Source organism: Kitasatospora sp. GP82 (genome assembly GCF_029892105.1).
Lineage (GTDB): Bacteria > Actinomycetota > Actinomycetes > Streptomycetales > Streptomycetaceae > Kitasatospora.
Map to the genome: position 1 here is coordinate 56390 of NZ_JARZAJ010000016.1, position 56873 is coordinate 113262.

General features: G+C 72.5%; 49 protein-coding genes, 1 rRNA gene, 1 other RNA gene, 1 pseudogene and 1 riboswitch (2 of these 53 running past the window's edge). Of the genes and pseudogenes, 23 read left to right on the plus strand and 29 right to left on the minus strand.

Annotation, left to right across the window (positions count from 1 at the left end; translation table 11 throughout):
- The 4 genes from P3T39_RS18560 to P3T39_RS18575 all read right to left on the minus strand — a co-directional run.
- Positions 1-338 carry the 5' portion of a MarC family protein gene (locus P3T39_RS18560; protein WP_280699068.1) on the minus strand. The gene continues 295 nt to the left of window position 1, outside the view, so only the first 338 of its 633 coding nucleotides appear in the window; the start codon lies at positions 336-338; the stop codon falls past the left edge of the window.
- A 63-nt stretch (positions 339-401) separates the two neighbouring features.
- Complete coding sequence (locus P3T39_RS18565; RefSeq protein ID WP_280699070.1) at positions 402-800, minus strand: RidA family protein; 399 nt, start codon at positions 798-800, stop codon at positions 402-404.
- The gene (locus P3T39_RS18570) at positions 797-1570 is read right to left on the minus strand and encodes an IclR family transcriptional regulator (protein WP_280699074.1); all 774 of its coding nucleotides are present in this window, start codon (positions 1568-1570) and stop codon (positions 797-799) included. The genes P3T39_RS18565 and P3T39_RS18570 overlap by 4 nt, the downstream gene beginning before the upstream one ends.
- Positions 1567-2589 carry a sugar kinase gene (locus tag P3T39_RS18575; RefSeq protein WP_280699076.1) on the minus strand — a complete coding sequence of 341 codons (1023 nt, stop codon included), beginning with the start codon at positions 2587-2589 and terminating at the stop codon, positions 1567-1569. Before P3T39_RS18575 ends, P3T39_RS18570 begins: the two co-directional genes overlap by 4 nt.
- Positions 2590-2733: 144 nt before the next feature.
- Between P3T39_RS18575 and P3T39_RS18580 the strand changes: the two genes are divergently transcribed.
- On the plus strand, positions 2734-4011 hold the full coding sequence (locus P3T39_RS18580; RefSeq protein ID WP_280699078.1) for an alanine racemase: 1278 nt from the start codon (positions 2734-2736) through the stop codon (positions 4009-4011).
- Between the two features lie 58 nt (positions 4012-4069).
- Positions 4070-4309, plus strand: a complete 240-nt coding sequence (locus tag P3T39_RS18585) for a hypothetical protein (protein ID WP_280699080.1) — start codon at positions 4070-4072, stop codon at positions 4307-4309.
- Here the strand turns inward: P3T39_RS18585 and P3T39_RS18590 are convergent.
- Positions 4290-4598 (minus strand): barstar family protein, encoded by a 309-nt coding sequence (locus tag P3T39_RS18590; protein ID WP_280699081.1) that lies wholly within the window; start codon positions 4596-4598, stop codon positions 4290-4292. The genes P3T39_RS18585 and P3T39_RS18590 overlap by 20 nt on opposite strands.
- A gap of 157 nt (positions 4599-4755) precedes the next feature.
- Here P3T39_RS18590 and P3T39_RS18595 point away from each other — a divergent pair, with 157 nt between their 5' ends.
- The 5 genes and pseudogenes from P3T39_RS18595 to P3T39_RS18610 all read left to right on the plus strand — a co-directional run bounded on the left by P3T39_RS18595 (position 4756) and on the right by P3T39_RS18610 (position 8771).
- Entirely contained in the window at positions 4756-5319 is a 564-nt protein-coding gene (locus tag P3T39_RS18595; RefSeq protein WP_280699082.1) for a DoxX family protein, read from the plus strand.
- A gap of 127 nt (positions 5320-5446) precedes the next feature.
- Positions 5447-5992 carry a hypothetical protein gene (locus P3T39_RS18600; RefSeq protein ID WP_280699085.1) on the plus strand — a complete coding sequence of 182 codons (546 nt, stop codon included), beginning with the start codon at positions 5447-5449 and terminating at the stop codon, positions 5990-5992.
- A 150-nt stretch (positions 5993-6142) separates the two neighbouring features.
- A pseudogene (locus tag P3T39_RS37585) lies at positions 6143-6448 on the plus strand (Uma2 family endonuclease); the annotation flags it as partial.
- Positions 6449-6498: 50 nt separating this feature from the next.
- The gene (locus P3T39_RS37590) at positions 6499-6654 is read left to right on the plus strand and encodes a hypothetical protein (RefSeq protein WP_348534358.1); all 156 of its coding nucleotides are present in this window, start codon (positions 6499-6501) and stop codon (positions 6652-6654) included.
- Positions 6655-6974: 320 nt separating this feature from the next.
- A complete protein-coding gene (locus P3T39_RS18610) occupies positions 6975-8771 on the plus strand; it encodes a glycosyl hydrolase family 18 protein (RefSeq protein ID WP_348534356.1) in 1797 nt (598 codons plus the stop codon).
- A 106-nt stretch (positions 8772-8877) separates the two neighbouring features.
- On the opposite strand, the gene P3T39_RS18615 is transcribed toward P3T39_RS18610, so the two are convergent.
- Positions 8878-9438, minus strand: coding sequence for a MarR family transcriptional regulator (locus P3T39_RS18615; protein ID WP_280699088.1), 561 nt, complete (start codon positions 9436-9438; stop codon positions 8878-8880).
- A 135-nt stretch (positions 9439-9573) separates the two neighbouring features.
- Here P3T39_RS18615 and P3T39_RS18620 point away from each other — a divergent pair, with 135 nt between their 5' ends.
- Positions 9574-10893: an MFS transporter gene (locus P3T39_RS18620; protein WP_280699090.1), complete on the plus strand. Its 1320-nt coding sequence runs from the start codon at positions 9574-9576 to the stop codon at positions 10891-10893.
- 84 nt (positions 10894-10977) lie between these two features.
- On the opposite strand, the gene P3T39_RS18625 is transcribed toward P3T39_RS18620, so the two are convergent.
- A complete protein-coding gene (locus P3T39_RS18625; protein WP_280699092.1) occupies positions 10978-12036 on the minus strand; it encodes a MerR family transcriptional regulator in 1059 nt (352 codons plus the stop codon).
- 204 nt (positions 12037-12240) lie between these two features.
- Here P3T39_RS18625 and P3T39_RS18630 point away from each other — a divergent pair, with 204 nt between their 5' ends.
- From P3T39_RS18630 to P3T39_RS18640, 3 genes are all read left to right on the plus strand, one after another.
- Positions 12241-13869 carry a phospholipid carrier-dependent glycosyltransferase gene (locus P3T39_RS18630; protein WP_280699094.1) on the plus strand — a complete coding sequence of 543 codons (1629 nt, stop codon included), beginning with the start codon at positions 12241-12243 and terminating at the stop codon, positions 13867-13869.
- A 3-nt stretch (positions 13870-13872) separates the two neighbouring features.
- Positions 13873-14640, plus strand: a complete 768-nt coding sequence (locus P3T39_RS18635) for an ABC transporter permease (RefSeq protein WP_280699096.1) — start codon at positions 13873-13875, stop codon at positions 14638-14640.
- A 216-nt stretch (positions 14641-14856) separates the two neighbouring features.
- Positions 14857-15441: a TMEM165/GDT1 family protein gene (locus P3T39_RS18640; RefSeq protein WP_280699098.1), complete on the plus strand. Its 585-nt coding sequence runs from the start codon at positions 14857-14859 to the stop codon at positions 15439-15441.
- A gap of 29 nt (positions 15442-15470) precedes the next feature.
- On the opposite strand, the gene P3T39_RS18645 is transcribed toward P3T39_RS18640, so the two are convergent.
- Complete coding sequence (locus P3T39_RS18645; protein WP_280699101.1) at positions 15471-16445, minus strand: peptidoglycan-binding protein; 975 nt, start codon at positions 16443-16445, stop codon at positions 15471-15473.
- A gap of 274 nt (positions 16446-16719) precedes the next feature.
- Here P3T39_RS18645 and P3T39_RS18650 point away from each other — a divergent pair, with 274 nt between their 5' ends.
- Entirely contained in the window at positions 16720-18789 is a 2070-nt protein-coding gene (locus P3T39_RS18650) for an MDR family MFS transporter (RefSeq protein ID WP_280699105.1), read from the plus strand.
- A gap of 21 nt (positions 18790-18810) precedes the next feature.
- Here the strand turns inward: P3T39_RS18650 and P3T39_RS18655 are convergent, their stop codons facing one another.
- Positions 18811-19182 carry a hypothetical protein gene (locus tag P3T39_RS18655; RefSeq protein ID WP_280699107.1) on the minus strand — a complete coding sequence of 124 codons (372 nt, stop codon included), beginning with the start codon at positions 19180-19182 and terminating at the stop codon, positions 18811-18813.
- Between the two features lie 120 nt (positions 19183-19302).
- On the opposite strand from P3T39_RS18655, the gene P3T39_RS18660 reads away from it, so the two are divergent.
- On the plus strand, positions 19303-19641 hold the full coding sequence (locus P3T39_RS18660) for an antibiotic biosynthesis monooxygenase (protein WP_280699109.1): 339 nt from the start codon (positions 19303-19305) through the stop codon (positions 19639-19641).
- A 58-nt stretch (positions 19642-19699) separates the two neighbouring features.
- Here P3T39_RS18660 and P3T39_RS18665 read toward each other — a convergent pair whose 3' ends face one another.
- The 6 genes from P3T39_RS18665 to P3T39_RS18690 all read right to left on the minus strand — a co-directional run bounded on the left by P3T39_RS18665 (position 19700) and on the right by P3T39_RS18690 (position 26595).
- On the minus strand, positions 19700-20548 hold the full coding sequence (locus P3T39_RS18665) for an ECF transporter S component (protein ID WP_280699111.1): 849 nt from the start codon (positions 20546-20548) through the stop codon (positions 19700-19702).
- Positions 20545-22161 carry an ABC transporter ATP-binding protein gene (locus tag P3T39_RS18670; protein WP_280699114.1) on the minus strand — a complete coding sequence of 539 codons (1617 nt, stop codon included), beginning with the start codon at positions 22159-22161 and terminating at the stop codon, positions 20545-20547. Before P3T39_RS18670 ends, P3T39_RS18665 begins: the two co-directional genes overlap by 4 nt.
- The gene (locus P3T39_RS18675) at positions 22158-23261 is read right to left on the minus strand and encodes an energy-coupling factor transporter transmembrane component T (protein WP_280699116.1); all 1104 of its coding nucleotides are present in this window, start codon (positions 23259-23261) and stop codon (positions 22158-22160) included. Before P3T39_RS18675 ends, P3T39_RS18670 begins: the two co-directional genes overlap by 4 nt.
- A gap of 36 nt (positions 23262-23297) precedes the next feature.
- The gene (locus P3T39_RS18680) at positions 23298-23984 is read right to left on the minus strand and encodes an SCO2322 family protein (protein WP_348534357.1); all 687 of its coding nucleotides are present in this window, start codon (positions 23982-23984) and stop codon (positions 23298-23300) included.
- Entirely contained in the window at positions 23981-25564 is a 1584-nt protein-coding gene (locus P3T39_RS18685; protein ID WP_280699118.1) for a prenyltransferase/squalene oxidase repeat-containing protein, read from the minus strand. Before P3T39_RS18685 ends, P3T39_RS18680 begins: the two co-directional genes overlap by 4 nt.
- Positions 25565-25668: 104 nt before the next feature.
- Positions 25669-25772, minus strand: a riboswitch (cobalamin riboswitch).
- A 187-nt stretch (positions 25773-25959) separates the two neighbouring features.
- The gene (locus P3T39_RS18690; RefSeq protein WP_280699121.1) at positions 25960-26595 is read right to left on the minus strand and encodes a TetR family transcriptional regulator; all 636 of its coding nucleotides are present in this window, start codon (positions 26593-26595) and stop codon (positions 25960-25962) included.
- A 241-nt stretch (positions 26596-26836) separates the two neighbouring features.
- On the opposite strand from P3T39_RS18690, the gene P3T39_RS18695 reads away from it, so the two are divergent.
- The 3 genes from P3T39_RS18695 (at position 26837) to P3T39_RS18705 (ending at position 30042) form a co-directional block, all read left to right on the plus strand.
- Positions 26837-28150: a glycosyltransferase family 4 protein gene (locus P3T39_RS18695; RefSeq protein WP_280699123.1), complete on the plus strand. Its 1314-nt coding sequence runs from the start codon at positions 26837-26839 to the stop codon at positions 28148-28150.
- 84 nt (positions 28151-28234) lie between these two features.
- The gene (locus tag P3T39_RS18700) at positions 28235-28969 is read left to right on the plus strand and encodes a class I SAM-dependent methyltransferase (protein ID WP_280699126.1); all 735 of its coding nucleotides are present in this window, start codon (positions 28235-28237) and stop codon (positions 28967-28969) included.
- Complete coding sequence (locus tag P3T39_RS18705; RefSeq protein ID WP_280699127.1) at positions 28966-30042, plus strand: prenyltransferase; 1077 nt, start codon at positions 28966-28968, stop codon at positions 30040-30042. The genes P3T39_RS18700 and P3T39_RS18705 overlap by 4 nt, the downstream gene beginning before the upstream one ends.
- A gap of 171 nt (positions 30043-30213) precedes the next feature.
- Here the strand turns inward: P3T39_RS18705 and P3T39_RS18710 are convergent, their stop codons facing one another.
- The 10 genes from P3T39_RS18710 to lanL form a co-directional block, all read right to left on the minus strand.
- Positions 30214-31182: a hypothetical protein gene (locus tag P3T39_RS18710; protein WP_280699129.1), complete on the minus strand. Its 969-nt coding sequence runs from the start codon at positions 31180-31182 to the stop codon at positions 30214-30216.
- Between the two features lie 165 nt (positions 31183-31347).
- Positions 31348-32292, minus strand: coding sequence for an N-acetylmuramoyl-L-alanine amidase (locus P3T39_RS18715; protein WP_280699131.1), 945 nt, complete (start codon positions 32290-32292; stop codon positions 31348-31350).
- Between the two features lie 7 nt (positions 32293-32299).
- Entirely contained in the window at positions 32300-33580 is a 1281-nt protein-coding gene (locus P3T39_RS18720; RefSeq protein ID WP_280699133.1) for a hypothetical protein, read from the minus strand.
- A gap of 234 nt (positions 33581-33814) precedes the next feature.
- Positions 33815-34495 (minus strand): class I SAM-dependent methyltransferase, encoded by a 681-nt coding sequence (locus P3T39_RS18725; RefSeq protein WP_280699135.1) that lies wholly within the window; start codon positions 34493-34495, stop codon positions 33815-33817.
- A gap of 213 nt (positions 34496-34708) precedes the next feature.
- Positions 34709-34864 (minus strand): hypothetical protein, encoded by a 156-nt coding sequence (locus P3T39_RS18730; RefSeq protein WP_197085124.1) that lies wholly within the window; start codon positions 34862-34864, stop codon positions 34709-34711.
- A gap of 171 nt (positions 34865-35035) precedes the next feature.
- Positions 35036-36976: an ABC transporter ATP-binding protein gene (locus tag P3T39_RS18735; RefSeq protein ID WP_280699139.1), complete on the minus strand. Its 1941-nt coding sequence runs from the start codon at positions 36974-36976 to the stop codon at positions 35036-35038.
- Between the two features lie 171 nt (positions 36977-37147).
- A complete protein-coding gene (locus tag P3T39_RS18740) occupies positions 37148-38806 on the minus strand; it encodes an ABC transporter ATP-binding protein (protein ID WP_280699140.1) in 1659 nt (552 codons plus the stop codon).
- A 118-nt stretch (positions 38807-38924) separates the two neighbouring features.
- Positions 38925-39068, minus strand: coding sequence for a VenA family class IV lanthipeptide (locus tag P3T39_RS18745; protein ID WP_170290433.1), 144 nt, complete (start codon positions 39066-39068; stop codon positions 38925-38927).
- A gap of 157 nt (positions 39069-39225) precedes the next feature.
- Positions 39226-41394, minus strand: coding sequence for an alpha/beta fold hydrolase (locus P3T39_RS18750; protein ID WP_280699144.1), 2169 nt, complete (start codon positions 41392-41394; stop codon positions 39226-39228).
- Between the two features lie 56 nt (positions 41395-41450).
- A complete protein-coding gene (gene lanL, locus P3T39_RS18755; RefSeq protein ID WP_280699344.1) occupies positions 41451-44363 on the minus strand; it encodes a class IV lanthionine synthetase LanL in 2913 nt (970 codons plus the stop codon).
- Positions 44364-44858: 495 nt separating this feature from the next.
- Between lanL and P3T39_RS18760 the strand changes: the two genes are divergently transcribed.
- The 3 genes from P3T39_RS18760 to P3T39_RS18770 all read left to right on the plus strand — a co-directional run bounded on the left by P3T39_RS18760 (position 44859) and on the right by P3T39_RS18770 (position 47860).
- Positions 44859-45725 (plus strand): Nif3-like dinuclear metal center hexameric protein, encoded by an 867-nt coding sequence (locus P3T39_RS18760; protein WP_280699147.1) that lies wholly within the window; start codon positions 44859-44861, stop codon positions 45723-45725.
- Between the two features lie 120 nt (positions 45726-45845).
- Positions 45846-46589 (plus strand): C4-type zinc ribbon domain-containing protein, encoded by a 744-nt coding sequence (locus P3T39_RS18765; protein WP_280699149.1) that lies wholly within the window; start codon positions 45846-45848, stop codon positions 46587-46589.
- A gap of 107 nt (positions 46590-46696) precedes the next feature.
- On the plus strand, positions 46697-47860 hold the full coding sequence (locus tag P3T39_RS18770; RefSeq protein WP_280699152.1) for a bifunctional RNase H/acid phosphatase: 1164 nt from the start codon (positions 46697-46699) through the stop codon (positions 47858-47860).
- Between the two features lie 156 nt (positions 47861-48016).
- On the opposite strand, the gene yaaA is transcribed toward P3T39_RS18770, so the two are convergent.
- Positions 48017-48817, minus strand: coding sequence for a peroxide stress protein YaaA (gene yaaA / locus P3T39_RS18775; protein ID WP_280699154.1), 801 nt, complete (start codon positions 48815-48817; stop codon positions 48017-48019).
- Positions 48818-49021: 204 nt separating this feature from the next.
- Between yaaA and P3T39_RS18780 the strand changes: the two genes are divergently transcribed.
- The 4 genes from P3T39_RS18780 (at position 49022) to rrf (ending at position 53033) form a co-directional block, all read left to right on the plus strand.
- Positions 49022-50470 carry an RNB domain-containing ribonuclease gene (locus tag P3T39_RS18780; RefSeq protein WP_280699157.1) on the plus strand — a complete coding sequence of 483 codons (1449 nt, stop codon included), beginning with the start codon at positions 49022-49024 and terminating at the stop codon, positions 50468-50470.
- Positions 50471-50638: 168 nt separating this feature from the next.
- The gene (locus P3T39_RS18785) at positions 50639-52081 is read left to right on the plus strand and encodes an MFS transporter (protein WP_280699159.1); all 1443 of its coding nucleotides are present in this window, start codon (positions 50639-50641) and stop codon (positions 52079-52081) included.
- Between the two features lie 83 nt (positions 52082-52164).
- Positions 52165-52569, plus strand: an RNA gene (gene rnpB, locus P3T39_RS18790) — RNase P RNA component class A.
- Between the two features lie 347 nt (positions 52570-52916).
- A 5S ribosomal RNA gene (gene rrf, locus P3T39_RS18795) occupies positions 52917-53033 on the plus strand.
- A 123-nt stretch (positions 53034-53156) separates the two neighbouring features.
- Here rrf and P3T39_RS18800 read toward each other — a convergent pair.
- The 3 genes from P3T39_RS18800 to P3T39_RS18810 all read right to left on the minus strand — a co-directional run.
- A complete protein-coding gene (locus P3T39_RS18800; RefSeq protein WP_280699160.1) occupies positions 53157-53483 on the minus strand; it encodes a transposase domain-containing protein in 327 nt (108 codons plus the stop codon).
- 259 nt (positions 53484-53742) lie between these two features.
- The gene (locus P3T39_RS18805; protein WP_280699162.1) at positions 53743-56316 is read right to left on the minus strand and encodes an ABC transporter permease; all 2574 of its coding nucleotides are present in this window, start codon (positions 56314-56316) and stop codon (positions 53743-53745) included.
- Positions 56317-56376: 60 nt separating this feature from the next.
- Positions 56377-56873, minus strand: the 3' portion of a protein-coding gene (locus tag P3T39_RS18810; protein WP_280699168.1) for an ABC transporter ATP-binding protein. Its footprint extends 289 nt past the window's final position; the window shows 497 of its 786 coding nt (coding positions 290-786); the start codon falls outside the window, past its right edge — the gene reads right to left on this strand; the stop codon is at positions 56377-56379.

Below are 56873 nucleotides of genomic sequence, written 5' to 3' on the forward strand. Positions count from 1 at the left end.
ACCCCGTCGGCGAGCGGGTTGGCCAGGCGGCCCTCCTCGACCTCCCCGACGCCCACGTGGACGCCGAGGACCAGGGCGAGTGCGTAGATGAAGAAGATCACGCCACCGGCCAGTTGCAGGGACTGGTCGCTGATGTGGAAGAAGGCGGTGAGGAAGTCCGCGGTGTACGCCATCGTCACGCCGACCACCGCGGCCAGCCCCGTGCTCACCAGGGCCAGGCGGCGCAGCTCGGCCTCGCTGCGGTCGCGGGCGAGATGGGCGAAGGCCAGCAGGACCTTGGGCGGGCCGACCACGGCGAAGAGGGTGACGAAAGCGCTGCTCAGATTGAAGGCGGACATGATCCAAGGATGCGTCAGCCGGGGTGCGGCATCCGCCTGCCGCGCCCCGGCCCCGACGGACGGTCAGCCGATGACGGCCTGCGCGTCGATCTCGACCAGCATGGACTCGTGCGGGAGCCCGACGAACACGGTGGTGCGGCAGGGCTTCACGCCGCCCCGGATGTGCTTGTCGATGAACTCGCCGTAGACCTCGTTCATCGGCCCGAAGTCCTCGCGCTTGGTGAGGTACACGCGGAACATCACCACGTCCTCGACGGTCGCGCCCCCGGCCTCCAGCACCGCCAGCACGTTCTCCAGGGTGCGGCGGGTCTGCGCCTTCACATCACCGGGGTGGAGGTACTCGGAGGTCGCGGGGTCCTGCGGGCCCTGCCCGGAGACCTGGAGGATCGGGCCCTTGCGCACCCCCTGGGAGAAGACCCAGGCGGGGGCGGGGGCGCCGGCGGTACGGACTTCGGTCTTCATGGGTGCTCCCAGCGGTCAGGTCGGGCTGCGGTGAACCCGCAGTCTGCGGAGATGGCGGCCGTGGCGGCCCGCAGGTGCGGCAGCAGCGCCAGCACCTGCTCGTACGTGAGCAGCATGTCCGGCACCGAGACGGAGACGGCGGCGACCACCCGCCCGGTGGCGTCCCGGACGGGCGCGGCGACGCAGTTGATGAAGGACTCGTGCTCGGCGTTCTCCCGCGCCCAGCCCTGCTCGGCGACGGTGGCCAGCTCGGCGAGCAGCTCCTGCGGTCCTGCCAGGGTGTTGGCGGTGAACGGGGTGTACTCGATCCCCTCCGCCACCCGCTGCCGCTCGCTCGGCGGCATGTCGGCCAGCAGCACCTTGGCGACCGCCGCACAGTGCAGGGCGGCCCGCAGGCCGATCCGCGAGTACATCCGCACCGGGTGCCGCGAGTCGTACTTGTCGATGTAGACCACCTCGCCGCCCTCGTACGCCGCCAGGTGGACGGTCTGTCCGGTGGCCGCGTTCAGTTCGCGCAGGTGCGGGGCGGCGACGGCGCGGACGCCGCGCTGCTCCAGGGCGAGCGAGGCGAGGGCGAAGAGTTGTGGACCGAGTCGATAGCGGTGGGCGGCGTCCCGCTGGACGACCCGCTCGTCCTCCATAGGGCGCAGCAGCCGCAGCACGGTGCTCTTGTGCACGTCCAGGACGGCGGCCAGCTGCTCCAGGCTGCGCTCGCCCTGGCCGAGTTCGGCGAGCAGGCGCATCGCGCGCGCGACCGTGGAGCTGCTCATCGGGCACTCGCCGGGTGGAAGCCGGAGGCGTCCACGGTGGTCGCCGCCCACTCGGCCTCGTCCGCCGTGAGGAGCTGCTCGATCAGGGCGGCGGGCGGCATCGGGCCGAGGTCACCGCGGACGGTGAGCGTGGCGGCGGCCGCAAGATGCCCCAGGCGCAGCCGCCGGCGCCCGGTGAGCCCGCGCAGGGTGCCGGCCAGGTAGCCGGCGGCGAAGGCGTCACCGGCGCCGGTCGGTTCCACCACCCCCACCCCGAGGGCGGGTTCGGTGGTGGTGGAACCGTCCGGCGCGATCGCGGTGGCGCGGCGCCCGTCGTCCTTGAGCACCAGGACGGACGGACGGGGGAGCAGCTTGCGCAGGGCGGCCGGGTCGTCGGTGCCGAGCACCTCGCGGGCCTCGTCGGCGCCGAGCAGCACGATGCCGGACGCGTTCATCAGGAAGCGCAGCGCCTGCCGGTCCCGTCCGGCCCAGAGCGAGGGCCGCCAGTTGAGGTCGAAGCTGACCAGCCTGTCCGGGACGGCCAGCAGGGTGCGCACCAGGCGGTGGCAGCTGTCGGAGAGCGCGGGGGTGATCCCGGTCAGGTGGATCAGCGGCGCGGCGGCCAGCAGCGGAGCGGCGGCCGGGTCGGCGAGCAGCTCCGGGCCCATCGCGGAGGCGGCCGAGCCGCGCCGGTAGTAGTGCAGTCGACTGCGACCCGCGCCGAGGTCATAGGGGTGGTCCTGGCCGGAGCCGGTCTCCTTGACGTAGAGGCCGGTGGGGCGGGTCTCGTCGTAGCCGACCGCCGAGGTGTCCACGCCGTGCGCGGCGATCTGCCCCACCAGGTGGCGCCCGAAGCCGTCGGCGCCGACCCGGCCGATCCAGGCCGCCGGAACGCCGAGCGCGGCCAGTGTGCAGGCGACGTTGGACTCCGCGCCGCCGAAGCTGCGGCGGAAGCTCTCCGCCTGCTCCAGCGGTCCTGGGCGCTCGGGGATGAGCACGGCCATCGACTCGCCGAGGCAGACGGCGGCGGGAGGTGTCACCTGGGCGCTCCTGAGGAGTGTGTGCGTTGACCTCGGTCCGGCCCTGAGGTTAGATCAGCAGCGGCAGGACATGCAACGGCCGTTGCACATAATGCAATACGTGTGACGGGTGCACAGGACAGTCGAGCTGACAGGAGAACGGCCATGGTGCAGGCCCCGCAGGTCATCGACCGAGCCCGGGTGGCGGCGCTCGCCGACGAACGGCTGGACTGGCGCTTCAAGGCCGCCCCCGCTGCAGCGTGGGGCGCCACCGTCGCGGAGTACGTGGCCACCCGCCCCACCCTGGACGACCTCGGCACGCCGCTGGTCACCCTCGACGCGGGCGCGCTTGACCACAACCTCGCCACGATGGCCGCCTGGTGCGCCAAGGACGGTCTCGGCCTCGCCCCGCACGGCAAGACCACCATGGCCCCCGCCCTCTGGCAGCGGCAGCTCGACGCAGGCGCCCTCGCCATCACCCTCGCGAACCTGCCGCAGGTCAACGTCGCCCGAGCCTTCGGCCTGCGCCGGATCCACCTCGCCAACACCCTGCTCGACCCGGCCGGGCTGCGCCGCCTGTCCGCCGACCTCGCCGCCGACCCCGGCTTCCGCTTCGCCTCCTGGGTGGACTCCGTCCGTTCCGTCGAGCTGATGGACGCGGCCCTTCGCGGCGCCCCCGCCCCCGTGGACGTCCTGGTCGAACTCGGTGCCCCCGGCTGCCGCACCGGCTGCCGCACACTCGCCGAGGCACAGGCCGTCGCCCGGGCCGTCCACGCCGCACCCGGGCTGCGCCTGGCCGGCGCCAGCGGCTACGAGGGCGCGCTCGCCCACGACGCCAGTGCCGACTCCCTTGCCGCCGTGGCCCGTTACCTCACCGACCTCGGTGAGCTGCACCGACTCCTCGACGCCGAAGGGCTCTTCGACCAGGTCGAGGAGGTCTGGATCACCGCGGGCGGCAGCGCGTACTTCGACACCGTCACCGAACTCCTCGCTCCGCTCGCCGACCTGCGCACGCGGGTGGTGCTGCGCTCCGGCGCCTACCTCGCCCACGACGACGGTTTCTACCGGGGTATCTCCCCGCTCGCCCGCGCCGAAGGCACCACCCCGTTCCGCTCCGCGCTGCACGGCTGGACCAGGGTGGTCTCCCGCCCCGAAGCCGGCCTCGCCCTGCTGGACGGCGGCAAGCGCGACCTCTCCTACGACGACGGGCTGCCCGAGCCCCAACTCGTCCGAGGCCGCGGCCGGTTGGCCACCGGGCGGATCACCGCGCTCAACGACCAGCACGCCTTCCTGCGGGAGACGGACGTCCAGGTGGGCGACATCGTCCGGCTCGGCCTCTCCCACCCGTGCACCGTCTTCGACAAGTGGACCCTCATTCCCGTGATCGACGACGCCGACGCCGAACTCCCGCGCGTCCTCGACCTGGTGAGGACCTTCTTCTGATGTCCGGCCTGCCGGGCGGGTGCCGTCAGGCCGACGCCGACGCCGACGGAGGAGCGCAATGGCCCTGGACGGACTCGCCGCCGACCGGGTGATCGCCGTGGTGCGCGCACCGGCGGTGCCCGACGCGGCCGCGCTCTGCGCAGCCCTCGCCGAAGGGGGCATCCGCTGGGTGGAGTTCACCTCCACCACCCCCGATGTCACCACCCACCTGCGGCGCGCCGTCGTCACCGCCGCCGACTGGGCCGAAGTGACCAGACGGGCAGCCGAGTTCACCGCCGCTATCGCAGCAGCACGGTGACCCCGCCCTCGCGCAGCACGTCCAGTACGGCCTCGAAGTAGCTCTGCTCGCCGCCGTCCGCCGGAAGGCGCCTGGTGAGGTGGCGGCGGGCCCGCGCCGAGTCGTCCCAGACCAGGGTGAACGGCGGCTCGGGGCCGAAGCCGCCGCGCAGACAGTCGGCCAGGGCGTCCAGATTGCTGCCGTAGTAGTCGTTCGGGGCCTGGACCGCCCGTCCCAGGGCGGTGTAGAACGACGGCTCGTCGGTCACGGCTCTGCCGTCCAGGTGGTACTCGGGCCGGCGTGCTGACATGGGTCCGTCCTTGCTTTCGGGGGCTTCCGGGGGCTTCCGGGGGCGCCGGGTTCAGCGGCGTCGGGTTCGCCCGGATGGCGTTCCCGGGTCGAGCCGGGCCCGCCCTTCGGCTGGTATGGGAGGCGCACCGTCAACCGGCACGATCCGAGGGCTCATCATGACCTGTCTCAGCCGTAAGGACCTAGGGCTGTTCGCCCTGCGCGCCGCTGTGGGCGGAGTGCTCATCGCGCACGGCACCCAGAAACTGTTCGGCTGGTTCGGCGGCGGCGGTCTGGAGGGAACGGCCAAGGCCATGGAGCACATGGGCTTCGAGCCGGGCCCGCGCAGCGCGCTCGCCGCCGGACTCGGCGAGGCGGGCGGCGGAGCACTGCTGGTCGCCGGTCTCGCCACCCCGGCCGCCGGGGCGATCGTCGCCGGCACCATGGCCGGCGCCATCTCGGTCCACGCCCCGGGAGGCTTCTTCACCACCGCGGGCGGCTACGAGTACCCCGCCCTGCTCGGCGCCTGCGGCCTGGCCCTCGGTGTCTCCGGCGCGGGCTGCTACTCCCTCGACCAGGCGACCGGCCACGCCCTGGACCGCCCCTGGATCGGCCTCCTCGCCTTCGCCGCCAGCACCCTCGCCGCAACAGCCGTGGTGAGCCGTCGCCGGGACGTCGTCCGCCGCCGAGAGGCCCGCGCCGCCGACGAAGCCGCCCAGGCCGAGGGCATCGGCCTCTCCTGACGGCCGGGGCGCGGTCTGCGCACCTGGTCGAGCGCGCGGGCGCTCACCCGGATGACACCGTCCGTTGGCGGCGGAGGGCGGGCCCGCCAAGGCTGGGGGCGAGTGCTGTCGAGCGAGGAGGGCCGCCATGAAGCGTCGTCAGGTCTGTCGGACGGCCGCTGTCGCCGCTGCCGCGCTGCTTGCCGGGGCCGGGATGTCGGGGTGCTCCTCGTCGGGCAGGTCGGCGGGTTCCGCGGCCTCCTCGGCGGTGTCGGCGGCGCAGTCCGCCGCACAGTCGGCCCTGGCCTCGGGGGCCTCCCAACTCTCCTCGGCCGCAGGCGGGCTGGCCTCCTCCGTAGCCTCGGCGATCGCCTCGGCCCAGGCGGCGGCCTCGTCCGCGCTGGCGAGCATCAAGGGCGGTCTGGACGCCAAGGAGGAGGTGACGATCGGCACGGTGGTGACCGGCACCGACGGCCGGTCGGACGCGCCGCTGACCATCGTCAACCACCAGTCCGAGAGCAGCCATTACACGATCGAGGTCGACTTCAAGGACCAGTCGGGCCAGCTCGTCGACGCCGTCGTGGTCGACGTCCCCGACGTCGCCGCAGGAGCGACCGCCGAGGCGACGGCCCGCAGCGACCGCAGCCTGCCCAGCCCGGTCACCGCCGTGGTGAGCACGGCGTTGCGCTACTGACCATCACCCGTAGGAGCGGAGTCCTGCTCGACCTCTCCCGGTACGCTGGCAGTGTCGGCAAGGATCGCGTCCATGGGAGCAACGATGACTGCCGTACCTGACTGGCTCATCCCGCCGGAGGGCGGTTTCACCGCCGACGATCTCGACGACATGCCTGGCCTCCCGCCGCACACGGAGTTGATCGACGGGAGCCTCGTCTTCATGAGCCCGCAGAAGTACTTTCACAGCCTGGCGGTGGACCTCCTGGCGTACCGCCTGCGCAGTGGGTGCCCAGCTCACCTCCGGGTGGTCCGGGAGATGAGCGTCGTCCTCGGCGCGCATGACCGGCCCGAGCCGGATGTCTCGGTCGTTCGCGCGCAAGCGGTCTCCGAGAGCGGTGACGAGACGGGCTACCAGGCGCAGGACGTGGCCCTCGCCGTCGAGGTGGTCTCGCCGGATCCGGTCCAGCGGGACCGTGACACCAAGCCACGCAAGTATGCGGAGGCGGGAGTTCCGCATTTCTGGAGGTGGAGAAGGGGCAGGGGCGACGGCCTGTCGTCTACGTCTTCGAGCTCGAACCGGCGACCGGGACGTACGTGCCCACCGGTGTCTTCCACGACCGGGTGAAGGTCGGGGTGCCGTTCACGATCGACATCGACCTGACGGAGATCGACACACTCTGAGGTTCGTACGCCGGTTCCGCCGTTGGGCGGGACCGGCGTTGTGCTGCTCGGACGAGGTGTGAACCTTAAGGCCGGCTCAAGTCGCAACATCGGCTCTTGACGGCGGAGTTGGTCTAGTCCATTTTTGTGCTCAGGTGCAGGGAGCCCTGGGCCGGCGTCGGTGGTCCAGACCGCCGACGCCGGTTCCGCGCGCCCATGCGGCCGTCCGCAGGACCACGCTCGTTCCCATCCCGCTGTCATGCCCCTGGCCACGTGGCCCCACCCCGCGTGACCTCCCCCAAGGGGGCGGCAGCTCCCCCACGACGAGGAGTGATGCACTCGTGAATCGTGCTCTCCCCATGGCCCAGGAGCCGACCCGCAGACGTCGGCCGAAGAGCCTGGCCGCTCTCGCGGTCGGCACCGCGGCGTCCCTGCTGCTCGGTGCGAGCCTCGCGCTCACCTCGGGTGGCACCGCCCAGGCCGCGCCGACCAACTCCACCGGCGCTCCGGCGACCAGCGGCGGTATCAAGGTCGCGTACTTCGACCAGTGGTCGATCTACGCCAACGGGTACTACCCGAAGACGATTCAGGACACCGGTGTCGCCTCGAAGTTGGACTACCTGATCTACGACTTCGCCAACATCGACCCGGCCAACCTCACCTGCTTCGAGACCACCAAGGCCGCCTCCCAGGACGAGAACAACCCCAGCGCCGGTGACGGCGCGGGCGATGCGTACGCCGACTACCAGAAGACCTACGACGCGAGCACCAGCGTGGACGGCGCCGCCGACACCTGGAACCAGCCGCTGGTCGGCAACTTCAACCAGCTGAAGAAGCTGAAGGCGAAGAACCCGAACCTCAAGGTCCTGCTCTCGATCGGTGGTTGGACCTACTCCAAGTACTTCTCCGATGTGGCCGCCAGTGACGGCTCGCGGAAGAAACTCGTCTCCTCCTGCATCGACATGTTCATCAAGGGCAACCTGCCCGCGCAGGGCGGCTTCGGCGGGCCCGGCACGGGTGCGGGCGTCTTCGACGGTTTCGACATCGACTGGGAGTACCCGGGCGGTGGCGGCCACCTCGGCAACGACGCCTCGTCGTCCGACAAGCAGAACTTCACCGCGCTGATGGCCGAGTTCCGCTCCGAGCTGGACGCGCAGGGCAAGGCCGACAACAAGACCTACGCACTCTCCGCCGCGGTCGGCGCCGGCCAGGACAAGATCCAGAACGTCGAGACCGACAAGCTCGGCCAGTACCTCACGTTCCTGGACGTCATGACGTACGACATGCACGGCGCCTGGGACGCGACCGGCCCCACCAACCACCAGGCCCCGATCTACTCGGGCCCGAGCGACCCGATGACGCCGGTCAAGCCGGGCAACGGCAAGTACTCGATCGACAACGCCATCAAGGCGTGGACGGTCGGTGATCCGCAGTACGGGATCGTCGGCGGCTTCCCCGCCAACAAGATCAACATGGGTGTGCCGTTCTACTACCGCGGCTGGACGGGCGTACCCGCCGGCACCGACCACGGCCTGTTCCAGGGCGCGACCGGACCGGCCACCGGTGCCGCCATGTCCGGCAACGTCAACGGCATCCGGATGTACAAGGAGCTGAACGGCTTCGTCGACAACCCGGCCTACACCTACTGGGACGACGCCGCCAAGACCTCGTACTTCTACGACGGCACCACCTTCTGGAGCGGTGAGAACGCCCAGTCGATCCAGGCCAAGCTGGACTACGCGCACTGCAACGGTCTGGGCGGTTCCTTCGCCTTCTCGCTCTACGACCTGGGCACCCGGACCGCGCTGTTCGACTCGATGGTGAACGCGACCAACGGCTCCGCCGCCAACTGCCCGGCGGCGCCGACCGGTTCGCCGTCCAGCTCGGCCTCCCCGACGTCCTCGCCGAGCAGTTCGCCCTCCGGCTCGCCGTCGAGCTCTCCGAGTTCCTCGCCGTCCTCCTCGGCTCCGGCCGGCTGCGCCGGTGCCCCGAGCTGGAACTCCGCCACGGTCTACGCCGCCGCGGGCACCAAGGTCTCCTGGAAGGGCCACTACTACACCAACAAGTGGTGGACCCAGGGCGAGGACCCGACGGCCGGCGGGCAGTGGGGCGTGTGGACGGACAACGGCCCCTGCTGATCGCGCCGCACCCCGAAAGGCCCTCGGGCGTCTGAACGGCCCCCGGTATCCGAACAGCACGGCAGCCCCGGACGAGACCACTCGTCCGGGGCTGCCGGCGTACCGGTCAGTCCAGGTCGTCCGTGCGCCCCAGGGCGTCCGGCTGGGTCTGCTCGATGCGGCGCAGCATCCGGCCGAGCATGGCGGAGAGCGCCGGGCGCTCGGCCTGGGTGACGTCCTGCAGCAGCTCCTCCTCGAAGACCGCCGCCATCCGCATCGACTCCAGCCACTTGTCGCGGCCGTTCTCGGTCAGCTCGATGATCACGCGGACCCGGTTGGCCTCGTCCCGCTCCCGGGTGACCAGGTCCTCGGCGACCATCCGGTCGATCCGGTGCGTCATGGCGGCGGGCGTCAGGCCGAGCCGCTTGGCGAGCTCGCCCGGGCCCATCCGGTACGGGCTGCCGGAGACGACCAGCGCCTTGAGCACCTCCCACTCGGCGGAGGTGATTCCGAGCACATTGAGCTGCCTGCTGTAGGCGACGTTCATCCGCCGGGCGACCCGGGAGAGGGTGGAGACGATGGTCTCGACCTGGGGGTCGACGGTGGGGAATTCCCGCTGGTAGACGGCGACTTGGTCGGCGATGTCCAGCTCGTCGCCGGTCGGTGGCGCGGGTCTGCGTTCGCTCATGCGGCCCATTGTCCCATGAAGAGGTGCAGCAGTTAAGCCTTTGACGCTTCACGGTTCCGGTGTTTAGAGTTTAGCTCTGAACTTTAGGGCTTAAATCTTCCGCATCGAAGAGTATGCAGTGAAAGGGTGTGCACGGTGACCGGCACGGTGAAGCAGCAGAGGCAGCAGCGTCAAGGGGCGGGCGGCCCGCTGCGCCGCGTCCAGATCGGCAATGCGCTCAGCGCGTTCGGCAGTGGGTTCACGATGCCGTACATGTTCGTCTACGTGGACCAGGTCAGGGGCCTGGGCTCGCTCGCCGCCGGGATGGTGTTCACCGTCTTCGCGCTGGCCGCGCTGGCCGTGCTGCCCTTCACCGGCCGCGGGATCGACCGGTACGGACCTCGCCCGGTGCTGCTCGCCGGAACGGCGCTGGCAGCCTGCGGCGCCTTCGCCTTCGGCCACGCCGCGAGCACACCCGCTCTGCTGGTCTCCTCCTTCCTGTTCGGCGCGGGTGTCACCACCTGCCAGCCGGCCCTCGCCACGATGATCGTGCGCTGCTCCACCCGGGCCACCCGTTCACGGGCCTTCGCGCTCCAGTTCACCCTGGTCAACCTGGGGATGGGCATCGGCGCCCTGGTCGGTGGCCAGATCGTGAACGTCGCCGACCCCGCGAGCCTGACCCGGCTGTTCACCATCGAGGCGCTGACCTTCCTCGGCCTGGCGGCCGTCACGGGCACCGCCCGGATGCCGGCGCCCGCGCCGGTGGCGGTCCAGGAGAGCCAGGACGGTCCGCAGGGGCTGCGCGCGCTGTTCGCAGACAAGGCCATGCTGCGGCTCTGCCTGCTCGCCGGGCTGATCTTCTTCACCTGCTACGGCCAGTTCGAGTCGGGTGTCGCGGCTTTCGCCACCGACACCGTCGGCACCGCGCCGTCCACCCTGGGCCTGGCGATCGGCGCCAACGCGCTGACCATCGTGGTGCTCCAGATGTTCGTGGTGAGGCTGACCGAGCGCCGTCGCCGCACCACCGCGATGGCCGCCGCCGGTGTGGTCTGGCTGGGAGCCTGGACGATGGCGCTGACCGCCGGCCTGGTCCGCTCCGAGGCGATGGCCGCGACCGTGGCGATCGTCGCGGTGTACGCCCTGTTCGGTGTCGGCGAGTCGCTGCTTGCCCCCACCCTGGGCCCGATCGTCGCCGATCTCGCCCCGGCCCGGATGCTCGGCACCTACAACGCCGCGCACGCCCTGGTGAAGCAGATCGCCATCGCGGTCGGCCCGGCCGTCGGCGTGCTGCTGGTCGGCTCCGGCACCTGGCCGCTCTACCTCGCGGTCATGGTGGGCTGCACCCTGCTGATCGTCACCCTGGCCCTGCGCCTGCGCGGCCATCTGACGCCCGTCCAGGACAACGCCCTCCTGCAGACCCGGGGCCAGGACCGCGTCTCGGTCACTTCGACCGGAGAGCTCCAGGCCGTGGCCTGACGAGGACCCCCTTCGGGGTTGTTTTTCAGGGGCGCGGCGCTCTTCAGAGCCCCGCGCCCCTGAAAAACCCCGGAGGGGCTCGGGTCAGGAGAGGGCGACGGGCATCAGGAGGGAGAAGGTGTCGGCGCGGTCGGGGAAGCGGATGGCCAATGGGGTGATCGGCCCGCCGAGTTCCAGTACCAGCTGGTCCGCGCCGCCGACGGCGACGGCCTCCAGCAGGAAGTCGCGGTTCACGCCCACCCGCAGGCCGTCCGCCGAGTCGCCGTCCGCCACGGCGAGCGAGCCGTCGGCGGCCACGGTCAGTACGGACAGCTCGAAGGCGGCGCTGTCCTGGCTGCGGACCAGGCTCCTGGTGGCACCCGACTCCAGGACACTGCGCAGCCCGGCGGCGTCCACGGTCACCCGGTGGGTGGGTTCCAGACGGACCAGACGCCGGTAGTCGGGGTAGTCCTGGTCGATCCGTTCGCCGATGACGGGGTGGCCGTCCACGGTGGCGATCAGCCGGTCGCCCTCGACGACCAGACGGGCCTCCTGGGCGGTGTCCAGCAGCGGGCGGAGCTCGTCCGCGAAGGCGACCGGAGCGATCACGCTCGCCGTCCCTTCGGCCGGGCCGCTGAGCGGGGCCTGGGCCACGGCGAGCCGGTAGCGGTCGGTGGCCACCAGCCGCAGTACGTCCGCCTCGACCTCCAGCAGGATCCCGCTCACGGCGGGCAGTTCCGGATCGGTGGCGACGGCGAAGCGGACCGCGTCCAGTGCGGCGGCCAGCTCCCGGGCCCGGACGGTCAGTCGGGCCACGGTGATCGGGCTCATGGGGTTCTCCCTCAGGTCGAGTAGCGTCCGTACAGTGGAGAGCTCGCGGCGGGCGTCGGCCAGGCCGTCCTCGAGCCGGCGCAGATGCCCGTCCACGGCCTGTCGGGCCAGCGACGGGGGACCGGCCAGCACCCGCGAGATATCGGCCAGCGGCATGCCGACCCGGCGCAGCCGGGCGATCAGCCGGGCGTGTGCGAGCTGTTCGTCGGCGTACCAGCGGTAGCCGGTCTGCGGGTCCACCCGGGCAGGGCCGAAGACCCCGGCGCCGTCGTAGAACCGCAGCGCGCTGACGCTCAGTCCGCTGTCCCTGGCCATCTCTCCGATGCTGCGCATCCTGCTCTCCACGTCGAGGACTCTGCGGCCTCGACCAGGTCGAGGGTCAAGGCGGGCCGTCGGCCTGCCGTACGGCGAGCTCACCGTAGTTGCGGTGGACGGGCCGCCGCACCGGGGTGCTGGCTAGGATTCGCGACAAGGACGACATAGTGTCGGCCGGGGCTGTCGCCCCATCAGCGATGGAAGCGATGAATCGGCGAGGTCATGGCGCACGCGACGGTCAGCGACACCCCGGTCCGCACCGCTGCCACCGCAGGGGCGGGCACCGTCCGGCACTTCGGTGGACTGCCCGGGCGGGCCGTACGGCACTCGGGTTGGCTCGGACCGATCGCGGTCGCCCTGTTCGCGGGGGTGCTGCGCTTTGCGAACCTCGCCTACCCCAACGCCTTCGTCTTCGACGAGACGTACTACCCCAAGGACGCCTGGTCGCTGCTGCACCAGGGCTACGAGGGCGTCTGGCCGGACAACGCCAACTTCGACATCCTGTCCGCCCCGCAGATCGTCCCGCTCACGCGGGCGCCCGAGTTCATCGCGCACCCGCCGCTCGGCAAGTGGGTCATCTCGCTGGGCGAGGCGGCGTTCGGCCTGCATCCCTTCGGCTGGCGGGTGATGGTCGCGCTGCTCGGCACGCTCACCGTGCTGATGCTGGCCAGGATCGGCCGCCGTCTGTTCTCCTCGACCCTGCTCGGCTGCACCGCGGCCCTGTTGATGGCCGTGGACGGTCTGCAGTTCGTGATGAGCCGGGTCGGGCTGCTGGACGGCGTGGTGATGTTCTTCGTCCTCGCCGCCTTCGGCTGCCTGCTGGTCGACCGTGACCACACCCGCCAACTCCTGCGCGCCGCCCGCGCCGAGGGCGGACCGGCCGGGGACGAGGTCCGTCTCGGCCTGCGCCCCTGGCGGCTGGCCGCCGGGCTGCTGCTCGGTGCCGCCTGCGCCACCAAGTGGAACGGCGCTCAGATCCTGGCCGTCTTCGGCCTGTTGACGGTCCTGTGGGACCAGGCGGGACGCCGCTGGGCCGGGGCGGCCCGCCCCTGGCGCTCGATGCTCCGGCGGGATGCGCTGCCGGCCTTCCTCTCGACGGTCGGCGTCGCCGCGCTGGTGTACGTCTGCTCCTGGAGCGGCTGGTTCGCCACCGGCGGCGGCTTCGGCCGGCACTGGGCCGAGGGCCGGGCCGGTCTCTCCCCGCCCCGCACGCCCGTGGTGGACCTGCCGCTGCCGCAGGTCTCGATGAGCTGGGTGCCCGGGTCGCTGCGCAGCTGGTGGCACTACCAGGCGCAGATGTACGACTTCAACACCGGCCTTAGCACCCCGCACGGCTACCAGTCCAACCCGTGGAGCTGGCTGGTCCAGGGGCGCCCGGTCAGCATGTACTGGCAGCTGGTCCCGCAGGGCCAGCAGGGCTGCACCGCCCAGGGCGGCTGCGCCAGCCAGATCCTCGCGCTGGGCACCCCGCTGCTCTGGTGGACGGCCTGCTTCGCGCTCGCGTACGCGCTCTGGCGCTGGTTCTTCCGCCGTGACTGGCGGGCGGGCGCGGTGCTGGCGGGCGTGGCCGCGATCTACCTGCCCTGGTTCCAGTACCAGCACCGGACGATCTTCTCGTTCTACATGGTGGTGCTGGTGCCCTTCCTCTGCCTGGCCGTGGCCATGATGCTGGGTGCGCTGCTCGGCCCGCCCGGCTGCTCCGCGCTCCGCCGCCACTACGGCGCGGCCGCCGCAGGAGCCGTCGTGCTGGCGATCGTGGCCTGCTTCGCGTACTTCTACCCGCTCTACACAGCGGAGGTGATCCCCATGTCGGCCTGGCAGGACCGGATGTGGTTCACCAGCTGGGTCTGAGCCGTGGCTGCCGCCAACCAACTGCTCCCCGTCACGCCCGCACTCGGGGTGGTCACGGCCGCCCTGCTGCTCGTGGCGGTCGCGGTGGCCGGATGGGGACTGCTCGGACACGGGCACGCCGTGCTGCGGGCGGGACTGCGGGCGGTGGTGCAGCTCGGCGTGGTCGCGCTGGTGATCGCCTGGGTGGTCGGCTCGCTCTGGACCTCCGCCCTCTTCGTCCTGGTGATGTTCTCCGTCGCCGTACGGACGGCCGGACGGCGGATGACGGCCGGGCCCGGGTGGGCCTGGGCGGCGGCCCCCATCGGGATCGGGGTGCTGCCGGTCCTGGCACTGCTGCTCGGCAGCGGGCTGCTGCCGTGGAAGGGCCTGTCGATCATCCCGGTCGCCGGAATCCTGATCGGCGGTGCGCTCAGCGCCACCTCGCTGGCCGGGCGCCGGGCGCTGGACGAGCTGCGCCAGCGGCGCGGCGAGGTGGAGGCGGCGCTCGCGCTCGGCTTCGAGGACCGCGACGCCCGGCTGGAGATCTGCCGCACCGCGGCGGCGACCTCGCTCGTCCCCGCACTGGACCAGACCAGGACGGTGGGCCTGGTCACCCTGCCGGGTGCCTTCGTCGGCATGCTGCTGGGCGGAGCCACGCCCGTCCAGGCCGGGGCGGTGCAACTGTTCGTCCTGATCGCACTGCTCGCGGTGGAGGCGGTGGCGATCGTGGTGGTGCTTGAGCTGGTGGGCAGGGGACTGGTGGCCCACGGGGTAGGTGCGCAGGTCGGGTAGGGTGGTGGGCGTTGAAGGGGAGTAGCCCTCCACCGGACCGTCGACATACTGGCCTCGCCTCGTGCGGGCCCGGCGCCCGGGACACCCGCCCGCCACGGGGTGTCGGCGAGACCTTCGGCCGCAGTGCTGTGACCATGACCAGTGCTGTCGGGCCGAGGCGTCCCCTGATGGGTGGTGATCCGGCCGGGCAGACCGACCAAGGGAAAACCACCTCCGATGAGCCTGACCATCGCCGCTCTCACCTTCGGCATCATCTTCCTCGCCGAACTGCCCGACAAGACCGCTCTGGCCAGCCTGGTCCTCGGCACCCGCTACCGGGCGGGCTACGTCTTCGCGGGGATCGCCGCTGCCTTCGCCCTCCAGGTGGGACTCGCGCTGGCGGCCGGCAGCCTGCTGGCGCTGCTGCCGCAGCGCTGGGTGGAGGGTGTCACGGGGCTGCTGTTCCTGCTCGGCGCGCTGATGCTGCTCTGGCACAGGGACGAGGAGGAGGACGGCCACGGTGCCAAGGAGCCGTCCTCGGGCAGCTTCTGGAAGGTCGCCGGGGCCAGCTTCGTGGTGGTCGCGGTCGCCGAGTTCGGTGATCTGACCCAGATCATGACCGCCAACCTCGCCGCCAAGTACGCCGACCCGGTCTCGGTCGGGATCGGCGCCTGGCTGGCGCTGTGCGCGGTCGGCGGGATCGCCATCGTGGGCGGCCAGAAGCTGCTGCAGTACGTGCCGATGAAGCTGATCGTCCGGGGGGCGGCCGGTGTGATGCTGCTGATGGCCGCCTTCAGTGTCTTCGAAGCCCTGGCCGGCTGACCCTCTCGCGTGCGGGCGGAAGGATCGGCTCAGCAGCCGTCGCCGCTCTCCAGGGCCGTCCGGGTATTGGGGCCGTACACGCCGTCGGGGTCGCCCTGGACGCCCGCGTACTGCTGGTACGAGCTGACGGCCTGCTCGGTCTGACCGTCGTACTTGCCGTTGACCCGCACGTACGGATCACCGCAGGCCCGGAGCATCTGCTGCATTGTTCGCACGTCCGGCCCGCTCATGCCCCGGCGCAGGGTGGGCGGCCCGCTCTGCGTGGGGGAGGGGGCGGCGGTGGTCGGCGCGGCGCTCGGGGACGGCTTCGCCGACGTCACCGCGGCCGCCGGGGCGCGGCTGGCGGTGCGGCTCGGCCGGGGGCTCGCCTTGGTGGGGCTCGGCGAGGGGCTCGCCGGGGCCGAGGTGGTCGGCGCGGCACTGGGGGGTTCGCTGGTGGCGGGCGGCTGGAGGCTGACGACCGGGAGGGGGACGGCCTCGTTGCCCTTTCCGCTGTCGGAGGAGGGCATCAGGGAGTAGGCGATGCCCGCGCCGATCACGACGATTGCGACCCCGGCGGCTGCCATCGCGGCCTTGCGCCGGACGGGTGACTCGTGCTCCTGCGCCCGGCGCTCGGCCCGCCCGCCGGGGCCGCCGCCCGCCAGCGGGCCGGCGTACTGACCACCGCGCCGGTCCGCCTGCTGGAATGCGAAGATCCCGAGCTCGGCGGGCTGCGGTTGCGCCGGCACCGACCGGTACGGCTGCGGCGGGACGGGCGGCAGGACGGCGGTGGCGTACGGGTCCTGCGGCGGCACGGGCGGCAGCAGGGCCGTGGGGAAGGCGTCCGGGTGCGGTTCCTCGTACTCGGCGGCGGCCGGGACGTACGGGCGGACCAGCGGCGGTCCTTCGATGTGCGGAAGGACGGCGGTCTCGACCACGTCGGGGTGATCGTACGGAGCCGGGGCGCAGGCGCAGCCGCCGGGAGTCCGGACGGTGCCGCACCTGGCGCAGCGCTCTCCCGGCATGGGTCGGTCCTCCTCGGTTCTGACTCGGTTCTGACACGGCTCTGATGGCGAACGCGCCTGATTATGCAGGAGGTACCGGGGAGTTGACAGGGTCGAGCGCCCATTCCCGTGGCGTTTGTCCGAGTTGGTGGTGTTCTGCCCCGCATGAACGATTCACGGCCATCCCGTGTCGGCGGCGTACGGACGGTGCAATCGAATGTGGCTAAAGCAGACAATCCTGACATCATGGTGAGGCTGGATGATCATCAGTCCGGACCTTCACCGAGGAGCTGGCATGGCGGACCCGGCGGCCGCGTCCGATGGCACCGAGGCGGGCACCCCCACACCCCCTCAGGTGACGGTCCCCAACCTCTGGGTGCCCATCGGCGCACTGCTGCTGGCGATGCTGCTGGCGGCACTCGACCAGACCATCGTCTCCACCGCGCTGCCCACCATCGTCAGCGATCTCGGCGGCCTTGAGCACCTCTCCTGGGTGGTCACCGCCTATCTGCTCGCCTCCACCGCCGCCACTCCGCTCTGGGGCAAGCTCGGCGACATGTACGGCCGGAAACGGCTGTTCCAGGCCTCGATCGTGATCTTCCTGGTCGGCTCCGCGCTCTGCGGACTCGCCCAGAACATGGGCGAGTTGATCGCCTTCCGGGCGTTGCAGGGCCTAGGCGGCGGCGGGCTGATCGTGCTCTCCCAGGCGATCGTCGGCGACCTGGTATCACCCCGCGACCGGGGCAAGTACCAGGGTCTGTTCGGCGCGGTCTTCGGTGTCACCAGCGTGCTCGGGCCGCTGCTCGGCGGTGTCTTCGTCGACAACCTCAGCTGGCGCTGGGTCTTCTACATCAACCTGCCGGTCGGGGTGGTCGCGCTGGCGGTGATCGCCGCGGTACTGCCACGCAGCGGGGTGAAGCACCGGCACACCATCGACTACCTGGGCACCGTCCTGATCGCCTCGGTGGCCACCTGCCTGGTCCTGATGACCTCGCTCGGCGGCACCACCTGGCCGTGGGCCTCCTGGCAGGTCATCGGCCTGGCCGTGCTCGGCGCGGTCCTGCTGGTCGCCTTCGTCGCGGTGGAGCGCAGGGCCGCCGAGCCGGTCATCCCGATGCGGCTGTTCCGCTCGCGGACCTTCAGTCTGGTCGCGGTGATCTCCTTCGTGGTCGGCTTCGCGATGTTCGGCGCACTCACCTACCTGCCGACCTTCCTCCAGGTCGTCATGCAGGTCTCGCCGACCCTGTCCGGCATCCACATGCTGCCGATGGTGCTCGGGATGCTGCTCACCTCGATCGGCTCCGGCCAGATCGTCGCCCGCACCGGCCACTACCGGATCTTCCCGATCGCCGGGACCGCCGTCACCACCGTCGGCCTGCTGCTGCTCTCCCGTCTCACCGAGCGCAGCAGCACCACCGAGACGAGCCTCTACTTCCTGGTCTTCGGTCTCGGGCTCGGCCTGGTCATGCAGGTGCTGGTGCTGATCGTGCAGAACTCGGTCGGCTACGAGGACCTCGGTGTGGCCACCGGTGCCGCGACCTTCTTCCGCTCGATCGGCGCCTCGTTCGGCGTCTCCATCTTCGGCAGCATCTTCGCCAGTGGCCTCACCCGGCGGATGCGGGACGCCCTGACCGGGCTCACGCTGCCGCCCGGTTTCAAGCCCGAGTCCGTCACTTCCGACCCGCGCATCATCACCACCCTGCCGGCCGCCGCCAGGGCCGCGATCCACCACGCGTACGCGGAGTCGATCACCGGGGTCTTCCTGTACGCCGTACCGGTGGCCGTCGTCGCCTTCGTCCTCTCGCTCTTCATCCGCGAGCAGAAGCTCCGCGGCACGGTGACCGCGCCCGACCTCGGCGAGTCCATCGGGCTCAACCCCGTCGAACGTTCCTCGCTGGACGAGATCGCCCGGGCCCTGTCCGTACTCGGCTCGCGCGACGCCAGGCGGGACCTCTTCCGCCGGATCACCGAGGAGGCCGGACTCGACCTCATGCCCGCCTCCAGCTGGCTGATCCTCGCCATGCACCGTCAGGGCCACGTGGAGCCGGCCGAACTGGCCGAGCGCCGGATCGTCCCGATCGACGTGGTGGAGGCGGCCGCCCGCGAGGTCGAGGGCCGGGGCCTGGCCGCACGCAACGGGCTGCCGATGCACCTCACCGAGCGCGGTGAGCAGGTCGCGCAGACGCTGGTCGCCGCCAGGCGCTCCCAACTGTCCGCGCTGCTGGGCGACTACGACGAGAAGCGGTTCGGAGACCTGGCCGACCTGCTCACCCGCCTCAGCGCCGAGCTGTGCCGCGACGACCGCGACCGTCCGGACCGTACCGGGCCCGAGCGCCTCCAGCGCGGTGAGGGCCGCTCGTTCTGACGCCCTGGGCCCGGTACGGCCTCAGCTGGGGGCGGGTACCCAGGCGGCGTCGTCCCAGGCGCGGAGCCGGGCGGCCTCCGGGGTGCCGGAGAGCCGTGCGACCTCGGTGGTGCCCTTGAGCAGGTACCGCCGGACGGCTTCGTGCAACTCGGTGTCATTGGTGGGCAGTTGCAGCGGGACGGGTGAGCCGGGGCCGGTGAAGAACGACCCCTCGGTCGCGGCGTTGACCGACAGGACCGGCAGCCCCGGGTCGGGGAGGCGGTAGTCGTAGCCGCGCATCCAGCAGCCGTCCACGACCGGGCCGCGGTAGTCGCGGCCGCTGGCCAGCGCCCTGCTCTCCGGAGCCCCGGCGAACAGGCCGTCCCAGGGTTGCGGCCGAGTCTGCGTTTGCAATGGATGGTGGTCCATTGAGCAGTTGAAACTTCGTCAAGTGGTGGTGTGGCGGACCGCGCCGTCCGGAATGCCAGAATCACGTAGGCAGGCGCAGGTTTCGGAGAAGTCGAGAGGTGTCACATGGGTAGCGTCGTCAAGATCAATGTGCTGTCGGTGCCGGAGGAGATGCGGGAGACGCTGGAGAAGCGGTTCGCCTCGCGGGCCGGGGCGGTGGAGAACTCGGACGGGTTCGAGTGGTTCGAACTGCTGCGGCCGGTCGAGGGGACCGACCAGTACCTGGTCTACACCCGGTGGGCGAGCGAGGAGCACTTCAAGGCGTGGATGGAGGGCCCGATGCAGGCGGCTCACCGTCAGGGTCCGCCGAGCGCGGAGGGTGGGGAGGCGGCGCAGCGTCCGGCCGCGTCCGGGTCCACGCTGTGGTCCTTCGAGGTGGTGCAGTCGGCCGGCCCGAAGAAGTGACCCACTGAGGCAGTCGTGCACCTCGGGGCCTCGCGCCCTGAGGTCGCTGCCCGGCTGGTCAGGGGCGGAAGTCGGCCGGGGCCGCGAAGGCGGCCCGGCGTCCCGCGCGGCGCAGGGCGCGCAGAACGGGACCGCCGACGGTGAGGCAGAGGACGGCGGTGAGGGCGGCCCTGGGCAGGTCCCAGCCGAGTGACGTGGTGAGGCAGTACGTGACGAAGCGGGGGAGGTTGGCGCTGAGCGGGTCGCCGGGGACGAAGGAGACCGAGCTGCTCTGGCCGCCGATGTAGGGCCAGCCCTGGAGGTTCATGACATTGCCGTACGCGACGGCGGCGAGGCTGCCGTAGGTGGCGAGCAGGGCGAGTTCACGGCGGCCGCGCAGGGTGGCCGGGCCGGGCAGCAGTCCGGCGCCGAGGCAGACCCAGCCCATGCTGAGCATCTGGAACGGCAGCCAGGGCCCGACCCCGCCGGTGAGCAGCGCGGAGGCGAACATCGAGACCGAGCCGAGGACGAAGCCGAAGCCCGGCCCGAGCACCCGGCCCGCCAGCACCATCAGGAAGAACATCGGCTCCAGCCCGGCCGTCCCGGCGCCGAGGGGCCGCAGCGCGGCGCCTGCGGCGGCCAGTACGCCGAGCAGGGCCACCGACTTGACGTCCAGCCCCCGTTCGCCGCCGCCCGCCGAACTGCCCTCGGATATCTGCGCGATCACCACCGCCAGCAGGAGTGGCATCAGCAGCGCGAACAGCCATGGCGCGTCGGCGGAGTGGCCGACCAGCGCGGAGGAGCGGTCGGCGAGCAGCGGCCAGCCGAAGGCGGCCACGCCGATGGCCGAGATCAGGACGAGCAGGGCGATCGAGCGCCGCCCCAGCGGAACGGGCCGGGCGAGGGGCGCCCTGGTGCGGTCGTTCACGAGGCCGCCTCGGTGGCGAGGGCGTTGACGACCTGCGGGACGGTCAGCCAGGGGGAGGGCGCGAGGATCTTGGCGACCTGGGGAGCGAAGGCGGGGGAGGAGAGCACGACCTGGGGGGTCGGGCCGTCGGCGACGATCTCCCCCTCCGCCAGGATGACCGTGCGGTGGGCGAGTTCGGCGGCGAGTTCGACGTCGTGGGTGGCCAGCAGGATGGCGTGCGACTCGGCGGCCAGTGAGCGCAGGATCTCGATCAGGCGTTCCTTGGCGGCGTAGTCCAGACCCCGGGTCGGTTCGTCCAGCAGGATGACGCCGGGGCGGGAGCTGAGGACGACGGCGAGGGCGAGGCTGAGCCGCTGGCCCTCGGAGAGATCGCGGGGGTGCGTGGCGTCGTCGATACCGGGGAGGAGCCGGGAGACGAGCGCCCGGCAGGTGCCGGGTTCCGCGGCGGCGTCCCGGTCGGCTGCCGCGCACTCGGCGGCGACCGTCTCCGCGTACAGCAGGTCGCGCGGGTCCTGCGGGACCAGGCCGATCCGGCGGATCAGCTCCTTGGGCCTGGCCTGGTGCGGTATCAGCCCGCCGACGCGCACCGTGCCGGAGGTTGGGCGGTGCAGGCCGACCAGGGAGCTGAGCAGGGTGGACTTGCCGGCGCCGTTGCGTCCCATCAGGGCGGTGATCTCTCCTGCGTGCAGCGCGAGTCGGACGCCTCGCAGGGCGGGGACCGGTCCTCGGCGCACCGCCAGCCGGTCCACGTCGGCCACGGCCTCGCCGGTCGCGACGGCCGGGGGTGGGGGCGTACGGCCGTCAAGGCGGGCGCGCAGCGGGGCGGCCCTGCGGCGGGCGTCGCGTACCGACAGCGGCAGCGGGGACCAGCCGGCGGCGCGGCCGAGTGCGACCACGGGCGGGTGGACGGGGGAGCCGGCCATCACCTCGGCCGGTTCGCCGAGCACCGGCGGCTCGCCGCGTCCGGGCAGCAGCAGCACCTGGTCGGCGTACTGGACGACGCGCTCCAGGCGGTGCTCGGCCATCAGCACGGTGGTGCCGAGGTCGTGGACGAGCCGCTGGAGCACGGCCAGTACGTCCTCCGCCGCGCCGGGGTCGAGCGCCGAGGTGGGCTCGTCCAGGACCAGCACCCTGGGGTGGGTGGTCAGCACCGAGCCGATCGCGACACGCTGCTGCTGGCCACCGGAGAGGGAGCTCGGGGCGCGGCCCCGCAACTCGGCCAGGCCCAGCAGGTCCAACGTCTCCTCGACGCGGCGGCGCATCACCTCCGGGGCGAGGCCCAAGGACTCCATGCCGTAGGCGAGTTCGTCCTCGACGCTGTCGGTGACGAAGTGTGCGAGCGGGTCCTGGCCCACCGTGCCGACCAGATCGGTGAGTTCACGCGGGCGGTGCGTCCGGGTGTCGCGGCCGCCCACGGTGACCCGGCCGTGCAGCACGCCGCCGGTGAAGTGCGGGACGAGTCCGCTGACGGTGCCCAGCAGGGTGGACTTGCCGGAGCCCGACGGGCCCACCAGCAGACAGAGTTCGCCCTCGGGGATGGTCAGGTCGACGCCGCGCAGGGCCGGTTCGGCGGTGTCGTGGTACTGGACCGAGACCTGATCGAAGGTGATCACGAGGCGCTCCGGGGCGGGGTGGGGGCGGTGACGGCGGGCAGCAGGCCGATCAGTGCGGCGAGGGCCGGCAGCAGGGGGAGTCGGGGGGCGGTGAGCGGGACGAGCGAGGGGGCGAAGGCGCCGGGGTCGCGGCTGGACAGCCATACCATCAGCCCGGCGGCGGCCACCCCCGAGCCCGCCACCGACCATTCGCGCAACGTCCAGGGGTCCGGCCGGTAGCGGGTCCTGACGGCTCGTCGGCTTCCGAGAATCAGGCCGCCGGCCGCCGAGGCCAGACCGAGCAGAAGCAGCGGCAGCGCCCAGCCGGCGCCGTCCGCAGTGAGCAACCCGTACGCGGAGACGCAGACCCCGAGCAGGCCGAGCAGGGTGAGCGCGGCGGTGGTCCTGGCGATCCTGGGCGGTACGTCGGCCGTGCGGCCGAAGCCCCGGGTGTCCATCGCGGCGGCCAGGCCGACGGAGCGCTCCAGCGCGTTCTCCAGCACCGGCAGCCCGACGCCGAGTACGGCGCGTACGCCCCGGTCGGTGCCGCCGCGCAACCGCCGGGCGGCGCGCAGTCGCTGGACGTCGGCGACCAGGTTGGGCGCGAAGGTCATCGCCACCACCACGGCCACCCCGGCCTCGTAGAGCGCACCGGGCATGGCACGCAGCAGGCGCGCCGGGCTGGCGAGGGCGTTGGCGGCACCGACGCAGACCAGCAGGGCGCCCAGTCTGAGCCCGTCGTAGAGCGCGAACAGCAGCCCCTCGGCCGTCACCCGGCCGCCGATCCGGACCCCCTGCGCCCAGGTGGGCAGCGGAAGTTGGGGCAGGGTGACAAGGACGTGGGTACCGGGGACGGGTGAGCCGAGGACGACCGCGAAGACCAGCCGGATGCCGATCACCAGCAGCCCGAGCCTGAGGAACGTCCCGTACGAGCGGGCCCAGGGTGCGTCACCGCGCCGGGTGACGACCACATACCCCGCGACGGCGACGAGCAGCAGGAGCAGCAGCGGGTTGGTGGTGCGGGAGGCCGCCGCGCCCAGTCCGAGCGCCCAGAGCCACCAGGCGCCGGGATGCAGCTGGCGCGGGCCGACAGCCGGGCGGGTGGTACGGGACTTGGGCACGGGGAGGTTCCTCGGGAGGGTGGCTGACGGGGTCGGTCAGTGGCGGCGGCGCCGGGCCTGCCAGAACGCGGCACCGGCCAGGGCGACGACCAGGGCGCCGCCCGCGACCAGCCCGAGGGACGGGCCGCCGCTGTCCTTGGCGGCGCCCGTCCGCTGCGCCGCGGTGCTGTTCCCGGTGGTCCTGTTCGCCCCGGCGCCGTCGGCGACGGTGTCGCCGCAACCGGTGTGCGGGTAACCGGCGATGGCGCAGAGCAGGCCGCCTGCGTCGTAGCGCAGCGGCGGGGTGGCGACGGCGAGTACCTCGGCGGAGCTGGCGTTGGTCGGCACGGCGGCGCAGGCGGTACGCGGTGCGGGCGGGGCCTCGGCCGACGGTGCGTCGGCGGTGGTGCCGAAGTCCAGCACCACGGCGACCCGCTTCTTTCCGGGCTGGGCGGGAGTGTCGGCGCAGATCGTGGCGAAGTCACCGGTGGGGGTTGGACGGGTGGCGTTCTGGCCGCCGTCCTGGCTGACCGCGAAGCGCCAGCCGTCCACGCCGCCGTCCCGGGGGACGTACACGGTCGGGCCCTGCTGCTGGTACGTCCAGGCGGCGTCGGACCACTTCCAGAACGACCAGTAGCGGTAGCCGGTGGCCTGGGCGGGCGCGGCGCCGAGCAGCAGGGCGAGCGGGACGGCCAGTGCGGCGGCGAGCAGGGCCGCCGCCGCACGGCGCGGGGCGGGGATCACTTCTTCTCATTGCCCTCGGGCTTGCCGGTGGTGTCGCTGCCGGTCTCCGGCTCGGCCGTCTTGGGCCTGTCCGCCTCCGGCTCGGCCGTCTCGGGCTTGTCCGCCTCGGCCGGTTCGGTCCCGGTGGCCTCGGCGGCGGGCGCGGGCGAGTCGGCGGAGGTGTCGGCGCCGGACTCGCCGCTCGGGCGGCTGGTGCCCTGCTGGTGAGCGCCGCGGCGGCGGTTGAGGCTGATCAGCAGACCGCCGCCGACACCGATCAGCAGGCCGATGCCGACCAGCCACATCGGGGAGAAGCCGCCGTTGTCGTCGGCCTCGGTGATGCCGGAGCCGGGTGCCCGGGTGCCGTCGGGGTTCTCCGAGGCGGCCTGCACGGCGTCGGACGGCAGGCTCTTGGGGGTCGGGCCCGCGTCGATCAGCAGCTGGACCACGTTGGTGCCACCGAAGTTGTACGGGTCCAGCTTGGAGGCGTCCGAGACCAGCAGCAGGGTGGCGGCGGCGGAGGCGTCGGTGCCCGCGTTGCCCTTGGCGGCCCAGTTGTAGCCGTTGTTCGCCAGCCAGTCGGCGGCGCTCGCGGCCTGCTGCGGGTGCCCGGACTGGATCAGGCTGAGCACCGCCCAGGCGGTGGCGGTGTAGTCGGGCGCCGGGGCGGCACCGGGCAGGGCCTGCATCAGGTGCTGGCCGTTGGCGTCGAGCTGGGCGCCGAGGTATGCGGCTGCGGCCTCGGCGGAGCCCGCCTGGGGCACGTTCTTCTCGGTGGATCCGGCCGCGCAGGTGAGCGGTGCGGCCGGGGAGTCGCTGCGGTCGGTGCCGGTCACCAGCAGCCTGCCGCCCGCCGCGGCGAGCGCGGCCTGCGCGCTGGCCAGCCCGTTGGCGGCGAGGGTGCCGTCGGAGGCGGGCTGGTAGGCGAAGGCGCCGCGCTGGTCGGCGGGGGAGGCGCAGCCGAGCTGGAAGGCGGCCAGGCCGTCGTACGCGGACCTGCCGTTCCTGACGACGGTCGCCGGGTCGGTGCGGGTGGTGGTCAGGGCGCTCACGGCCAGGGCGGTGGAGTTGGCGTCACCGGGGTTGCCGGGATTGAACGCCCAGGTGCCGTCAGCGTTCTGGGTGGCCTTGAGCCAGTCGACCCCCTTGGCGATCGCCTCCTGGTGCCCGCCGACGGCGCTGAGCGCCTGGATCGCGACGGAGGTGGCGTTGCTGTCCTCCGTCCTGGGGTCACAGGCGGCGACGGTGTCGGCCCGGTAGGACGGCCAGCCGCCGTCGGCGCACTGCTGGCCCGTCAGCCAGTTCACCGCGGAGTCGGCCGGGACGACCTGAGCGCCCGCCAGCGCGATGAGCGCCAGCGACTGGCGCCAGACGCCGTCGTACGTCGGGTCGCTCTTGCCGTACACCTCCGCGGGCGCGGCCGCGGCGGAGGCACTGCCGGTCGGGGCGGGCGCGGACGGCGACGCCGAGGCCGATGCCGATGCACTCTCGGCCGGGGCCGAGACGGCCGGGGAGGCACTGTCGGCCAGAGCCGGGGCGGCGGTAGCGGCCAGCAGCAGGCCGGCCAGCGTGGTGGCGCCCAGGCGGGCGGCGGTGAGCATGACGGAGGGTTGCCTTTCGATGAGCGGTTCAGCGGCCCCGACGGGCCGCCCGTAGACCTCGACGGACACCGGGTCGGAACCCGGTGTGGCCGCTCGCCTCGCCCGGGCGTTCCGGCTGCCCCGACCTCGTACGGTCCGTACTGGTGGTACGGCTGGTACGGGCGGGTTCACGGTTGCGGGTCAGCGCCGGAGTCGCACCGGCTTTCCCCGATCGGGAGGCGGATGAAGTTGTTCAGCGTGCCGTTGTCGCGCCCTCGACTCTATCCGGCCCGGTCGTCGGCACCGCCCCGGCCGCGTCGGCTCGTGGACGCACCGGGGCGCCGCCGAGGACTGGAACACGTATCAGTTGTACCCGCCGGTGAGCCTCCCCATCACCTCGCTCGGGTGGTCGTCGCTCAGGAGTGTCCGGGGGTGCCCAGGGTGAGCAGCCGGGCCGCCGTGTGCAGGTCGGCGCGGACCTCGGCCAGCGAGGCGCGGCCCGAGAGCCAGGCCAGCATCGTGGCGTACCAGGTGTGGCCGATCACCCGCAGTGCCGCCTGCTGCTCGGCGGTGGGCTCCTGGCCGAGCCTGGCGGCCTCCAGGACGATGTCGGAGGTGAGGCGGCTGACCTCGTCCACCTCACGGCTCACCGAGCGGTCGGCGAAGGAGAGCGCCCGGACCATCGCCTCGGCCAGCCTGGGCTCGCGCCCGAGGGCGTGGAAGGCCTGGGTGAGCGTCTCGGCGACCCTGGCGGCCGGGTCCTCGCCGGCCGGCGGACGGCGCCTGACCTGCTCGCGCAGCCGCCCCAGCTGCTCCAGCATCACCGCGACCAGCAGATGCACCTTCGAGGGGAAGTAGCGGTACAGCGTGCCGAGCGCGACCTCGGCGCCCTCGGCGACCTCGCGCATCTGCACCGCCTCGTACCCGCCCCGGGCGGCCAGCGCCGTGGAGGCACGCAGAATGCGCCGCCGCCGCTCGGCCTGACGCGGCGTGAGCGAACCCTCGGGCCCGGCGGCCGTGGCGGTGGCGGTGGTGGAAGTGGCGGCGGTCAAGGCGGGCTCCTTCTCGCTGCGGGCCCGCAGCCGGGGCACGCGGTCGCGGCTGCGGCCGGCAGGGGCCGCAGCGTGGCGTGAATCACCAGCCCTGGATCCTGAGCGCTGGCTACGGGCCGGTATCTTCGAGGTCTCTCATTGTTCACTTGCCCAACGATGAGCTCCACACCACCATGAAACGTGATCTACTTTACCGCTGAGGCCGTTCCGTGCCCGGGTGAGTAGGGATAAGGGGCCCCGGATGACCGCGCTGCCGAGACCGCTGCGGATCGCCCTGCTCTCCTATCGCGGTGACCCGTTCTGCGGCGGCCAGGGCGTCTACGTCCGGCACCTCTCGCGCGAACTGGCCCGCCTGGGCCACCATGTCGACGTGATCGGCTCGCAGCCGTACCCGGTGCTGGACGACATCGACGGCCCGGGATCGGTCCGCCTGGTGGAACTGCCCAGCCTCGACCTCTACCGTGCCGACGACCCCTTCCGTACGCCGAAGCTCGCCGAGTACCGGGGCGCGGTGGACGTCCTGGAGGTCGCCGCCATGCGCACCGGCGGCTTCCCCGAGCCGCTCACCTTCTCGCTGCGCGCCCGCCAGTACCTGGCCAGGCACAAGGGCCGCTACGACGTCGTCCACGACAACCAGACCCTCGGCTACGGCCTGCTCGGGATAGCCAGGCACGGCTTCCCCCTGGTCACCACGGTGCATCACCCCATCACCGTGGACCGGCAGTTGGAGCTGGACGCGGCCACCACCAGGCTGCGCCGGCTCTCGCTGCGCCGCTGGTACGGCTTCACCCGGATGCAGCGCCGGGTCGCCCAGCGGCTGGAGAACATCATCACCGTCTCCGGCAGTTCCAAGACCGAGATCGCCGAGCACCTCGGCGCAGCCCCCGGGAACATCTCGGTCGTGCCGATCGGCGCGGACACCCGGCTCTGGTCGCCGGACGCGTCCGTCCCGGTGGTGCCGGGGCGGATCGTGGCGACCTCCAGCGCGGACGTTCCGCTCAAGGGCCTGATCCATCTCGTCGAGGCGCTGGCCAAGCTCAGGACCGAGCGCGAGGCGCACCTGGTGGTGGTCTGCAAGCGCCGCGAGGACGGCCCGGTGGCCGAGGCGGTGCGGCGGTTCGGCCTCGAACGGCACATCGAGTTCCGCAGCGGGCTGAGCGACCAGGAGCTGGTGGACCTCTACCGCTCGGCCGAAGTGGCCTGTGTGCCCTCGCTGTACGAGGGCTTCTCGCTGCCCGCCGCCGAGGCGATGGCCACCGGGACCCCGCTGGTCGCGACCACCGGCGGGGCCATCCCCGAGGTCGCGGGACCGGACGGCGAGACCTGCCTGGCGGTGCCGCCGGGCGACGCCGGCGCGCTGGCGCTGGCCCTCGGCCGCCTGCTCGACGACCCGCAGCTGCGAGCCGCCCTGGGCGCGGCCGGCCGGGAGCGAGTACTGGCCAACTTCACGTGGCAGCGCGCGGCCGAGCTGACCGCCGACTGCTACCGGGCGGCGATCGCCACCGGGGCCGGGCAGCGCGCCCGCTCCGGCGCAGGCTGGCGCTACGTCGTCTGACGATCCGTCAACTCTCGTAGTACGGGACCGGATCCCGGGGTCGTCCCCGGGATCGAGTACAGCACCAATGAATGGGAGCCCGCAGTGCTGACCGTCGATTTCTCCCGCTTCCCGCTCGCCCCCGGCGACCGGGTGCTCGACCTGGGCTGTGGCGGGGGCCGGCACGCGTTCGAGTGCTACCGGCGCGGCGCGAACGTCGTCGCCCTGGACCAGAACGGCGACGAGATCGCCGAGGTGCGCAAGTGGTTCGCGGCGATGGAGCAGGCCGGTGAGGCTCCGGCGGGCGCCTCGGCCGTCGCGATGGAGGGCAACGCCCTGGCGCTGCCGTTCGACGACGACACCTTCGACAAGATCATCATCTCCGAGGTGATGGAGCACATCCCGGACGACAAGGGTGTGCTCGCCGAGATGGTCCGGGTGCTGAAGCCCGGCGGGCTGCTCGCCGTCACCGTGCCGCGCTACCTGCCCGAGAAGATCTGCTGGGCGCTCTCCGACGAGTACCACGAGGTCGAGGGCGGCCACATCCGGATCTACCGGGGCGACGAACTGGTCGAGAAGGTCAGCGAGGCCGGGCTCACCCCGTACGGCACCCACCACGCCCACGCACTGCACTCGCCCTACTGGTGGATCAAGTGCGCCGTCGGCGTCAACAACGACAAGGCGCTGCCGGTCAAGGCGTACCACCAGCTGCTGGTCTGGGACATCGTCGGCACCCCCGTCATCAGCAAGCTCACCAAGGCCGCCGAGAAGGCGCTCAACCCGGTGATCGGCAAGAGCTTCGTGGTGTACGCCTCCAAGCCGCAGCGGGCAGCCGAGTGACGGCCGTCGTCCCGGAGGCCCTGCTGCTGGACGGCGTACTGGACGCCGAGCAGGCCGCCGCGACAGTGCAGTCCATCCTCGCCGACCAGCAGCCCGACGGTGCCATCCCGTGGTTCTGGGGCGGCCACCTCGACCCCTGGGACCACACCGAGGCCGCGATGGCCCTCGACACCGCGGGCGAGCACGCCGCCGCCGAGGCCGCCTACCGCTGGCTGGCCGAACACCAGAACCCGGACGGATCCTGGTACGCCGCCTACTCCTACGGTCACGGAGGCCCCGACGGCGAGGTGACCAACGCGTCGAAGGAGACCAACTTCTGCGCGTACATAGCCGTCGGCGCCTGGCACCACCACCTCAGCACCGGCGACGACGCCTTCCTGGAGTGGATCTGGCCGGTGGTTCGCCGCGCGCTGGACTTCACCGTCGCGCTGCGACTGCCCGAAGGACCGATCGCCTGGCGCCTCGACGAGGACGGCACCGCGCCGCAGGAGGCGCTGCTCACCGGCTCCTCCAGCATCCTGCACGCCCTGCGCTGCGGGCTCGCCATCGCCGACTACCTCGAAGAGCCGCAGCCCGACTGGGAGTTGGCCACCGGACGGCTGCGCCACGCGATCGCCGAACACCCCGAGCGATTCCTCGACAAGAACCGCTACTCGATGGACTGGTACTACCCCGTCCTCGGTACCGCTCTGCGCGGCGAGGCGGCGGCGGCCAGGATCGCCGAGGACTGGGAGCGCTTCGTGGTCCCCGGCCTGGGCGTGCGCTGCGTCAGCGACCGGCCCTGGGTGACCGGTGGTGAGAGTGCCGAACTCGCCCTCTCCCTCTGGGCGGTGGGCCAGTCCGACCGCGCGGTGGAGATCCTCCGCTGGATCCAGCACCTGCGGCACACCGACGGCTCGTACTGGACCGGGTACGTCTTCGAGGACGACGCCGTCTGGCCGGAGGAGCGCACCACCTGGACGGCCGGGGCCCTGCTGCTGGCCGTTGCGGCACTGGGCGGCGACCACGCGACGGTGGCGGTCTTCGGCGGCGAGCAGCTGCCGAGCGGACTGGTCGTCGGCGACTGCTGCTGACGGGCCGGCCGATCGGGGCAGCTCTGCGTCGCGCAGGCAGGTGCGTGGCTGATCGGGCCGGTTCGTCTCGGGCGGTGCACGGTCTGTCGCGGCGCTGGGAAGGAAACGGCCTGCGGCCGTCGGAGGTTGCTCCGACGACCGCAGGCCGTTTGCGTGGGTCCGGTCCGGGGGTCAGCCGCGCTGGATGCCCGAGGTGTCGTTCAGCAGACCGTGCGTACCGTCCGGCAGCTGCGCGACCAGGGCGGCACCGCGCTGCTCGACCGCCAGGTACCAGGTGCCCGGGACGAGCTCGCCGACCGGCGGGCCCGCCGGGTTGTCCTTCGACGCGAGCGGACGGTTGACCGGGACGGCGAACCAGAACGGCGCGAAGTCGGCGGCCGGCGGGGCCGGCGTGGGCGCCGGGGCAGCGGCCGGCTCGGGCTGCGGCTGGGCGGCGGCCGGGGTCGGGTAGCCGTAGCCGCCCTGCGGCTGGCCGCCGAACGCCGCGCCGCCCTGCGGGACGCCACCCTGCGGGACGCCGCCGTGCTCGGGGGCCGGGGCCGGGTAGCCGTACTGGCCCGGCTGACCGGGCTGCCCCGGCTGGCCGAAGTGCTCGGGCTGGGTGGCGGCGAGCGGCTGGTACGGGGCGTAGCCCTGCGGAGTCGCGGGCTTCTCGGGCAGCAGCGGTGCCTTCAGCGCGGGCACCAGCGGTCCGCCGGCGGCCGCACCGGCCAGCACCAGCAGCGCGAGCAGCGCCAGCCAGGCGCCGAAGCCGCTGCTGGTCGAGGTGCTGAAGGTGGCGCCGGACGTGTCGGCGGCGCCGCCGGCCAGCGACCACAGGCCGGACCACAGCGCGGCGACCGAGAGCGCGATACCCCACTGGTCGAGCCGCAGGCCCAGCACCTGGCGGGTGGCCGCAGCCTGCCCCTGGAAGCGCTGGAGCAGGATCAGCGCGGCGGCGACGATGCCCAGCAGGAAGACCGAGGGGAGTACCGGGAAGAGCGCGGTCGTCCAGCCGTTCACCGAGGCGGAGGAGCACGACGCACCCTTGGCGCCGGAGCAGAAGCTGGAGGTGCGATACGGCAGGAAGGAGGCAATGAGCAGTAGGAAGGCCGCACCTGCGACGGCGGCGTCTCCCCTGGTGAGAGCGCGCAGATTCACTAACGTTCCCCTCGTCGGTGTGTCGTGGACGGCGGTTGGATGGTCGGTCGACCGGCCGGACGAGCCGCCCGAACCGGGCAAAAGCCTAGGGCCAAGCCGTTCCCGAGTTCACAGCACCCTACGGAACCGTCCTGAATCCTTGCATATCGTCAGCCCTGGGCGAGGTTATCCGGCAGGTGTGGTCAGGTAGGCGGTGAGCGCATCGGCGATGCCCTGGGCGGCGAGTTGGCGCCACTGAGGATCCGTCATCCGCTGGGCGTCGCCCGAGTTGCGCATGTTGCCGCACTCGATGAACACCTTGGGCACCTTGGAGAGGTTGAGCCCGCCCAGGTCGCTGCGGGTGTCCAGACCCTGCTCACCGATGTAGTCGGCGTACGGCTCGCCGGTGGCGGCCTTGAAACCGTCGCGCAGCGTCACCCCGAGCCGGTGGGAGGGATCGACGATCGCCGAGGTGTCCGCCGCACCAGCCGTCACCTTGGCGGGCATGATGACGTGGAATCCGCTCACGGAGGCCGGTGCTCCGTCACCGTGCACCGAGACGGCGGCGTCGGCGTGCGCCTCGTTGCCGATCTTCGCGCGCTCGTCGATGCAGGGGCCGTACTCGCGGTCACCGTCGTGGGTGAACACCACCTTGGCGCCCCTGGCCTCCAGGATCGCCCGCGCACGGTGCGACACGTCCAGCGTGTAGGCGGCCTCGGTGTAACCGGCGTCCGTCTCGGTACCGGTGGTGTCGCACTCCTTGCGCGCGTTGCCGATGTCCACCAGGCGGTTGATCTCGGCGGTGTGGTTCACGTTGTTGCTGTTGTGGCCGGGGTCGAGCAGCACCGTCCGGCCCGTCAGGGGGCGCGCGCCGCCGGACGCCGTGGAGGACGGGCTCGGGCCCGCGCCGGTGGAGGCCGGCGCCGTGCCGGGGCCGGTGGTGGCCGGTGGCGGAGCGGCCGGCGGCGGGGAGGCAGATGTGCCGGTGGCAGCGGGCGAGCCCCCGCCGGCCAGCGCCTGCCAGCCGAGCCAGCCGGCGAAGCAGAGCGGCACGGCGGTGCAGCCGAGAACGGTCAGGCGGAAGCGAGTGGAGCGACGGGGAGTGGGGCGCTCGTCGGTGGTGCCGGTCACGAGTTGTTCAGATCCTGTCCCAGGTGCGCGAAGGCAGGTTGTAGGTGCCTGCCATGGAGTTCCACTTGGTGACGAAGTCCTTCTTCGTCTGCGTGGCCTGCGGGTTGAGGTCGTTCGCCCGCTTGAGGTCGTCGGTGTCCGGAGCCGCGCCGTTGGTGCAGCCCTGGCTGCTCACGGTACGGGCCCAGGCCGCGTACGCCCGGTCGATGTCGCCCGACTGCTGCCAGGCGCTGCGCAGGGTCTGCGCCGCGTCCGCACCACCGGGCAGCTGGCCCAGGTCCAGCTTGTTCAGGTCCGCGATCAGCTGGTCCCGCTGGGCGGCGCCGGCCTCGAAGTCGTGGACGGCGTTGTCGATCTCGGACTTCGACGGGCAGCTGTTCACCTTGGCCACCGCGTTGCCGATCGGCGCCTTCGCACCCTCACCCCGGGTGAGCAGATCGTCCAGGGACTTCGCCTGGGCGGCCGCGTTCGGCCCTGCGCCATCGCTCGCCGAGGCGCTGGGGGAGTCGCCGGGCGAGGCGTCCGGCGAGGTGGAGCCGGTGCTGCCCGGAGCGGGTGGCGGCGCGCCGCCGCCCGCCCCCGGGCTGGCGGGGCCGGGCTGTGCCTGGCCCTTCGAGTCGCCCGTGTCCTGGATCAGCCAGACGGCGCCGACGCCGACCACGACCGCCAGCGCCACACCGAGTGCCACGAACAGCGGCGTACGACGGCGGGGCTGCGCCCCTTCGTACGGAGCGAGCTCCTCGTACGGGGCGGGTGCCGGGTAGCCGGGCCCTGGGTACCCGGGTCCCTGGCCGGACAGGGGTGTCTGCGCGGGCGGGAAGGCCGGCGGCGTGGGCTGCGACGAGGGAAAGCCCGGGGGCGGCGTCGGCTCGGCGCTGTGGGCGGGGAAGCCGCCCGGCTGCCCGTAGCCCGCGGCAGGAGGTGGAGGCGAGGCGTTCAGGTACGGCCGGGCGGTGAGGGGCGGCCCCTCGTCGCCGAAGGCCCCGGCGGAGGGCGGTGCGGAGGGCGGCAGCAGCGGGACCGGGGGGAGCTTCGCGGTCTGCGCGTCCTGGGGGGAGGCGAACCCGTACGGGGCAGACGTGTGCTGCTGCGGCGCGGCCGGCTGTGACGGTGTCCACTGCTGCTGCGGTGCCCCCTGCTGTGACGGCGCGCCCTGCGGGGGCGGGAAGCCCGGCTCCGCCGGTGTGTCCTGCTGGGCCTGGGCCGGTTTGCGGCGCACCCAGCCACCCGCGCCTCCGCGCGCAGTGGGATCCCAGACCGCCGGAGCGGTGTTGTCCTGGTCGGTCATGCCCTCGCCCTCGCCCCCGCTGTCGTCTCGAACACGCCCGTACGGTCCGGGTGTTCGCCGACACCGTACCGCCCTTGCGATACGGCGGTACGGCGGTATGCGGCATCCGGAGCGCCCGGGGTGGTGCGGTCTTGCTGTGCGGAATCGCTGTAGTGCGGTCCGAGGAACGACGTTAGAGCATCGGAGTTCGTGCCCGCAGGAGGCCCGCGATCTGCGGTGCGGCCGGTTCTGCGGTCAGTTCCCCTCGTGGCCGTGCGCGAGGCCGGCCGAGCGCCGCAGCACCCGCAGCGACCCCGTGACCGAGACCTCCTCGAAGCCCGCTGCCAGCGCCCGCAGATAGACCCGGTACGGTGCCTGACCGCCGTCGGCCGGGTCGGGGAAGACGTCGTGGATCACCAGCAGACCGTCCTCGGCGAGGTGCGGCACCCAGCCCTCGTAGTCGCCGCTCGCGTGCTCGTCGGTGTGCCCGCCGTCGATGAAGACCAGCGACAGCCGCCCGCCCCAGACCGCTGCGACCTGCGGGGACCGCCCGACCAGGGCGATCACGTACTCCTCCAGACCGGCGTGGTGCAGCGTCCGCCGGAAGCGGGGCAGTGTGTCCATCCGCCCGACCTCGGGGTCGACCAGGGTCGGGTCGTGGTACTCCCAGCCGGGCTGCTGCTCCTCCGAGCCCCGGTGGTGGTCGACCGTCAGCGCCACCGTGCCGGTCGCCCGCGCGGCATCGGCCAGCAGGATCGCCGAGCGCCCGCAGTACGTGCCGATCTCCAGCACCGGCAGACCACCGGTCCGACGTGCCGCCTCCACCGCCGCCGCGTACAGCGCCAGGCCCTCGTCCACCGGCATGAACCCGGTCGCCGACTCGAAGGCCGCGAGCACCTCGGGTGCCGGAAGGGTGCTCTCCCGGAGGTCGGTCATGCTGCTGCTCCCTGCGGTCGGTCCGGTGGTTTTCCGTGCATTGCCCGGCTGCTGGACCCTACTCGACGGTAGGCCGCAGGGGCAGCCCGGGGGACTCGGTCTGCGGCAGGGCGGGCAGGGACGGGCCGGGAACGGAGCGACCGAGGGGCCCGGGTGCGGGCCCCTCGGTCGGACAGCTCGGATGCGGCAGGCGACCGCGGTCGGCCGGGACGGTCAGCGACGGTGGCGTCCGTGCGGGTTGGCGTCGGTGGTGTCGTCGGATGCGGTCAGGCCCCGGTGGCGACCGTGTGCGGTGTCCTCGGCCGTGGCCTCGTCGGCGCCGGGCGCGGTGCTGTCGTGCTCGGTGGTGTCGGTGAGGGTTTCGGACATCAGGTTCGTCTTCTCCGTGCAAGGGTGCTGGTCTGTGGTGCCGTCTGGCACCGGTCGGATGGGCCGGGGCGCTGGCCGCCGGTTGCGCGATGCGCCTGTACCGGTAGCGCACCCCGGGCCTGTACGGGGGCCACCCTATCGGCCGCCTTGGAGATGAGCGTAGTGAGATCGTCAGGGCCGCTGTATGACCGACACCAGCGCCGATGCCTGCATCTGCGGCGTCCGGTCGGTGTGTCCCGCGCGGCCGAAGGCGCCCTGCGGGGCCGATCCCAGCCAGTGGCCGACCAGTTCGCGGTAGAGCGGGGAGAGCACCTGGAGGTCGCCGTGCCGAGCGAGGAGCCCCCGTCCGGAGTCCAGCAGGAGCACCCGGTCGGAGCGCAGCGCGGAACCGATCCGGTGTGCGACCACGACAAGGGTTCCGGGCCGGGCGGCGAACGTCTCCTCCACCCTGGTCTCGGCAGCCGCGTCCAGGTGGCAGGTCGCCTCGTCCAGCACCACCACCGGCGCGGGCGACAGGTAGGTCCGCACCAGGGAGACGAGTTGGCGCTCACCGGCGGAGAGCACGGAGGGGTCGTGCAGCACGCCGTCGGGTCCGCCGAGCCGGGCGAGCAGCTCCTCCGCTCCCAACTCTTCAACGGCGCAGCGGAGTTGGTCGTCACTCGCCTCCGGGTGCAGCCAGCACAGGTTCTCGCGGACCGTACCGGCGAAGACGTACGCCTCCTGCGGCACCAGCGCCAGCCGTCGGGCGCGCTGCGGGCCGGGCAGTAGATGCGGCCGCACGCCGGCCACCCGTACCTCGCCGCACTGCGGCGGGAGCAGACCGGCAAGCAGCGCCGCCAGGGTCGACTTGCCCGCGCCGCTGGGCCCGACCACCGCGAGGTGCTCGCCGGCCGCGAGTTCCAGGTCGAGCCCGGCGAACAAGGGCTGCGCCGAAGGGCCGTGGGCATGGCGCAGTCCGGTGACCCGTACGGCCGGGGCGGCGAGGCGGCGGCCGGACGTGGAGGTACGGGGGCTCGGGGGCCCGGGAGCGGCTGCCACGGCCTCGGCTCCGGCCGCCTCCATGGCACGGCCCGGCACTTCGGGCGCGGGGACGGCCAGGGGTGCGGCGGGGACGGCCAGGGGTGCGGCGGGGACAGCCAGGGGTGCGGCGGGGATGGCGGCCAGGCGGTTCAGGACGGCCGCGAGTTCAAGCACCCAGCCGCCCAGCATCCCGGAGAGTGTCCTCACCGCGGGCTCCAGCTGCTGGACCAGGTAGGACGCCACGCCGAGCACCTGCCCTGCCGTCAGCCAGTGGTGCGACACCAGCCAGGGCGCGGCCGCCACGACCGCCAGTACGGGCAGTCGGCCGCCGAGCGCGACTGTCAGCGAGCGCAGCGCGGCCGCTCGCCCGAGGGCCCGAAGAGCGCCTCCCTGTGCCTCCAGGGTCGCAGCGACCGCCGTACCGACCCGCTGCCGGGCCCCGCAGGCGGCGATGTCGCGCAGTCCGGCGAAGGCGAGACCGCTCTCGGCGGACACCCGTTCGTCCGCGAGTACCGCCGCGTGGCGGCGGGCGACCAGCGGGCGGAGCAGGCGGCCGAAGAGCAGACCGCCGAACAGGAGCGGGAGCAGCACCAGCGGCAGGGTCACCGGGGCGAGCAGTGCCAGCCCGAGGACGGCCGCCACCAGGGTGACCCCGACGCCGCGCAGGGTGCGCAGCAGGGTCGCCGTCAACTGGCGGGCCGATTCGACCTGTTCGGTCAGTCTGGCGACCTCGGCCGGGCTGCTGTCCGGCCGGTTGAGCGCACCGTGCACCACCCGGGCGACCAGGGCGTCCCGCAGCGGTTCCACCACGGCGGCCACCTGCGGGAACGCCGCGCGTGCCGCATACGCCCGGACCGCGAAGGCGGCCCCGAGTACGGCCAGCCAGAGGCAGCCCACACCCGGGCGGCCCGCCAGAAAGCCCTGGTCGACGGCGGCCGAGACGATGATCCCCGAGAGCAGCGCGGGCAGCGCCTCCACCCCGGACCAGGCCAGGACGCGGATCAACGCCGGTCGGGTGGTGGAGAGCTGGTCGACCAGCAGCTTCCAGCCCGACGCGGGCCGCCAGTGCCGCTCGCTGTGGCGGCCGCTCATCGGTGGCCTGTCCCCGCGTCGGCGTGGCGGGCGGCCGACGGATCGCCGGGAGAACGGTGCATCGCTGACTCTCTTTCCAGGGTCCGCTGCTGATGGGCGAGTTGGCGGGATGCGGCGATATCGGCCCGGTCGACCGGGCGCTACGTCGGCCAGAGCCGGCGCGGCCGCCGGTCAGGCGCTCGCGGCGGCCAGGGTGCTGCCCGCCAGTGCCGCGCGGTAGTCGGGATCGGCGAGCAGGGCGTCGTGCGGGGCCAGGGCGCGCAGACGTCCGCCGTCCAGCCAGGCCACCAGGTCGGCCAGGGCCGCCGCCTCGGCGCGGTGGGCGACCACCAGCCGCGTGCAGCCGCGCGTGGACTCGGCGAGGGCCACGGTCACCTGGTGCTCGGTCGCGAGGTCGAGACTGGAGGTGGCGTCGTCGAGCACCACCACGCGTGCCCGCTGCGCCAAGAGCCGCGCCAGGCCCAGTCGTTGCAGCTCGCCGCCGGACAGTCGGAGCTCGTCGAGCGGGGTGTCCCACCCTTCGGGGAGCCTCCCCAGGAACCCGTCGGCCCGCGCGGCCTCAGCCTCCTGCGGGCCTGCTCCCTCCAGTGCCTCCCCGACCGTGGCGCCGACCAGGACGGGTCGTTCGAAGGCGTATCCGACGGCCCGCCGCAGTTCGGTCCTGCTCAGCTCGTCCACGGGTACGCCGTCGATCAGGACACGCCCGGAGTCCGGCTCGCGGAGCCGTCCGACGAGGGTCGTCAGCAGCGACTTGCCCGCACCGGACCGGCCGACCAGGGCGATCGTGCTGCCGCCCGGGACGGTGAGGTCGACCGGCCCGAGCAGCACCCGGGCGCCGTCCCGTACCACGACCTCGCAGAACCTCACCTCCCCAGGACCGTCCGGGAGTCGGTTCACACCGTGACCGGCTATGGGCAGTGCCAGGACCTCCTCGACCCGCGACCGGCCGGCCCGCGCGTGTGCGATGCCGACCAGGGCCTCGACCTGCTCGAAGAAGCCGAGCCCGAGCGCCGACCACCCGGCCGCCGCCGCCAGTGCGCCGGGCGGCAGCGAGCCCGCCGCCACCAGCCACCCGGCCGTACCCAGTACGGCCAGTTCCACCACAGCGACCAGCAGCGTCGCCTGCCACACCGTCCGGCGCTGTGCGGACCACAGCGCATGTCCGGCGGCGGTGAGATCGGGCAGCGGCCGGAGCACCCGGCCGGCCTCGCGCTGCTCGGCACCGGCGGCGTGGATGCTCCGCAGCCCGGCCAGTGCCCCCGTGAGCCGGGCCGCGAGTTCTGACTGCACCTCCTGGTAGCGGGTGAAGACCTGCCCGGCGGTGCGGAGGAAGAGCCTGATCAGCACTACGCCGGGCACGACCCCGGCGAAGAACGCCAACGCCAGCCAGGGGGAGAGCAGACCGAGTCCGACGACGGCGCCGAGCGAGGTCAGCAGTGCGGTCACGGCGCCGAGCCGGGACGGGTACGCCGCACCGGCGTCGGCCGCCGCGCCCACTAGCCGCGCGGTCAGATCTCCGCCGGGTGGCAGGCCGGGTGCCGAAGGACCGAGCGCCAGGACGTGCCGCAGCAGCCGGGCGCGGAGGGCGACGGTCGCGTCGGCGGTGCAGGCGGGGCCGGCTGCTGCGGCCAGCGCCCCGGCGGCCGCACCGATCAGCAGCACGGCGGTGAGCGGCTGGGCGGCGCCGGCCAGTGCCGTGCCGGTGGACGCACCGGACGCGCCGCCGCCGAGGGCGGCGTCCACCGCCCCGGCGACCGCGCCCGGCAGGGCGAGGGTCGCGGCGGCCTCGACGGGAACGGCCAGGGTGAGTGCCAGAGTCCAGCCGCGCATCGTGCACCCCCTCGGTGCGAGAAGTGGGTTCAGGTACGGGAAGTGAGTGCGGGAGGGCCGCGCCACCCCCTCGCAGGGTGTGGCGCGGCCGTTGATCCGGCCTGTCGGCCTGCCTGCGTTAGCTGATGGTGAAGATCAGGCAGGTGAGGATCAGGCAGGTGTACTGGCAGCCGCCGCCGTGGCCGGTCAGTTCGACGGACTCGGTCTCGGGCAGCTCCTGCAGCGCAGCGAGGTCGGTCTCGAAGTCCAGCATGTTCTCCATGATTGGGTCCTCCCCTTGGTGTTCACCGGCCGCGAGTGCGATCGGTGGTGGGTGTGTCCGCAGCGCGGGCGATGCCCGTCGGCTGCGGCAACTGCGGCAGAAACGTTCCGCCACAGGTCTCTCTCCCGGGCCCGGCTGTGGCCGGACCGGGAAGTCTCTAGGTCGGCCGTCCGGTGCGCAGGAAGGCGGCCAGCAGTTCGTGCAGGACGGCTCCGCCCTCCTCGGCCAGTACCTCGTGTCCCGCCCCGGCCGCCTCCACGTACCGGAAGTCGGCGCCCTCGATGCGGCCGATCCGCAGCAACTCGTGTCGCAGCGAACGGGATTGGCTCACCGGTACCACCTCGTCGCGGTCGCCGTGCACGATCAGCAGCGGTGCGGTGAGCCGATGGCCGAGCTGGAGTACGTCGCGCGGGCCACGGGCGTCCTCGATCCGATCGCTCCCGCCGAGCCGGGTGGTCAGCGCCCTGACCGGAGCCGCCGCCTCGGCGAGCAGCCGGGTGCCGGACAGGAACGGTGCGACCACGGCGCAGCGGGAGATCTGCTCGGCCGGAGCGTGGGCGGCGACGAGCAGGGCGAGAAAGGCGCCGTAGCTCACACCGAAGAGGGCCGGTGCTTCAAGTCCCAGTGCGGCACGCTGACCTGACAGTCCGTCGAGCAGATACAGGATGTCGTCGAGATCGGGACCGCCCCAGGCGCCACGGATGGCCATCGCGTGCTCCAGGCCGTAGCCGGTGCTGCCGCGCTGGTTGGGTGCGACCACCGCCAGGCCCGCTGCGGCCATCCGTTGCAGGGCCGGGTCGAACTCGAGCCGCCAGGCGTCCGCCGGGCCGCCGTGCAGCGCCACGACCAGGTGCGGCGAGCTCAACCAGGCGTCACCGCCGTAGACCACGGCCTCGATCGGACCGGCAGGACCGGCGAGTTCCAGGCTCTGCGCCGGGTGCCAGCGGCCGCCGTCGCCGGGGGCGGCGCTCGCGTCCAGCCGCCAGCCGGGCGGCGAGCAGTGCGGGAGCCTGGCCGGGGTGGACCGTGCGGGCGCGGACTCGCCTACGGGCTCGCGGGTGCCCTCCTGTGTCGTGGTTCGTGCGGCGGCGCTGCCCGCTGGGCCGGCCGTGAACGGGCCGGCCGTGAACGGAGTGGCCGTGCTCGCGGCGCCGAGCGGTGCCAGCTGGAGCGGCAGCGGTACGGGGGTGAGGGCGGGCGCGCCGGACGGATCGAGGCCGAGCAGGGTGTCCACGTCCAGGGTGGCCAGGGCGGCCGGGTGGTGCGGCGCGGAGTACGGCATCCGCAGACCGGCCGTGGACCAGTGGCCGACCGCACCGAGCCGTCCGGGCGGCACGGGCAGCGGGTCGAGCCGCCCGCCGCTCGGCTGCCAGAGGGCCAGGGCGGAGGCCGCGCCGCGGTCGATCTGGAGGGCGACCCTGGGCCCGTCGGCCTCGGGGTGCAGGCCGTCGGCCCGTGGAGCCGGCTCGGCCTGGGCGGTTGCGGAGGTCTGAGTGCCCGCAGAGGCCGGGGTGCTCAGGGAGACCGGGGCGAGGGCGATGGGCCGCAGGAACATCCCCGGCACGTGGAGGCACTCCGGGAAGCGCAGTGGCTCGCTGCCCCCGAGGGTGCCCCAGCCGAGCCGGTCGGCGCCGGGTGCGTCGCTGCGGACCATCGCGAAGTGGGTGTCGGGGTCGAACAGCACCAGCCGGTCGTTGCTGCCCTCGGCGATCTCCAGCAGCGGGGTGACCCGGCCCGAGGTGAGGTCGAGCACCACGGACTTGACCACGCCGGAGCTGACCCGGTCCAGGGCGAGCAGCTGCCCGGTGCGGTCCAGCCAGACGCCGCCACCGTGCAGCCCGGTGATCTCGGCGACCCGGCGCGGTTCGGATCCGTCGGCGGCCACCAGCCAGACCGTGGTCATCGGCCGGGTGTCGGTGCCCAGCGCGACCGCCACCGGCTCCTCGGCCGTCCGGGGGCCGCCGGGGAGCGGCAGCAGGCGCAGGCCCGGCATCCGCAGGACCGCCAACAGGCTCTCGGTGGCGTGAAGTTCACCGTCGGCCGGTGCGGAGACGGTGATCAGGCTGTGCCGGTCGCCGTCGTGGCGGCAGACCAGGACCCGGCCGTCCGGCAGGGAGACCAACTGCGAACGCAGGTTCTCCGAACGGTTTCCCGGCAGCGAGAGCGCGGTCGGCTCGGCCGGACCGTCCACCGGCAGCCGCCAGGTCTCCGGGTACCAGCCGCCGTCGGCGGCAGCGGCCAGGCAGGCCGCGTGCGATCCGTCCGACGCGAAGGTGAAGCTCAGCCGGCGCAGCGCCTGGGCGGTGGTGCGGGTGGCGGTACTCATCGTGGGCTCACCTCCTGTGAGTCGGGGTCGATCGACTGGTCCGGGCGGACGGGAGTTCATCCCGGGACCGCCGCCGGGCTGCCGGCCCGCACGGTGAGCGGCTGTGGATCGAGCCAGATCCGTGGGCCGCCGTGGCGCAGCCGGAGCAGGAAGGCCAGAGCGCCCGAAGTGCCCGTTCCGTACGCGGGGGTCGAGCCGGTGCCGGTCTCGTCCGGGAGTACGAGCAGCCCTTCCCTGAGCGCGGTGCGGGAGGCGATCAGACTCGCCAACTCCCAGGCACCGGAACGGAATCGCTCCTCGCCGGTGGCCTCGGCCAGGTCGAGCAGGTACTCGCCGTCTCCGGCCAGACCGTGGCAGGCGCACGCCCCGCTGTGCCACCGGCCGTCGAGGACGGCCTGCCCGGCGGCGACCGCCAGCTCGTACGCGGTGCGCTCGCCCGTGGCCCGCCAGAACCGGACCAGGAAGCTGCCGACACCGGACGAACCGCTGCACCAGTGCGCCAGCCTGACGCTCGCCGCGTCGCCCGCACTCTGCGGCCACCAGGCGCCGCGCCCGTCAGGACCGTCGCGCCGTACGGTCGCGGCCAGCGTCCCGGCGGCCTCACGGGCCCCGGCGAGCAGTCGGTCGTCCCCGGTGGCCTCGGCGGCGGCGAGCAGGAAGGCGCCCACCCCGGCGACCCCGTGGGCGTACCCGAGGTGCGTGACACCGGCGAGACTCGAGTCGAAGTCCTCCGGTACCGGCCAGACCGTGCCGTACGGCTCGCGCTGCGCGGCCTGAAGCAGGCCGTGAGCGCACTCGGCCGCCCGGTCGAGGTAGTCGGCACACCCGGTGGAGCGGTACACCCTGAGCTGCAGAAACCCGGCCCCGGCGGCACCGTGGCAGATGTCCGGGTTGGGCCAGGCCAGTTGGACGCGGCGCGCCATCGCGCCAGCCCGGTCGGCGAGTGCAGAGTCTCCCAGCGCCTCGGCGGCGTCCAGCAGCGCCCAGGCCGCACCCGAGCGGCCGAAGTGCAGGCCGGGCAGCACGACCGGCTCGGCGGCGCAGCGCCGTTCGACCCACCCGGCGGCCGGCTCCGCGGTGCGCAGGGCCCGTTCACGTTCGGCTGCGGGCAGCGGGGCGAGCGTCGCGCGGGCCAGTACCGCGAGGACTCCGGCGGCGCCGTGCTGGACGTTGCACGGGTCCGTCAGCAGGCCGGCCGGGACGGTCGGCCAGAGCCGGTCGGGCCGCTCGGGGGTCGCGCTCTCGGTGAGCTGCCGCAGGCCGTCGGCGAGCAGGCGGTCCACCACGTCGGCGGTGGCCGGCCCGTCGGAAGCCTCGACGGTTCCCGGTGCCGCGGGGGAGTGTGTGGCCGCGGTCGCGTCCAGGGCCGGCCGGGGGCGCCCCAGCGCAGCCCGGACCTGCGCCAGGCCCCGACGCTGCTCGGGTTCCTCGGCGCGCAGGGCGAGGGCGAGCGGCGCAAGGCGTCGCGCGGTGTCGCCCGTCCGGGCGGCCAGGGCCAGCCAGCGGCCCAGGCGGTCGGCGACCGGGCGGGCCGAGGGCAGGTCCTCGGGCAGCAGTGGGTCGTGACCGGTCGAGAGCAGGAAGAACAGACCGCCGAGGGCGTACAGGTCGGTGGCGTAGTCGGCGGGGGAGCTGGTCACTCCCGGGCCCTGTTCGGGTGCCCGGTATCCGGGCGTCCCGGCCGAACCCGCCGTACTGCCCGCCTCCGCCGCGAGTTCGAGGTCGACGAGGCGCAGGGAACCGTCCGGCCGCACCATCACGTTGCCGGGTGCCAGGTCACGCACGACCAGCCCCTCGGCGTGTACCCGCCCGACCAGGTCGGTGAGTGCGAGGGAAAGCGGGCCGGCCTCGGGCCAGGCGACGTCCGGCGTACCGTCGCGGCGCAGCCGTTCGGCCACCCAGCCGCCCAGGGTCTGGCCGGCGATCCGTTCCTGCACCAGGAAGAGGGAGTCGCCCTGTTCGACCAGCTCGATCGGGTGCGGGGTCAGCGCGCGGCCGTCGAGCCGCTCCAGCAGTCGTGCCTCGTGGCGCAGGGCCACCGTGGCGTCCCGGCCCGACCGGTCCACCTCGATATGGGCCCGGGCCTGTTTGACCACCACGTCGGTGCCGCTGTGGGTGTCCCGGCCGAGGAAGACGCCGCCCTTGGTGCCGTGCCGGACGGCCGCCGTCAGCGCGTATCGGCCGCCGAGCAGCACCCCGGCGCCGCGCGCGCCGCCGCTTCGGCCCCGGGGGCCGGATGACTCGCCGCTTCGGGCCTGCCCCGTGCCCGGAGTGCCGGGACCGGTCGACCCCCTCCCCTCGACGGGGTCGACCGCCCAGGGCGGACAGCGGTAGCTCGCGGTCCGTACGTCCTCCACCCGGCTGCCGTCGGGGCCGTGCAGCATCGAGCGGTACGCGCCGTCGTTGCCGAGCTCGGCGCGGGCGGCGAAGGCCCCGTAGCGGTAGTGCACCCGGCTGCCGGGGACATACGGCCGGTCGGAGAGGACGGTCGGACCTGGCAGTCCCTCGGTGGCGCGGTGCAGCTCCTCGGCGATCCGCCGGAACTGCCGTTCGTCGGCCGGGTAGACGGTGATGAATTTCCCGGCGGAACCGCGCTCGCTGTTCCGGGAGTTGATTTCGTGGAGTCTTTCCCGGTCGGCCGCGAATTTGAATACACAGGGGTCTTCGGCGATGGCGGAGGCAACGGCGGCAAGGACCTCCGCCGCTGCTTCGGAGGCCGCGCTGACGTGAAGTTTCCACCCCTGCGCGGGTATCGCCGACGCCTCGGACGCGGTCGGTGCGCCGGACGCGGCCGGCCGGGCCGTGCACCAGAAGCCCTCGACGGTGAAACCCCAGTCACCCTCGGCTCCCCGGCTTCCACCGCCGGCCACGGCCGCCCGCGCCACCTCCAGCAACGTGCCGGCCGCACCCGGCGCGTCGTCCACCGACCCCGGCCCCCCAGCCGTACGCAGCGGTGTGCCCGCCCCCATCTGCTTCACACCCCTTCTCTGCGCCACCGCCGGTGCCCGCCGCAACGGGGACCGGCGATCCGGTCGGTTCTTGGAAGTACGGGACTGTGCCCCGGCCGCGTCCGCCGCCGGGCAACGGCCCGGAATCTCGGCGGAGCGCCCTTTTCGACCCCCCAGGTCGAGGCAACTCCCGTTCGCACCACTGAAGTTACTTTCGAGACGGGTGTGCCTCCAACGCCGGCGTGGTCACTTCACTCGTAAGGGTGATCTCGATTCGTTTTCGAATGCGCGCGACCCGTGGGGTGTGACCGGAGCGGAAGCGGCGATCGTGCCTCCGTGCGCCGTTACGGGCTCGTTCTCGCGCTCGGGTGTGCCGGTTGACGCGCAGCTGTACGGGCCGACGGCGGGAAGCGGACGGCGAGGTGCGGGACGTCGACGGGCAGCTTCGCCCACGTCGAAGGCCCGCCCGTACCCGCCGGGGGCCGGTGGGCTCTCCGCGCGCGGTAGTCTCGACAGGTGCCGAAACTGTCCGACGTCATCAGTGCCCTCGAAGAGCTGTACCCGCCGCGGTGGGCGGAATCCTGGGATGCGGTCGGGCTGGTCTGCGGCGACCCCGAGGCCGAGGTCAGCCGCGTCCTGTTCGCCGTGGACCCGGTCCAGGCGGTGGTCGACGAGGCCGTCGAGTGGGGCGCCGACCTGGTGGTGACCCACCACCCCCTCTATCTGCGCGGCACCACCAGCGTCGCCGCGACCGGCTTCAAGGGACGGGTGGTGCACACCCTGATCCGCGCCGGAATCGCCCTGCACGTCGCGCACACCAACGCCGACCACGCCGACCCGGGCGTCTCCGACGCCCTCGCGGAGGCGGTGGGGCTGCGGGTCCTCGGTCCGCTGATCCCGGACCCGACCGACCCGGCGGGTCGTCGCGGCACCGGCCGGATCGGCGTACTGGAACCGCCGCTCACCCTCTCCGCCTTCGCCGCCCAGGTGGCCGCCGGGCTGCCGCCCACGGCCGCCGGCGTCCGGGTGGCAGGGGACGCCGAGCAGCTGATCGGCCGGGTCGCGGTCTGCGGCGGCTCCGGGGACAGCTTCTTCGCCGAGGTCCGGGCCGCCGGTGTCGATGCGTATGTCACCGCGGATCTGCGCCACCACCCGGCCTCCGAGGCCACCGAGGCCGCGCCCGTCGCCCTGGTGGACGCCGCGCACTGGGCCACCGAGTGGCCCTGGCTGGAGTTCGCCGAGCGCGGGCTGACCGCAGCGGCCGAGAAGCACGGCTGGCCGCTGGAGACCAAGGTCTCCCACGTGGTCACCGACCCGTGGACGGCCCACGCCCCGATGACCGCAGTGGTCTCGTCGGCCGACGACCGGGCTGCGAGACTGTGACGTCCACGCCTTGGTGACGACCTCGCCTCCGTGACGGCCCCGTGTCCGTGACGACCTCGCGCAGAACCTCGCGCACCCCGAACCCGACCTGAACCTGACCGATTCACAGGAGCTTTCCGCTTGAACGCCGCGCCCGCCGACCAGATCCGCCTGCTCGACCTGCAGGCCATCGACTCCCGCCTCGACCAGCTGGCCCACCGGCGCCGCAGCCTGCCCGAGCACGCCGAGATCGAGAAGATCAACGCCGATCACACCGCCCTCAAGGACCTGGTCGTGGCCGCCCAGGCCCAGCTCGGCGACACCACCCGTGAGCTGACCAAGGCCGAGCAGGACGTCGAGCAGGTCCGCACCCGGGCCACCCGCAACCAGCAGCGCCTCGACTCCGGCGCCATCACCTCCCCGAAGGACCTGGAGAACCTCCAGCACGAGATCGGCTCGCTGGCCAAGCGTCAGTCCGACCTGGAGGACGTCGTCCTGGAGGTCATGGAGCGCCTGGAGTCCGCGCAGACCCGCGTCACCGAGCTCTCGGCCCGCCTGGAGCACTCCTCGGTCATCCTCAAGGAGGCCGAGGAGCGTCGGGACGCGGCCTTCGCCGAGATCGACAGCGAGGCCGAGAAGGTCAAGCGCGACCGCGAGACCGTCGCCGTCGTCATCCCGGCCGACCTGCTCAAGCTCTACACCCGCCTGCGCGAGCAGCAGGGCGGCGTCGGCGCGGCCCGGCTCTACCAGCGCCGCTGCGAGGGCTGCCGGGTGGAGTTCTCCACCGCGGACCTGGCCGCCATCAAGCGCGAGCCGAAGGATGCGGTCGTCCGCTGCGAGAACTGCTCGCGCATCCTGGTGCGGACGGCCGACTCGGGCGTCTGAGTCTGTGGTACATCGGTGCCTGATCGGTGTCCGTGGGACATCGGTCGGTAGTGGGCCGGTCGGCGGAGGGTCGGTCGGTAGCAGGTCTGTCGGTGGAGGGTCGGTAGATGGCGGGGCGCAGGTTCATCGTTGAGGCAGACGGCGGTTCCCGGGGCAACCCGGGACCGGCCGGTTACGGCGCGGTCGTCCGGGACGGCGACACCGGCCAGATCATCGCCGAGGACGCCGAGTTCATCGGGCATGCCACCAACAACGTGGCCGAGTACAAGGGCCTGATCGCCGGTCTGCGGGCGGCGCACGAGCTGGACCCGGACGCCGGTGTCGACGTCCGGATGGACTCCAAGCTGGTCGTCGAGCAGATGTCGGGGCGCTGGAAGATCAAGCACCCCGACATGCAGCCGCTCGCCGCCGAGGCGCGTGCCGTCTTCCCCCGCTCCCAGGTCACGTACACCTGGATCCCGCGCGAGAAGAACAAGGACGCGGACCGGCTGGCCAACGAGGCGATGGACGCGGGCAAGGCCGGGCGCCAGTGGGAGCCCAAGGTGCGTCCGGCGGCTGCGGTGACCGCCCCGGCGGCGGCCCGGGTCGAGGAGGAGCTGCCGGCGCCGGCCTCGCCCAAGGCCGGCTGGGCGCTCCCGGCCGACCTCGGCACGCCCACCACGTTCGTACTGCTCCGGCACGGGGAGACCGCACTCACCCCGGAGAAGCGATTCTCCGGGAGCGGCGGAGGCGATCCCGAGCTCTCCGAGAGGGGGCAGTGGCAGGCGGTGCGGGCCGCCGAGGCCCTTGCCTCGCGCGGCACCATCCAGGCTGTCGTCAGCTCTCCGATGCAGCGCACCCGGCAGACCGCCGAGGCCGTGGCAGCCAAGCTCGGCCTGGAGGTCCGGATCGAGGACGGGCTGCGGGAGCTGGACTTCGGCGACTGGGAGGGGCTCACCTTCGCCGAGGTGCAGGAGCGCTACCCCGATGACCTCGCCGCCTGGCTCGGGTCGGCGAAGGCCAAGCCGACCGGCAGCAGCGAGAGCTTCACCACCCTCACCCACCGGCTCGGCGTCGCCCGCGACAAGATCCTCGCCCGATACCCGGGCAAGACGGTGCTGGTCGTCTCGCACGTCAGCCCGATCAAGACCCTGGTGCGGCTGGCGCTCGGCGCACCGCCGGACTCGATGTACCGGATGGAGCTGTCGGCGGCGTCGTTCTGCGCCGTGCAGTACTACTCGGACGGGAACGCCTCGCTGCGGCTGCTCAACGACACCAGCCACCTGCGCTGAGCGCGTACCGCCGACCGCCGGCCGCTGACCGGCAACGAATGACGGATGACCGTTGACAGAATCTGAAATCTGCCAACGGTCATCCGTTATTTGCTATTCGCTATTCGATATCCCTCAGCCGGAATCCCTCAGCCGCAAGCCGTCAGCCGGAATCCCTCAGTGCACGTCCGTCACCACGACGTCCAACTGCCAGGGCTTTCGCGCCGACCCCTCGGCCGATACCTCCACCCGGTAGCCGAGCCCGAGCAGTGCGTCCACCAGCTCGGCGGGCGAACCCGGCTCGGCCTCCGAGTTGAGCAGGTCCTTGACCAGCCGCCCCTTGGTGGCCTTGTTGAAGTGGCTCACCACCGACCGCTTCAGCACCCCGTCCACCTCGCGCTCCTGAAGCACCCGCACGGTGGCCATACGCGACACCAGCTCGCCCGTCGGCTTCCAGGCCGCTGCGTACGCCGAGCTGCGCAGGTCCAGTACCAGACCGTCCGCAGCCGCGGCCGGAAGCACCGACTCCATCTCGCGCCGCCAGTACGCCCCGAGCGCCCCCAGCGGCGGCAGCTTCACACCCATCGAGCAGCGGTACGGCGGGATCAGGTCACCGATTCGCACCGCGCCCCACAGCCCTGAGAACACCAGCAGCGAACGCTCCGCCCGCTCGTACGCGGCCTCGTCCAGCTTGGCCAGCCCGAGTGCATCGAACAGGACCCCGGTGTACACCTCGCCCGCAGGCAGCGCACCCGCCGTCCGCAGCCCGGCGTTGCGGGTCACCTCCCCGCGCAGGCCCTTGCTCAGGCCGAGTACGCCCTGAGCCGTGTCCACGTCGCCCGAGCAGAGCTCGACCAGCGTGTTCAGCACGGTCTCCCGGGCCGCCGAGAGGCCGGGCAGCGAGAGTTCGTCCAGCGCCAGCGGCACCCCGGCCCCGGATGCGGCCTTCCCTTCCGACGGCGGCAACAGGACCAGCACAGCGGACTCCTCAACACTCTCGGCAGATCAACACTTTGTGGCAGCAAACCCTGCCACTTTACGCACTCCTCCACGCACCCCGGGCGGCGGCCACCACCGCACCCGTTGCCCGGACCGCACCCGTTGCGAGGACCGGAACCGCCGCTCGCGTCCTGCGCGCGCCGCCACCGGGCCACCCCACCCCACCGGCCGTACGCTGCGACCATGCCGCGCCCACAACTCACCGTCAGAGCCGTCGACTCCGCCCGGATCAACACCGAGCTCGCCGAACTGCGGGCCGGAATGGACCTGCGCACCGAGTGGCCCGCCGAAGTCCTCGCCGAGGCCGAACGCGCCGCCGCCGTACCCCGGTTGCCCGATCTCGACGCGACCGATCTCGACCTGTTCACCCTCGACCCGCCCGGTTCCCGGGACCTCGACCAGGCCGTGCACCTCGCCCGACGCGGCTCCGGCTACCGCATCCACTATGCGATCGCCGACGTTGCCGCCTTCGTCTGCCCCGGCGGTGCGATCGACTCCGAGGCACGGCGCCGGGTCCAGACCCTCTACTTCCCGGACGAGCGCATCCCGCTCCACCCCGTCCGCCTCTCCGAGGGCGCCGCCAGCCTGCTCCCCGGCGAGCTGCGCCCTGCCCTGCTCTGGCAGCTCGACCTCGACGAGGACGGCTCCGTTCTGCTCGCCGACCTCCGCCGGGCCAAGGTCCGCTCCCGCCGCCGCCTGGACTACGAGACCGTCCAGGGCGAGCTCGACGCCAGGACCGCCGACGAGCAACTCCGTCTCCTCGCCGAGATCGGCCGCCTGCGCGAAGCCCAGGAGGAGGCGCGCGGCGGCGTCAGCCTGCCCCTCCCCGAGCAGGAGGTCGAGCCGGTGGACGGTGGCTACCGGCTCGACTACCGCGCCCCGCGTCCTGCCGACGGCTGGAACGCCCAGATCTCCCTGCTCACCGGAATGGCAGCCGCAGAGCTCATGCTCGGCGCGGGCGTCGGCCTGCTCCGTACGCTCCCCGGCGCGCCCGAGTCCGCGTACGCCCGGCTGCGCCGGATCGCCTGCGCCCTGGACGTGGACTGGCCCGTCGGCATGTCCTACCCCGAGCTGATCCGCTCGCTCCGCCCCGCCCGCGCCGCCCACGCGGCCTTCCTCAACGAGTGCACCGGTCTGCTGCGCGGCGCCGGATACCACGCGTTCGACACCGCCCGGGGCATCCCGGCCCCGGCCGAACCCGGGCACGCCGCACTCGGCGCCCCGTACGCGCACTGCACCGCGCCGCTGCGCCGCCTCGCCGACCGGTACGCCCAGGAGATCTGTGTCTCGATCGCGGGTGGCGCCGATGTCCCGGCCTGGGTTCAGGACGCGCTGCCCGGGGTGCCCCGGCTGATGGAGAGCGGTGACCGGCGGGCCCATGAGGTGGAGCACGCCTGCATCGACCTGGTCGAGGCCGAGCTGCTGCGCGGGCGCGAAGGCGAGGACTTCGACGCCGTGGTGATCGACATCGACGAGCGGAAGCCGGCCAACGGCACGGTGCAGCTGTGCGAACCGGCCGTGATCGCCAGGTGCGACGGCAACTCCCACCACCTGCCGCTCGGTGAGCGGATCCGGGTCCGGCTCACCAAGGCGGACCCGGCCACCCGTACGGTCCGCTTCTCCCCGGCCTGAGCCGGGCCGCGAGGTCCGGGACCGGACGGCTGCTCACCGGGCTGTCCCGTATGTCCGCCGGGCCGTCTCGCGAGCCGACACGCCTTTTCCCCACCGCCGACCTTCTGGGATGATCAACGGGTGAACGTACCAACCGTTCCATCCACGCCGTCGACTCGCCGACGGCGGTTGCTCGTACTCGCGATCTGCTGCCTCAGCCTGTTCATCGTCGGGCTGGACAACACGGTCGTGAACATCGCACTGCCGTCCATCCAGCGCGACCTCGGTGCGGCAGCCTCCGGGCTCCAGTGGATCATCGACGCCTACACCCTGGTGCTCGCCGCCCTGCTGATCCTCTCCGGCTCGGTCGCCGACCGGATCGGGCGGCGCCGGGTGTTCCAGACCGGGTTGGTCGTCTTCGTCCTCGGTTCGCTGCTGTGCAGCCTCGCGCCCGGCCTGGGCTGGCTGGTCGCCTTCCGTGCGATGCAGGCGGTGGGCGGTTCCATGCTGAACCCCGTGGCGATGTCGATCATCACCAACACCTTCACCGACCCGCGCGAACGTGCCCAGGCGATCGGCGTCTGGGGCGGCGTCGTCGGGATCAGCATGGCGCTCGGCCCGCTGATCGGTGGCTTCCTGGTGGAGGCCGCCGGATGGCCCTCGATCTTTCTCATCAACGTCCCCATCGGCCTTGCCGCCTGTGCCCTGACCTTCCGCTACGTCCCCGAGTCCCGGGCCCCGAGGCCCCGGCGGCTCGACCCGGTCGGGCAGCTGCTGATGGTGCTGCTGCTCGGGGCGGGCACGGCAGCGATCATCGAGGGGCCGGGCCACGGCTGGACCTCCCCGCTGATCCTGGCCCTCGGCGCTGTCGCCCTCGTCGCTCTGCTCGTCCTGCCCTGGTGGGAACTGCGCACCGCAGAGCCCCTGATCGACCCGCGCTTCTTCCGCAGCGCCCCGTTCACGGGTGCCACCGTCACCGCGGTCTGCGCCTTCGCCGCGCTCGGCGGCTTCCTCTTCCTCAACACCCTCTACCTGCAGAACGTCCGCCACTACAACCCGGTCGAGGCCGGGCTCTGGACCCTGCCGATGGCCGGAATGACGCTGATCTTCGCGCCGCTCTCCGGGCGTGTCGTAGGGCATCACGGACCTCGCATCCCGCTGATCGTCGCGGGTGTGGCGCTGACCGCGAGCGGCGTCCTGCTCACCCGGCTCGCCGACGACTCGCCCGCCGCACTGCTCCTGATCGCATACACGCTGTTCGGGATCGGCTTCGGCCTGGTCAACGCGCCGATCACCAACTCCGCGGTCTCCGGCATGCCGGTCTCCCAGGCGGGTGTCGCGGCCGCCGTCGCCTCGACCAGCCGCCAGATCGGGCAGTCGCTCGGTGTCGCCGTGATCGGTACGGTCGTCGCCTCCGCCGCCTCCGCCGGTGCCTCGTTCGGCGCCAAGGGCGGAGCGGCAGCCGCCAAGTTCACCGCGGCCAGCCACACCGGCTGGTGGATCGTGGCGGGCCTGGGTGTGGTCGTCCTGCTGCTCGGACTGCTGACCACGACCGCCTGGGCCACCCGGACCGCCGCCGGTGTCGCCGTCCGCCTCGCCCCCGAGGAGGGGCGCCACCCGGTCGCGCGCTGACAGCGCAGGCAGGTGCGGGCCGGAGTCCGGCCGGGCCCGTACGGGAGGCTGTCGCCGACCGGCTACGATGACCGTACGGCGGATGAGCCGGCCGGGCGGTCGCGTCGGGTCCTTTCGAGGGCCCGCCGAGGAACGTCCGGGCTCCACAGAGCAGGGTGGTGGGTAACGCCCACCCGGGGTGACCCGCGGGACAGTGCCACAGAAAGCAGACCGCCTGCGGCCCCCTCGGCCACAGGTAAGGGTGAAACGGTGGTGTAAGAGACCACCAGCGACCGAGGTGACTCGGTCGGCTCGGTAAACCCCACTCGGAGCAAGGTCAAGATCGGTGCCTTCGGGCGCCGTGCGCGGATGTTCGAGGGCTGCTCGCCCGAGTCCGCGGGTAGACCGCACGAGGCTGTCGGCAACGGCAGCCCTAGATGGATGGCCGCCTCCCCGGGCCGCGCAAGCAACCCGGGAGACAGAACCCGGCGTACAGGCCGACTCGTCCGCCGCCTCGTAAGAGGGAGGCCCCTGATCTGCATTTATGCAGGGCGGGGGCCTTTTTCTGTCCGGTCGAAGTCGTGGTCGATTGCTCACTCTTCGTGTCTGTTGCGGCCTGTTTCTCGGTGTGCTGTGGCGATTGTGTGGCGATGGGAGAGGCTCAGGAGCGCCCTGATTGCCGGAGTGTGTCCCGTCATGCGAGGCAGTGCCAGACTGCTCAGCACAGCACCCGTCCTGCCGCATGTATCGCGGTAGGCCGGCCGGAGAGCCGGTGGCTGAACCGTCGGCGCGGCTCGTGTAAGATAAAACGCAGACTTCAGAGCTTGGCGCCGACAACAAACATCAGCGTCAGACTTTCGGTGGTCACAGCGAGAGGGAAACGCCCGGTCACATTCCGAACCCGGAAGCTAAGCCTTTCAGCGCCGATGGTACTGCAGAGGGGACTCTGTGGGAGAGTAGGACGCCGCCGAATACTATTAAGCCCGCCCCGGCAGTCATTGACTGCCGGGGCGGGCTGCTATGCGCTGTGGTTTGTGTAACTGCTGGGCTCAACCTTCGGAAATACCGCGCCATTCGAGGAGGTCGTTCCCCTCGTTCACGAACCGGGCAGACGAGCCGGTGACGATTGCCGCCCCGGCCCTGGCTGACCGCGTGCGCCGAGAGCGGCGCCACGATTGTCGGCGATGATGCCTGCGGCCTGGACGACCTGGTCGCGGGCGGCCTGGAGGGTGATGCTGAAGCCCGCCCGGTCGGGATCCGCGCCGGGAACGGTCGATGTCGCGTCGGCGATCGCGGTCCTGATCAGCTGGTGGGCCGGGAGTTTGCGTATCCGCTGCTGGACGGACCCGCACTCGGCCAGAGCCGCGTCGACCATCTCGAAGGGCACGATCCGCGTCAACTCGCCCGGATGGCCCGGGGCCAAGACACCTTCGGCTACCGCGATCTCGCGGCTGATGACAGACCGTCCGGACAGCGGAGCTCCCGTGGTGAACGACTCGTCTTGGAGGGCAAGCCGTTCTACCGGGGCTCCGCTTCCTGCGTCCGGGGATCGCAGATCAAGGCCCCTTGCCAGCAGCCTCACGGCCGTAACTTCATGGCCCTGGGCTTTGGGGCTTGAGCAGCCCAAGTCAGAGGCTGGACGCTCACGGTCTCGTAATGCGGCGGTGTGAATCCGCCCCGCGCTACTGCGCGTTGATCGCCCGCAGCATGTTCGGGCGGGCCGCCCGCCGGGCCGGCCAGACCGCCGCCAGCACCCCGATCGCCAGACCGAGCAGCAGGAACAGGCCGAGCCGCGCCCAGGGCAGCACGATCTCGTACTGCGAAAGCGAGGATTTGGTGAGGCTACCGCACGCCCAGGCCAGGAAGATCCCCGTGCCGATGCCCAGGGCCGCGCCGAACAGCGAGATCACCACGGATTCCAGGCGCACCATCTGCTTGACGCCCCTGTTGTCGAGGCCGATCGCGCGCAGCAGCCCGATCTCCCGGGTCCGCTCGAAGACCGACATGGCCAGGGTGTTGACGACGCCGAACACTCCGATGACGACGGTCATGCCGAGCAGGCCGTACATCATGTTGAGCATCGCATCGATCTGGCCGGACTGAGCCTTCGTCAACTGCTCCTGGTTCTGCACCTGGAGGAGCGGACTGTTGCCGAGGGCCCTGCGGATGTCCTGGTCGAGGCCGCTCGTGTTCCGGTCGGACGCGGCCTTGACCAGAATGCTGTCGAGCTTCCCTCCGTCCGCGTACGGCAGGACATCGTCCATGGTGCCTATGGCGCCGCCGACGGCGCGGGTCTGCTGGTAGACACCGACGACGGTCAGCTCCTTCTTGTCGTGGCCGAAGCCCAGCGTGCCTTGGAAGGTGTCGCCCTTCGACAGGCCGGTGTCCTTGGCCAGCTTGTCGGAGAGCGCGACCTTGCCGGGGCCGATGTCTGCGAGCGAGCCGCTGCTGAACTTCAGGTCGGAGACCCTGCCAAGCTGCTGCGGGTCCGCGGCGGTGAGCGCGGCGAACTTGCCCCGTGCACCCAGGGTCGAGGAGGCGACGGGCGCCGACTCCGCGACGCCCGGGACTTCGGCGACCTTCGCGCCGAGCGCGGGGTCGATGCCGACGAAGCCGGTGTTGGACACCTTGTAGTCTGCGGTCAGGCCCCCTACTGCCGCCGCCTTGAGAGCGGCGTTCATAGAGCTGCCGGTCACGCTCAGGCCCGTGATCAGGGTGAGCCCGATCATCAGGGCGGAGGCGGTGGCGGCGGTGCGGCGCGGGTTGCGCAGCGCGTTCTCCTTGGCGAGCTTGCCGCTGACGCCGAAGAGCCGGGTGGTGACCGCTCCCGCGAGCCGGATCAGCGGCCGGGACAGCAGTGGTGCGATCACGATCATGCCGGTCAGCGCGAGCACGGAGCCGAGTCCGGCGGTTTTGAGGTTGGTGTCGGCTCCGTTCTTCTGCGTGGAGACGTACAGCATGGTGAGGACACCAACGCCGGTGAGCAGCCCGCCGAGGCTGTTGCGGAGCACCATGCTGCGCCTGGGCGGTGTCTGGTCGACGGTGGTCAGTGCCTCGATCGGTGCGACCTTCGCGGCCTTGCGGGACGGCAGCCAGGCGGCGAGCACGGTGACGCCGACGCCGACCAGGAGGGACCGGACGAGCGCGTCCGTGGAGACGACCAGGGGGCCGTTCGGCAGGCCCGCGCCGCTCGCGTTGAGGACTGGCCGCGTGGCGGTCGCGATACCGATTCCGAGCACGATTCCAGCTGCGGAGGCGCCGAGTCCGAGAAGCCCGGCCTCGGTGAGGACCGCGCGGACGACCTGGCGGCGCGAGGCCCCTACGGCGCGCAGCAGCGCGGTCTCACGGCTTCGCTGAGCGATCAGCATGGTGAAGGTGTTGGCGATGACGAAGACGCCGACGAACAGCGCGGTCCCGGCGAAGGCCAGGAGCATACGGGTGAGCTCCTTGGTGTTCTCGGCGATCCGCTCCGCCTGCTCGTATCCGAGCTGAGCTCCGCTGGTGACCGTGATGCCCTCGGCGGGCAGCAGCGCGCGGATCTTGCTGGTGAGCTCCTGATTGTCGGTGCCGGGTGCAGAGCCGACGGCCAGCTCGTCGAACCGGCCCGCCTGCAGGAAGAGCTGCTGTGCGGTGCTGGTGTCGAAGAGCGCGAGGCTGCCGCCTGCGGTCACGCGCGGGTCGTCAGTGTTGACGGTGCCGACCAGCTTCTTGGTGAGTGTGGGGCCCTGGGTGGCGAAGCGGACGGAGTCACCGATGGCGTAGCCGGCCTTCTCGGCGGTACGCCGGTCCAGAGCTATCTCTCCGCTGGCGGTGGGGCCGCGTCCGGCGCTGACGGGGAAGCGGCTGTCCCGGTCCGTGTCCGGTGTGTCCGGTGAATAGTTGGTCGCCAGGTTCTGCCAGTTGTTGTCGGCGTTCAGCGGTCGGCCGTCCTTGGCTGCCAGGGTGGCGGTGCCGTTGACGGTGGGGTGCACGGACGTGACGCCGGGCACGGCACGGACCTTGTCGGCGAGATCACTGGTGAGCGCCGTGGACCGGGCGTCGTCCGCCTCGCTGTCGGGGTTCCGCCGGGATGAGGCCTGTACGGATACGGCGACGTCCTTGAGGTTCTTGGCGGAGGCGCCGCGAAGGGCCTGGGTGACGGTGTCGCCGAAGACGAGCGTGCCGGAGACGAAGGCGACGCCGAGCGTGATCGCGAGGGCGGTCATGACCAATCGGGCTTTGTGCGCGAAGACGTTGCGCAGGGCTGTACGCAGCATGGCGGTGGTCCCACTTCTAGGGTGCGTGGCGGAGGTCCGTGCGGGGAGCGGGCGGCCGGGTCAGCTCGTGCGGGCCTTGGTGTCGAACTGCCTCATCCGGTCCAGGACGCCCTCGGCGGTTGGTGCGAGCAGCTCGTCGGTGAGTCGGCCGTCGGCGAGGAAGACCACGCGGTCGGCGTAGGCGGCGGCCGCCGGGTCGTGGGTGACCATCACGATGGTCTGGCCCCACTCCCGTACGGAATCCCGCAGGAAGCCCAGGATCTCGGAGCCGGAGCGGGAGTCCAGGTTGCCGGTCGGCTCGTCCGCGAAGATGATCTCCGGCCGGGACGCGAGGGCGCGGGCCACGGCGACACGCTGCTGCTGGCCGCCGGACAGCTGAGCGGGGCGGTGGCTCAGTCGTCCGGAGAGGCCGACGGTCGCCACGACCGTGTCCAGCCACTGCTGGTCCGGCCTGCGGCCCGCGATGGCCATCGGCAGCGTGATGTTCTCCAGCGCCGTCAGCGTGGGGAGCAGGTTGAACGCCTGGAAGACGAAACCGACGCTGTCCCGGCGCAGCC

What these genes read in the sequence shown, in the direction of transcription:
- P3T39_RS18565 (WP_280699070.1), bottom strand. Translation starts at nt 800, where the DNA reads ATGAAGACCGAAGTCCGTACCGCCGGCGCCCCCGCCCCCGCCTGGGTC.
- P3T39_RS18570 (WP_280699074.1), bottom strand. Translation starts at nt 1,570, where the DNA reads ATGAGCAGCTCCACGGTCGCGCGCGCGATGCGCCTGCTCGCCGAACTC.
- P3T39_RS18580 (WP_280699078.1), top strand. Translation starts at nt 2,734, where the DNA reads ATGGTGCAGGCCCCGCAGGTCATCGACCGAGCCCGGGTGGCGGCGCTC.
- P3T39_RS18585 (WP_280699080.1), top strand. Translation starts at nt 4,070, where the DNA reads ATGGCCCTGGACGGACTCGCCGCCGACCGGGTGATCGCCGTGGTGCGC.
- P3T39_RS18590 (WP_280699081.1), bottom strand. Translation starts at nt 4,598, where the DNA reads ATGTCAGCACGCCGGCCCGAGTACCACCTGGACGGCAGAGCCGTGACC.
- P3T39_RS18595 (WP_280699082.1), top strand. Translation starts at nt 4,756, where the DNA reads ATGACCTGTCTCAGCCGTAAGGACCTAGGGCTGTTCGCCCTGCGCGCC.
- P3T39_RS18600 (WP_280699085.1), top strand. Translation starts at nt 5,447, where the DNA reads ATGAAGCGTCGTCAGGTCTGTCGGACGGCCGCTGTCGCCGCTGCCGCG.
- P3T39_RS18615 (WP_280699088.1), bottom strand. Translation starts at nt 9,438, where the DNA reads ATGAGCGAACGCAGACCCGCGCCACCGACCGGCGACGAGCTGGACATC.
- P3T39_RS18625 (WP_280699092.1), bottom strand. Translation starts at nt 12,036, where the DNA reads ATGCGCAGCATCGGAGAGATGGCCAGGGACAGCGGACTGAGCGTCAGC.
- P3T39_RS18630 (WP_280699094.1), top strand. Translation starts at nt 12,241, where the DNA reads ATGGCGCACGCGACGGTCAGCGACACCCCGGTCCGCACCGCTGCCACC.
- P3T39_RS18640 (WP_280699098.1), top strand. Translation starts at nt 14,857, where the DNA reads ATGAGCCTGACCATCGCCGCTCTCACCTTCGGCATCATCTTCCTCGCC.
- P3T39_RS18645 (WP_280699101.1), bottom strand. Translation starts at nt 16,445, where the DNA reads ATGCCGGGAGAGCGCTGCGCCAGGTGCGGCACCGTCCGGACTCCCGGC.
- P3T39_RS18650 (WP_280699105.1), top strand. Translation starts at nt 16,720, where the DNA reads ATGGCGGACCCGGCGGCCGCGTCCGATGGCACCGAGGCGGGCACCCCC.
- P3T39_RS18660 (WP_280699109.1), top strand. Translation starts at nt 19,303, where the DNA reads ATGGGTAGCGTCGTCAAGATCAATGTGCTGTCGGTGCCGGAGGAGATG.
- P3T39_RS18685 (WP_280699118.1), bottom strand. Translation starts at nt 25,564, where the DNA reads ATGCTCACCGCCGCCCGCCTGGGCGCCACCACGCTGGCCGGCCTGCTG.
- P3T39_RS18695 (WP_280699123.1), top strand. Translation starts at nt 26,837, where the DNA reads ATGACCGCGCTGCCGAGACCGCTGCGGATCGCCCTGCTCTCCTATCGC.
- P3T39_RS18720 (WP_280699133.1), bottom strand. Translation starts at nt 33,580, where the DNA reads ATGACCGACCAGGACAACACCGCTCCGGCGGTCTGGGATCCCACTGCG.
- P3T39_RS18725 (WP_280699135.1), bottom strand. Translation starts at nt 34,495, where the DNA reads ATGACCGACCTCCGGGAGAGCACCCTTCCGGCACCCGAGGTGCTCGCG.
- P3T39_RS18730 (WP_197085124.1), bottom strand. Translation starts at nt 34,864, where the DNA reads ATGTCCGAAACCCTCACCGACACCACCGAGCACGACAGCACCGCGCCC.
- P3T39_RS18735 (WP_280699139.1), bottom strand. Translation starts at nt 36,976, where the DNA reads ATGAGCGGCCGCCACAGCGAGCGGCACTGGCGGCCCGCGTCGGGCTGG.
- P3T39_RS18740 (WP_280699140.1), bottom strand. Translation starts at nt 38,806, where the DNA reads ATGCGCGGCTGGACTCTGGCACTCACCCTGGCCGTTCCCGTCGAGGCC.
- P3T39_RS18745 (WP_170290433.1), bottom strand. Translation starts at nt 39,068, where the DNA reads ATGGAGAACATGCTGGACTTCGAGACCGACCTCGCTGCGCTGCAGGAG.
- P3T39_RS18750 (WP_280699144.1), bottom strand. Translation starts at nt 41,394, where the DNA reads ATGAGTACCGCCACCCGCACCACCGCCCAGGCGCTGCGCCGGCTGAGC.
- lanL (WP_280699344.1), bottom strand. Translation starts at nt 44,363, where the DNA reads ATGGGGGCGGGCACACCGCTGCGTACGGCTGGGGGGCCGGGGTCGGTG.
- P3T39_RS18770 (WP_280699152.1), top strand. Translation starts at nt 46,697, where the DNA reads ATGGCGGGGCGCAGGTTCATCGTTGAGGCAGACGGCGGTTCCCGGGGC.
- P3T39_RS18780 (WP_280699157.1), top strand. Translation starts at nt 49,022, where the DNA reads ATGCCGCGCCCACAACTCACCGTCAGAGCCGTCGACTCCGCCCGGATC.
- P3T39_RS18805 (WP_280699162.1), bottom strand. Translation starts at nt 56,316, where the DNA reads ATGCTGCGTACAGCCCTGCGCAACGTCTTCGCGCACAAAGCCCGATTG.